This is a genomic window from Lentimicrobiaceae bacterium (assembly GCA_023227965.1).
GTDB lineage: Bacteria > Bacteroidota > Bacteroidia > Bacteroidales > JALOCA01 > JALOCA01.
Genome location: JALOCA010000026.1, coordinates 1 through 48,183 on the forward strand (window position 1 = coordinate 1; position 48,183 = coordinate 48,183).

General features: G+C 33.9%; 38 protein-coding genes and 1 pseudogene. 15 read left to right on the top strand and 24 right to left on the bottom strand.

The window, feature by feature from the left end:
- Window positions 1–2: 2 nt before the first annotated feature.
- From guaA to yidC, 3 genes are all read left to right on the top strand, one after another.
- On the top strand, window positions 3–1,514 hold the full coding sequence (gene guaA / locus M0R21_09390) for a glutamine-hydrolyzing GMP synthase (GenBank protein MCK9618032.1): 1,512 nt from the start codon (window positions 3–5) through the stop codon (window positions 1,512–1,514).
- A gap of 67 nt (window positions 1,515–1,581) precedes the next feature.
- A complete protein-coding gene (locus M0R21_09395; protein ID MCK9618033.1) occupies window positions 1,582–3,537 on the top strand; it encodes a LysM peptidoglycan-binding domain-containing protein in 1,956 nt (651 codons plus the stop codon).
- A gap of 60 nt (window positions 3,538–3,597) precedes the next feature.
- Window positions 3,598–5,526 (top strand): membrane protein insertase YidC, encoded by a 1,929-nt coding sequence (gene yidC / locus M0R21_09400; protein MCK9618034.1) that lies wholly within the window; start codon window positions 3,598–3,600, stop codon window positions 5,524–5,526.
- Here the strand turns inward: yidC and M0R21_09405 are convergent.
- From M0R21_09405 to M0R21_09455, 11 genes are all read right to left on the bottom strand, one after another.
- Window positions 5,508–6,272, bottom strand: coding sequence for a menaquinone biosynthesis protein (locus M0R21_09405; protein ID MCK9618035.1), 765 nt, complete (start codon window positions 6,270–6,272; stop codon window positions 5,508–5,510). The genes yidC and M0R21_09405 overlap by 19 nt on opposite strands.
- 14 nt (window positions 6,273–6,286) lie before the next feature.
- Complete coding sequence (locus M0R21_09410; protein MCK9618036.1) at window positions 6,287–7,105, bottom strand: metal ABC transporter permease; 819 nt, start codon at window positions 7,103–7,105, stop codon at window positions 6,287–6,289.
- A 4-nt stretch (window positions 7,106–7,109) separates the two neighbouring features.
- On the bottom strand, window positions 7,110–7,871 hold the full coding sequence (locus M0R21_09415; protein ID MCK9618037.1) for an ABC transporter ATP-binding protein: 762 nt from the start codon (window positions 7,869–7,871) through the stop codon (window positions 7,110–7,112).
- 100 nt (window positions 7,872–7,971) lie between these two features.
- Entirely contained in the window at window positions 7,972–8,874 is a 903-nt protein-coding gene (locus M0R21_09420; protein MCK9618038.1) for a zinc ABC transporter substrate-binding protein, read from the bottom strand.
- Between the two features lie 78 nt (window positions 8,875–8,952).
- Window positions 8,953–9,756 carry a hypothetical protein gene (locus M0R21_09425; GenBank protein MCK9618039.1) on the bottom strand — a complete coding sequence of 268 codons (804 nt, stop codon included), beginning with the start codon at window positions 9,754–9,756 and terminating at the stop codon, window positions 8,953–8,955.
- Window positions 9,757–9,845: 89 nt separating this feature from the next.
- The gene (locus tag M0R21_09430; protein ID MCK9618040.1) at window positions 9,846–10,469 is read right to left on the bottom strand and encodes a hypothetical protein; all 624 of its coding nucleotides are present in this window, start codon (window positions 10,467–10,469) and stop codon (window positions 9,846–9,848) included.
- Window positions 10,470–10,572: 103 nt separating this feature from the next.
- Entirely contained in the window at window positions 10,573–12,276 is a 1,704-nt protein-coding gene (locus M0R21_09435; GenBank protein MCK9618041.1) for a hypothetical protein, read from the bottom strand.
- 233 nt (window positions 12,277–12,509) lie between these two features.
- A complete protein-coding gene (locus tag M0R21_09440; protein MCK9618042.1) occupies window positions 12,510–13,751 on the bottom strand; it encodes a hypothetical protein in 1,242 nt (413 codons plus the stop codon).
- Window positions 13,752–14,082: 331 nt separating this feature from the next.
- Window positions 14,083–16,293 (bottom strand): carboxypeptidase regulatory-like domain-containing protein, encoded by a 2,211-nt coding sequence (locus M0R21_09445; protein ID MCK9618043.1) that lies wholly within the window; start codon window positions 16,291–16,293, stop codon window positions 14,083–14,085.
- Window positions 16,294–16,426: 133 nt separating this feature from the next.
- Window positions 16,427–17,290, bottom strand: a complete 864-nt coding sequence (locus M0R21_09450) for a hypothetical protein (GenBank protein MCK9618044.1) — start codon at window positions 17,288–17,290, stop codon at window positions 16,427–16,429.
- An 11-nt stretch (window positions 17,291–17,301) separates the two neighbouring features.
- Window positions 17,302–17,499 carry a hypothetical protein gene (locus tag M0R21_09455; protein MCK9618045.1) on the bottom strand — a complete coding sequence of 66 codons (198 nt, stop codon included), beginning with the start codon at window positions 17,497–17,499 and terminating at the stop codon, window positions 17,302–17,304.
- Between the two features lie 766 nt (window positions 17,500–18,265).
- Here M0R21_09455 and M0R21_09460 point away from each other — a divergent pair.
- Window positions 18,266–19,330, top strand: a complete 1,065-nt coding sequence (locus tag M0R21_09460) for a PorP/SprF family type IX secretion system membrane protein (GenBank protein MCK9618046.1) — start codon at window positions 18,266–18,268, stop codon at window positions 19,328–19,330.
- A 5-nt stretch (window positions 19,331–19,335) separates the two neighbouring features.
- Here M0R21_09460 and M0R21_09465 read toward each other — a convergent pair whose 3' ends face one another.
- The 4 genes from M0R21_09465 to M0R21_09480 all read right to left on the bottom strand — a co-directional run bounded on the left by M0R21_09465 (window position 19,336) and on the right by M0R21_09480 (window position 29,820).
- Window positions 19,336–23,652 carry a PKD domain-containing protein gene (locus M0R21_09465; protein ID MCK9618047.1) on the bottom strand — a complete coding sequence of 1,439 codons (4,317 nt, stop codon included), beginning with the start codon at window positions 23,650–23,652 and terminating at the stop codon, window positions 19,336–19,338.
- Window positions 23,653–23,743: 91 nt separating this feature from the next.
- Window positions 23,744–25,360: a T9SS type A sorting domain-containing protein gene (locus M0R21_09470; GenBank protein ID MCK9618048.1), complete on the bottom strand. Its 1,617-nt coding sequence runs from the start codon at window positions 25,358–25,360 to the stop codon at window positions 23,744–23,746.
- 532 nt (window positions 25,361–25,892) lie between these two features.
- Window positions 25,893–26,642, bottom strand: a complete 750-nt coding sequence (locus M0R21_09475; GenBank protein ID MCK9618049.1) for a LytTR family DNA-binding domain-containing protein — start codon at window positions 26,640–26,642, stop codon at window positions 25,893–25,895.
- An 82-nt stretch (window positions 26,643–26,724) separates the two neighbouring features.
- Window positions 26,725–29,820 (bottom strand): histidine kinase, encoded by a 3,096-nt coding sequence (locus M0R21_09480; protein MCK9618050.1) that lies wholly within the window; start codon window positions 29,818–29,820, stop codon window positions 26,725–26,727.
- A gap of 144 nt (window positions 29,821–29,964) precedes the next feature.
- Here M0R21_09480 and M0R21_09485 point away from each other — a divergent pair.
- The 4 genes and pseudogenes from M0R21_09485 (at window position 29,965) to M0R21_09500 (ending at window position 32,477) form a co-directional block, all read left to right on the top strand.
- A pseudogene (locus M0R21_09485) lies at window positions 29,965–30,045 on the top strand (NAD-dependent deacylase).
- 258 nt (window positions 30,046–30,303) lie between these two features.
- Window positions 30,304–30,738, top strand: coding sequence for a DUF5606 domain-containing protein (locus tag M0R21_09490; GenBank protein MCK9618051.1), 435 nt, complete (start codon window positions 30,304–30,306; stop codon window positions 30,736–30,738).
- Window positions 30,739–30,798: 60 nt separating this feature from the next.
- Window positions 30,799–31,572, top strand: coding sequence for a dihydroorotate dehydrogenase electron transfer subunit (locus M0R21_09495; GenBank protein MCK9618052.1), 774 nt, complete (start codon window positions 30,799–30,801; stop codon window positions 31,570–31,572).
- Window positions 31,566–32,477, top strand: a complete 912-nt coding sequence (locus M0R21_09500; GenBank protein MCK9618053.1) for a dihydroorotate dehydrogenase — start codon at window positions 31,566–31,568, stop codon at window positions 32,475–32,477. The genes M0R21_09495 and M0R21_09500 overlap by 7 nt, the downstream gene beginning before the upstream one ends.
- A gap of 32 nt (window positions 32,478–32,509) precedes the next feature.
- Here the strand turns inward: M0R21_09500 and M0R21_09505 are convergent, their stop codons facing one another.
- Genes M0R21_09505 through M0R21_09515 form a run of 3 tightly spaced genes read right to left on the bottom strand, consistent with a single transcriptional unit; the run spans window position 32,510 to window position 35,394 of the window.
- Complete coding sequence (locus M0R21_09505; GenBank protein ID MCK9618054.1) at window positions 32,510–32,923, bottom strand: hypothetical protein; 414 nt, start codon at window positions 32,921–32,923, stop codon at window positions 32,510–32,512.
- Between the two features lie 6 nt (window positions 32,924–32,929).
- On the bottom strand, window positions 32,930–33,508 hold the full coding sequence (locus M0R21_09510; protein MCK9618055.1) for a LysM peptidoglycan-binding domain-containing protein: 579 nt from the start codon (window positions 33,506–33,508) through the stop codon (window positions 32,930–32,932).
- A gap of 2 nt (window positions 33,509–33,510) precedes the next feature.
- Window positions 33,511–35,394: an ATP-binding protein gene (locus M0R21_09515; protein MCK9618056.1), complete on the bottom strand. Its 1,884-nt coding sequence runs from the start codon at window positions 35,392–35,394 to the stop codon at window positions 33,511–33,513.
- 145 nt (window positions 35,395–35,539) lie between these two features.
- On the opposite strand from M0R21_09515, the gene purD reads away from it, so the two are divergent.
- From purD to M0R21_09530, 3 genes are read left to right on the top strand one after another with little or no spacing between them, the layout of a single operon-like run.
- Window positions 35,540–36,832, top strand: a complete 1,293-nt coding sequence (purD, locus tag M0R21_09520; GenBank protein MCK9618057.1) for a phosphoribosylamine--glycine ligase — start codon at window positions 35,540–35,542, stop codon at window positions 36,830–36,832.
- Window positions 36,829–37,806: a hypothetical protein gene (locus tag M0R21_09525; protein ID MCK9618058.1), complete on the top strand. Its 978-nt coding sequence runs from the start codon at window positions 36,829–36,831 to the stop codon at window positions 37,804–37,806. Before purD ends, M0R21_09525 begins: the two co-directional genes overlap by 4 nt.
- Window positions 37,807–38,403, top strand: a complete 597-nt coding sequence (locus M0R21_09530; protein ID MCK9618059.1) for a ribonuclease HII — start codon at window positions 37,807–37,809, stop codon at window positions 38,401–38,403.
- A gap of 4 nt (window positions 38,404–38,407) precedes the next feature.
- On the opposite strand, the gene recR is transcribed toward M0R21_09530, so the two are convergent.
- Entirely contained in the window at window positions 38,408–39,031 is a 624-nt protein-coding gene (gene recR / locus M0R21_09535) for a recombination mediator RecR (GenBank protein MCK9618060.1), read from the bottom strand.
- A gap of 109 nt (window positions 39,032–39,140) precedes the next feature.
- Between recR and M0R21_09540 the strand changes: the two genes are divergently transcribed.
- Window positions 39,141–39,869 (top strand): hypothetical protein, encoded by a 729-nt coding sequence (locus tag M0R21_09540; GenBank protein ID MCK9618061.1) that lies wholly within the window; start codon window positions 39,141–39,143, stop codon window positions 39,867–39,869.
- Between the two features lie 19 nt (window positions 39,870–39,888).
- Here the strand turns inward: M0R21_09540 and M0R21_09545 are convergent, their stop codons facing one another.
- Together M0R21_09545 and M0R21_09550 are read right to left on the bottom strand one after the other, a co-directional pair.
- Window positions 39,889–41,166, bottom strand: coding sequence for an NAD(P)/FAD-dependent oxidoreductase (locus tag M0R21_09545; protein MCK9618062.1), 1,278 nt, complete (start codon window positions 41,164–41,166; stop codon window positions 39,889–39,891).
- Entirely contained in the window at window positions 41,156–41,806 is a 651-nt protein-coding gene (locus M0R21_09550) for an HAD hydrolase-like protein (protein MCK9618063.1), read from the bottom strand. The genes M0R21_09545 and M0R21_09550 overlap by 11 nt, the downstream gene beginning before the upstream one ends.
- A gap of 131 nt (window positions 41,807–41,937) precedes the next feature.
- Between M0R21_09550 and M0R21_09555 the strand changes: the two genes are divergently transcribed.
- Window positions 41,938–42,423 (top strand): DUF4293 domain-containing protein, encoded by a 486-nt coding sequence (locus M0R21_09555; GenBank protein MCK9618064.1) that lies wholly within the window; start codon window positions 41,938–41,940, stop codon window positions 42,421–42,423.
- A gap of 839 nt (window positions 42,424–43,262) precedes the next feature.
- Here M0R21_09555 and M0R21_09560 read toward each other — a convergent pair.
- Complete coding sequence (locus M0R21_09560; GenBank protein MCK9618065.1) at window positions 43,263–44,174, bottom strand: ATP-binding cassette domain-containing protein; 912 nt, start codon at window positions 44,172–44,174, stop codon at window positions 43,263–43,265.
- A 19-nt stretch (window positions 44,175–44,193) separates the two neighbouring features.
- Window positions 44,194–46,110, bottom strand: a complete 1,917-nt coding sequence (locus M0R21_09565; GenBank protein ID MCK9618066.1) for a tetratricopeptide repeat-containing sensor histidine kinase — start codon at window positions 46,108–46,110, stop codon at window positions 44,194–44,196.
- A gap of 98 nt (window positions 46,111–46,208) precedes the next feature.
- Here M0R21_09565 and M0R21_09570 point away from each other — a divergent pair, with 98 nt between their 5' ends.
- Together M0R21_09570 and M0R21_09575 are read left to right on the top strand one after the other, a co-directional pair.
- Complete coding sequence (locus tag M0R21_09570) at window positions 46,209–47,105, top strand: hypothetical protein (protein MCK9618067.1); 897 nt, start codon at window positions 46,209–46,211, stop codon at window positions 47,103–47,105.
- Window positions 47,106–47,128: 23 nt separating this feature from the next.
- Complete coding sequence (locus M0R21_09575; GenBank protein MCK9618068.1) at window positions 47,129–47,674, top strand: hypothetical protein; 546 nt, start codon at window positions 47,129–47,131, stop codon at window positions 47,672–47,674.
- On the opposite strand, the gene M0R21_09580 is transcribed toward M0R21_09575, so the two are convergent.
- Window positions 47,668–48,183 (bottom strand): replication-associated recombination protein A (locus tag M0R21_09580; GenBank protein ID MCK9618069.1); only part of this gene is annotated, 516 nt, incomplete at its 5' end. The genes M0R21_09575 and M0R21_09580 overlap by 7 nt on opposite strands.

Here is a 48,183-nt window from a genome sequence, read left to right on the forward strand (position 1 = left end):
TAATTCTTGATTTTGGCTCACAATATACGCAACTTATAGCCCGCCGTATCCGTGAGATGAATGTGTATTGTGAGATTCAGCCGTATAATTACAAGATAGAAGCAAAGGAGCACCTTAAAGGAATAATCCTTTCGGGAAGCCCGTACTCAGTTCGTGAACAAAATGCGCCCCACCCCGATCTATCACCGGTTAAAGGGAAACTTCCCATACTCGGCTTATGCTACGGGGCGCAATTACTGGCTCAAAGTGGTGGTGGCGAAGTATTAAAATCAACAATCAGGGAATATGGAAGGGCAAATCTTTCGTTTGTTGATGCAGAATGTCCGCTGACCCGTGGGATGCATTCCGGTTCGCAGGTATGGATGTCGCATGGCGATACCATACTTTCATTACCTGATGTCTGCCGGGTTATTGCCGCTACTGCCGATGTTGCCATTGCCGGCTATGCCGTAAACAATGAAAAAACGTATGGCATCCAGTTTCATCCCGAAGTATATCATACAGAAGAAGGGGGCATATTGCTGCATAATTTTATTGTAAACATTTGTGGATGCAGCCAAAACTGGACACCGGATTCGTTTATCGAAACTACTGTTTCGGAACTGAAAAATACTATTAGCGAAGAAAAGGTGGTTCTGGGGCTTTCGGGAGGCGTAGATTCCACTGTAGCAGCAGTTTTATTGCACAAAGCAATAGGGAAAAAGCTCTACTGTATTTTTGTAGATAACGGCTTACTGCGAAAAAATGAGTTTGAGAATGTACTGCATTCTTACATGCACATGGGTTTGAATGTAAAGGGAGTAGATGCCCGAAAATTATTTCTGGATGCCTTGAAAGGCAAAACAGATCCCGAAGAAAAGCGGAAAGCCATCGGGAAAACCTTTATCAATGTTTTTGATGCTGAAGCTCATGCAATAGAAAATGTAAACTGGCTGGGACAGGGAACCATTTACCCGGATGTAATTGAGTCTGTTTCGGTAAAGGGACCATCGGCTACCATTAAATCGCATCATAACGTGGGCGGATTGCCCGATTTTATGAAGCTGAAAGTGGTGGAACCACTGAAGAGTCTTTTTAAGGACGAAGTACGCCGCGTGGGGACTGCTTTGGGCATTCCGGAAGCAATTTTGCAAAGACATCCTTTTCCCGGACCTGGTCTGGGGATACGGATTTTAGGCGAAGTAACCGAAGAAAAGGTTAAGGTTTTGCAGGAAGCAGACCATATTTTTATCGAAGGATTAAAGGAAAACGGCTTGTATGGACAGGTATGGCAGGCGGCTACAATACTTTTGCCAATTCACTCTGTAGGTGTAATGGGTGATGAACGTACATACGAAAATGTAGTTGCCCTGAGAGCAGTTTCTTCTACCGACGGAATGACTGCCGACTGGTGCAATCTGCCTTTCGACTTTCTTGCAAAAGTTTCAAACGACATTATTAATAAAGTAAAAGGCGTTAACAGAGTGGTGTACGATATAAGCTCAAAACCACCCGCAACGATAGAATGGGAATAAACCTTTTATAAATATTTATACAAAAATTTTCCGGTAAACGGAAACATAATTTAAGTTGATAAAAAACATGAAGAAAACTATTTTTTTTCTTTTTATTGCCCTTATGCCTTTTTGTACAATGGCTCAGAAAAAAACAGAAGTAAAACGTTCTGAAATTATTGAAAAAATAGAAGGCAAGGATTATTACATCCATTTTGTTAAGGATGGGCAAACTATAGAAGCCATTGCCAAAGCCTATGAGGTGAATACAACTACACTTACCGAACAAAATCCTGAACTTACAAAAGGAATAAGGGCTAAGCAAATAATTAAAATTCCCGTTGTCCTTAAAACGATACCTGTTGTAGGGGATAAAGAAAAAAATACAACTAATGATAAACAGGAAATTGCCGATAAGGTTACCGATAATTTTATTTATCATGCCGTGCAGGAAAAGGAAACCTTTTACAGCATAACCACAAAGTATGGGGTAACGGAAAGGGAACTGATGGATAACAATCCTGAGTTAAACAATGGCTTGAAAATGGATGCTATAATAAAAATTCCGGTGAAAAATCCGGTTGCAAAACAGGAGCCGAAAAAAACACCGCCTTCCGGAAATGTACAAAAAAATACCGTAGAACCCCCAAAAAGCAATAATGCAGAGTATATACAGTACCCGGTAGCCGAAAAGGAAACCCTGTGGGCAATTTCCAAAAAATTTGGCGTAAGTATAGAAGAAATTACGGCTTCAAACCCTGAATTAAAAACCGGGTTGAAAAAGGGACAAATTATAAACATTCCTTCCCATAATACGGCAAATAAAAACAAGGTACAGGAACCGGTACAGCCCAGAACGATAAAAGAAGTTAAAAACAAAGAGATTGAACAGAAACAAATTGTAGAGCCTGAGAAAAAAGTAACCAATGCAAACTGTAATGAATCGGGGGAAGAAGGCGTTTACCGTGTTGCGCTTATGCTCCCACTTTACCTAAAAGATGTTGATAACATTAATGTTGCAACTATTGAAAATGTTAAAGATGCCACATCGTTTAAATCCATGCGGTTTTTACAATTTTACGAAGGGGCAGTGATTGCTGCAGATTCATTAAAAAGCAAGGGGCTGAAAGTAAAGATGTATGTGTATGATATTGATGAGGATACTTCGCGTACCGGTGTTTTGCTCAGAAAACCCGAAATGAAACAAATGGATATGATTATTGGCCCTTTCTACAGCAGAAATTTTAAAAAAGTTTCTGCTTTTGCCAAAAAGAATGGCATTCCTGTTATCAATCCATTATCGCAACGTTCTGAAATTGTGGAAAACAACCATAGTGTTTACAAAATTCAACCTTCTGTAAACACGGGGTTCGATTTGATGGCAAGATACATTATGAAAAATTATTCCAACCCCAATGTGATAGTAATCAGGTATCCTAACACCAATGAAACTGCTGCGTTGTTAAGTGCATTGAAGGCTGAGATGGGCAACGGGAAGACCGGGAAAATACTTTTTAAAGAGTGTATTTCTATTTCCGAAATCATTAAAAACCTTTCGCCTGACCGGGAAAATATCATCCTGGCTTTATCGGAAAATAAGGCATTTGTATTCAACATACTTAATAAACTGAATGAACAGCGAAACAATCACCGGATTACGCTTTTCGGTATGCCGAGCTGGGCTGAAATGGATTTTGATATTGTACATGCACTGAACCTGAACCTACATTTGTATCAGCCTTCTTTTGTTGATTTTAAGGATGCCCATGTCAATACATTTATCGGTCAGTTTCGTACTAAATACAAAACCGTGCCAGAACAAAGCAAATATGCCTTTTTGGGTTTCGATGTTACCTGGTATTTTCTTAATGCGCTTTACCGTTATGGAAAAGATTTTGGAGATTGCCTTTCTAACATGGAGATTCGTACCCTCGAAACCCGTTTCGGATTTAAAAGCTTTGGTAACGATGGGTATGAAAATCAGTTGGGATATATCATTCGATATAAAGATTACCTGATGGAAAATGTTAGCCCCGAAAGGTAAATTTACAGCGTAAATACATAATCTTAATTATTTATCTTTGCCGGCTAAATTAAACGTGTCATGAACAGAGACAATATTATCGGTCTTGTAGTTATTTTTGCTATTATCATAGGTTTCAGCCTGTGGCAAATGCCTTCGAAAGAGGAAAAGGAAGCCATGCGACTTCGTAACGATTCGCTCCTTCGCGAACAACACATTACTGATTCAATCACCAAATTGCAACAGGAAGTTCAGAAAAAAACTATGGCAGTTGCGGATTCACCTTCTGCAAAAAAGGTAGAAAAGACAGAGAATGTTATTGGTGAAAAGAAACAGGAATATGGAATTTTTGGCAATGTTGCTTACGGTAAAAATACATTTTACACCATCGAAAATGAAGTATTAAAACTGAAAATTGCATCCAAAGGTGGCAGAATCCAAAGTGTACAGCTTAAAAAATACAACACCTATGACACATTGCCGGTAAAGCTTTTCGATGCTGACTCCTCTGTTTTTTCCTTTACTTTCTTTTCGGATAACCGTGCCATCCATACCGATGAATTGTATTTTGAACCTTTCTGGTACAATAGTTTGCAAAATAATAAGGATTCGTTAAGCGTATCAGGTAACGATTCACTGCGTTTCGGAATGCGGCTTTATCCTTATCGAACCGATTCAATAGCCGATAAAACGCGTTACATCGAATTTTTATATACTTTGCGGGGTGATAAGTATATGACCGGTTTTACGGTAAATTTTGTTGGGATGAACCAGGCAATTTCCGGAAATGTAAATTATCTCAACCTTGACTGGAAAGCCAACATGCGCTCGCAGGAACGCAGCCTGAAAAATGAAAGGCAAAATGCCACCATTTACTATAAATATTTCCAGGACGAAGTAGATTTTATCCCGGAAACCAAGGACAAAAAGGACGATCTGAAAACCAAGGTAAAATGGATTTCATTTAAAACCCAGTTTTTTTCGGCTACACTTATTGCCAATGATTTTTTTAACAGCGGAACAATAGAAACTTCTACAGGAACCGACGGCGACCACTATCTGAAAACAATGAAAGCTGAAATTTCCGTTCCTTTTAATCCTGCACAAAGCCAGAGTATTCCCATGTCGCTTTATTTCGGACCGAATAAGTATAATTTACTCAAGAAATACCATCTCGACCTCGAACGGCAAATTCCTCTCGGATGGAGTTTCTTCCTTATGCAGTGGATTAACCGTTATGCCGTTATACCGGTATTTGATTTCCTGAGCACCTTCAATATGAATTATGGCATTATTATTCTTATTCTTACCATTTTACTTAAGATAGTCCTTTTCCCAATAGCCTATAAAACCTATACATCTTCGGCTAAGATGAAAGTATTGAAACCCGAGGTGGAAGAGATAAATAAAAAATTCCCCAAAAAGGAGGATGCTATGAAAAAGCAGCAAACTGTGATGGCTTTGTACAAAAAAGCCGGGGTAAACCCAATGTCGGGTTGCATTCCATTGCTGCTGCAAATGCCGATACTTATCGCTTTGTTCCGGTTTTTCCCGGCATCTATTGAATTGCGACAGCAACCGTTTCTTTGGGCGCACGACCTTTCTTCCTATGATTCTGTTCTCAATCTTCCGTTCAATATACCTTTCTATGGTGACCATGTCAGCCTTTTCTGCTTGTTGATGACCATTTCGACTATCATTTACACCAAAATCAATAATGATATGATGTCGGGTACCAGTCAGCAAATGCCAGGTATGAAGACAATGATGTACCTGATGCCTATAATGTTCCTCGGATTCTTCAACAGCTATTCCTCAGGGCTAAGCTATTATTATCTGCTTGCCAACCTGTTTACTTTTGGCCAAATGTGGTTGATCCGTAAATTTGTGAATGAAGATAAAATTCATGCAAAAATCCAGGAAAACAGAAAAAAACCTGTGAAAACATCCAGTTTTCAGAAGCGACTGGAAGATATGGCTAAAAAACGGGGCTATCCAGTTCGCAAGTAAGAAAGAAATTTCTCCATTGCCGCCTTTTTTGCTGCATCGAATCTGAAACTTATGTTCCGAGTGAGATAATCGTAAGCCTCAGATTCTGAAATAGGAAGGTTTTTATCCATGATAGATTCTCTAATATGGGCTATCCCAAACTCAATAGCTTGTGAAAACTGGCTGATAAAATCTTCTGACAATGAATTAACTGCCACCCAGCATGCAAAAACAAAGGGCAGCCCGGTAAAACGATTCCATTCGGTAGCCAGATCGTAAATGTAAGCAAAACGGCTTTTCAGGGAAAAGGTTTTATCACCGATAAAAACTGCCGCATCACTTATATCCTGTACGTGAGATTCTTCTCTTGCAAGAGAGACGTAATCCGGCTGTATTTTCCAGTAATATCGGGCAAGAATTTTTACTAACTCGACAGACGTACGCGAATCGTAGTCGAGGCTGATAGTTTTAATGGATTGAAGTGGAACATTGCTAAGCAAAAGCACCGTATTTACCTTATCCCGTGTCCCTATACAATAGTCAAGTATCCGGTATTCATCAGAAAGCAACGGTAAAGCTGCCACTGGCAGTAATCCTATTTCGGCTTGCTTTAAAATCATTTTCTGGGCTGAAACTGAAGGAACCTCCAACTGCAATTCTATGCTGTCTCCATCAAAATAATGAGTCAAACCATATACAAACGGAAGAGTATTAAGATATGAAATGGCTGAAATGCGTACTGGTTTTTTTGTGTTATCAATTATCATGGTATTTGATACGGTTACTTGCTTTTCAATAATTTAGTACAAAACATTTTCAATACTTTTGCACATATAAATACTATTACAAAAACAAAAATTATACAAGCACCTGACGGAATATTAAAATAGTAAGACAGCAATAAACCCATTACCGATCCTGCTATTCCAAAACATATCGAATAGAAAATTATTGAACTGAAGTTACGTGTAAAAATGTTGGCAGTTGATTGTGGAATAGTTAAGAAAGACAATACCAAAATAATCCCTGTTGTCCTGATATTCAAAACGATACATAAAGCTATCAGAGCTATCATCAGATAGTTAAACATCTGTACCGGTAGGCGGTGCGTGCGTGCGTACTCTTCGTCGAAGGCAATGAAAAGTATTGTTTTATAAAAAAAATAAAAGAAAAGTGATATTATGGCAGTAAGTGCAAACATAAGTAACACTTCAGTTGATGTTACCGTTAGTATGTTTCCGAAGAGAAACGACATTAAATTTGGTGCATAGTTTGGGGTAATAAATATAAAAATAATCCCAAGTGCCATCCCAAGCGACCATATCATCCCTATTGCCGAATCTTCGCGTATATCACCCTTTTTTGAAATAAATTCAATACCCAGGGCAGAAATTATTGCAAAAATTACAGCCCCAACAATTGGATTTATTCCCATGTAAAAAGCAATGCCTATCCCTCCGAAGGATGCGTGCGTAATGCCATCACTGATGAAAACTTTACGTTTCGATACTATGTATGTGCCGACTATTCCGCATGAAATACTTGCAAGTACAGCCGTGAGTAAAGCAGTTACAAAAAAACGATAATGAAATAATTCTATCAGACTATTCATCGCTGTGATTATGTTTGCTTAATACTGTATGTGGTAGGTCGCCATGGGTAACCAACTGTACCGGACAATTATACATGCTAAGTTGCTCCTCGGTAATCTGGTTAGAAGGATGATAATGCAGATAAGTATTTACACAGGCTATTGTTTTTACATAAGTGGTTACTATACCAATATCGTGAGTTACAAGCATAATAGCCATATTTTGATTTAATATTTTCAGATATTCATACAAATCGTATTCGAATTTATTATCAACAAATGTATTCGGTTCATCTAATATTAAAAGGCGGGGTGAAGAAATTAATGCACGGCAAAGGAAAACCCTCTGCAACTGCCCTCCTGAAAGCTCTCCCACAGGTTTTTTATGCAAGTTGGCGATACCTGTCAGTTCGAGAAGGTTTGTAGCTCTTTCGCAGTCTTTTTTTGTAAATCGGTAATAGATTTTATTTTCCGACATAAGACCCGAAAGAACAACATCTTTTACTGTGATGGGGAACTTTTTATCAATCTGGTTCATCTGTGGCAGGTAGCCTATCAGAGTTTTTCCTTTAGCCACTTCGTGATACCCGATTTGCCCTGAATAAGGTTTTATTAATCCCATTATAAGCTTTACCAGAGTGGTTTTCCCACCTCCATTAGGTCCAATTACACCTATAAAATCGAAATCAAAAACCGAAAATGTAATGTTTTTCAGAGTGGCTTCGTTTTCATAACCCGTTGTAACGGATGAAATTTTAACAAGCTCCTGTTTCAAGGCAAAATTTTATTAATTTTTTTAAAAAAGTTCAGGATTTACTTTTATAATTTCCATTGTTTTTAAAAGCATATTCCTTTTTATTATTCAAAATTTATTTTCACTTGTTTCTGGCAACTTTTTCCACAAAAGCTGTCTTCATTTCCATTATCAATTTATTCATCATCTCAACCCAATTGGGTGATAATGCATCAACATAAATTATTTTACCATTTATTTCTGATGCTATCGAACGGGCATATTTATCATCGAATTCCTTTTGTATAAATATTGTATGGATGGAATCTTTAAGGGCAAGGTCAACCAGGCGTTTCAGATTGCTAGGAGCAGGTTCTTTCCCATCAGCCTCTATAGCATTCTGTATCAAATTATAATCTCTGGCAAAATACCCAAGAGCCGGATGGTAAATAATGAAATTACGATGTGTAAAACCAGCAAATTGCATTTCCGCATTTTTATCCATGTTATCTAGTTTCGAAATCAATAAATTGAAATTAGATGTAAAAATATTTTTTTTCTTCGGAAAGGTATTGCAAAGTGCTTGGTAAATCTGCTTGGAAAATATTTTTGCATTTTTAATCGAAAGCCAGATATGTGGATCGGCATTCGATGAATGCGAATGCCCTTGGTGTGTATGTTCATGAAGTTGGAGAAGACATAATCCTTTCGACAAGTCAATTATTTTAATGTCAGGATTTAGGGCTTTTGCGCTTTCATTCAGCGCTTTCTCGAAGTCGAAATGGCTTATTGAAAAATGGACGGAAGCGTCGGAAAGTTGCTGAATTTGTCCGGGAGTTGGTTCGAAATTTTCGGCACTTTGTCCGGGAGGAACAAGTACTTTTACTGTAAAATCGTTACCGGCAATGGCAGAAACAAAATACTTAAGTGGCTGGATACTTACCGAAAGTGAATGACTAACGCTAACATTTTTATAATGTTCAGGGTTATTGCATGCCATTATCAACGCAGCAATAACAATGAAAAGAAAGGTTTTCTCCTTCAATTTTCTCTAAGTTTGGCAAACAAAGGTATAAAAAGGATGCAAACTTCGTGCTAAAAAAGAAGAAATAGGTTTCGGAGGTTAGGGCAGGATAAACTTAAAACCGAGGCGGAAATCGAAACCAGTGAAATCGAGCGAAACTTTTTCATTGTTGTTGTACTGATTCCGGAAAACGTTGCCATCTTCATCGGTAATTTCGGGTATTTTAGCCCATCTTCCCATAAAAAAAGTTTCAATTTCGAAGATTCGCCAGGGGACATAGGTGAAGCCAAGTGTGGCGTTATATCCCGTTACATCACCTTTATAGTGATATGTCTCGTCGAAAGTGTTGGTTTGACCGTTGACGATTTCGTAACCTTTTCGTTTATATTCAAGTTCGCCCTCATATTTTCCGATTCCGGCTCCAAAAGTTACAAATGCACGTTTTTTATGTGCTCCAGGAGTAAACAGCAGGCTTGCCCCGATAGCCGAGTAGGTAGGATTGAAGCTGTAATTTGCCTTTAGATGTTGGTCGTAACCATATCCATACATATAAAAGTCAGTTTTGATTTCAAGCCCGGTTGCATAAAAATTTTCCTTCCAGGCTTCAATCTGAATGGCATTGGCAAACCTTCCAACGGCTTTAATCCGATAATCAACTCCAAAAATTATCGGAATTGCCTTATCGCTGCCATCGTAGCCATAGCTGTAAAACTTGTTAGTAAGGTTGTCCCAGAAGTCCTGGGTAAAGTCATTCAAATCTTTTGGAGCAAAAATGCTTATACCTCCCTGCACACCAACTCCTCCTCTTGCCGGAAAGGGAGTTTTATCCTGCGAAAAAATCAGGACAGGGAGGGAAATAAAAGCTATTAAAATAAAGCAGATGGGTTTCATTATTAGTTTCATATTGATTAGTTTTATGAATTGCTTTGCCGTTATCACTTAATCCCTTATAAAGAAAAGATAAGAGTTTTTAGATATCAAATATACAAAATTTAGAATTTGGCGCCAAACATAAAATTAACAGTTGACACGTCAACCATTTGTCCGTCGCCATTGAAATCGTTAAAATTAATTTTACCAATGTTAAATTGCAAAGAAATCATAAGGAATTTCCAACGATAGTTAAGTAACACTTCTTTATTGATTCTTCTGCCCCAGATATCCATATCATATTCTCCAAAATAATATGCTATTGTGGGTGTTAATCGAAAACCAAAATCGAGGTATTTTTTTTTATCAAGATTAAAAGTAACTATTGGACCAGCTTTCTGACCTAAAAATGAATAACAATTAATATCAGAGTTATCATCCCAACTTTCTAATTTTTTGCCAAAGAATAAATTATAAGAAATAAAAGTTGCATCTATTCCAAATCTGAGTTTATCGTTTAAAAACGCATCGCCGATGTAAAAATGTTTTCCAAACTCAAATGTATATCCCACAAAACTAACACCCGGAAATGTATTATCCCACACGCCTTGTCGTTGGGTAGTAGTAAATTTCCCAACAGGAATTGCAAAGCCTTCACGAACATAAAATCCGTTTTTTATCTGGGCATAGGAAAATGAAACGCTGACTGAAAGAAGGAAAAAAAGGAGACAGAGTAGTTTTTTCATTTTGAAGAAGGTTTAAAAAAATAATTACATTTAAGGAAGGAAAGATGTTTCTTCCACAACTTTCCTTTCGGGTTAGTAAATCATTCAAAATTAAATAAAATAATTAATCCAATCTAATTCTTGCAAACCATAAGGTTTTCCCTTTAGACCTGGACTGAGTACCAAATAATATTAATTTATTATCATTCACTTGCAAAAATGGGAGTGCAGGGCATAAGTAATAGAATTTCTTTTCCTGTTTATTAATTTGATAATTTGAAAATTCCGACATTAAATTTTTACCAAGGTCTATCTTTCCGAAGTTTGATGATATAATATCACAGTTAAACTTTGTACCGCCAACCTTGATTTTATGTAAAGGAGGTTGCTTAATCGGCTTATAGTCGTAAACAGATACTAAAGGATTCCAATTCCAATAAAGAGGCTGTAGAACAAACCAATAAATATTTTGAGGATTTTGGCCTACAAAAAGATATTGGTACGTTGACACATCGTTTCCTCCCATAAATCCTTTGGTATCAAAAATATATTGTCCTATCAATTTTCCTTCTTTATCAAACCCAAAGCCAAAACAATCTGAATATTTTATTTTCTTTTCCTTTCCTAATCCCACACCGCTATTATTCATATTACTTAATGTACCCATAGCATCAACATACCACGATTGCCCCACAACAAATAAATAGCCTGCCGAAGTAGTAGAATATTCAGAAATGAAGAATCGTTTTCCTTCGTAGGGTTTACTCTTTTTCTGTGAAGGTGGCATAGCAATTTTATTTGATAATTCGTCTATGGAAACAGAGTTGACATATACTAATTTGTGTTCAGCAATTTTCATAACCTGGAACCCATCAAATTTCTTTGTGTCTGAAAGTTCATTATAATATTCTTTATTTTTTTGTAAAGAAGCTCCAAGTAAATAAATCGAATTTGTCTTATCATCAATAATATAATCTTCAATGCTCCAAAACGAACATGGGGATGTAAATGAAATTTTATCAATAATGTTTAAATCGCAATCTACACGTAGATATGTAAAATTGGTTTTATTTGGATCTGATACTTTTGAACCTTCAGCCTTGGGCGCAAAAACAATAATAATATCATTTTGGAAATCATTAAATCGTCCTTCCGATTTTTTATCAACAAACCTAGGACATGCTATCTCTTGTGGATAATCGAATTTTATTTCAATATCTTTAATGATTTCAGCTTCTTGATTAAGCTTTAACAAATGGAATTTTTTTTCGTTGCTTAGCTTATCTTTTTTTTCATTTATACCACATAAAATGTAAGTATATTCTCCATGATCTTCCGACCACCAGTTTCGGTAATGAAAATATTTTTCGCCTTCTTCGTTACGTAATTTTATCTTATCCAAGATTTTCGTTCTTGAAGTATATCGTGCATGATCCCATTGGTAGGTATAAGTAGTCGCTTTCTTCTTTAACATCAAATCATCCTTTTCATCTACATATAAATTCTCAGTAGCGTATTCATCACCAAGATAATTCCACCACGAATATTTGGATTTGGCAGCAGAAATATCTAACTCATCATTTTCATTTTTAATAAAATTAAAATCTTTATCAAAAATGTAGTTTTCGAATTTAATAATATCAGACTTTTCTTTAGTGATGTAAGTAAAAGTAGATACACCGGTAGTGTCATTATAATAAATATTTGCAAGGTCGTTAATGTCGGCTTTGCCTGGTATCTGGTAAGTTTTTTCCAGTTCCAGTTCCTGGCACATGCTTCCTAAGGTAAATATACCTGAAAGCAAAATAGATGTTAATAGTTTTTTCATTTTTCAATTCTCCTTATTTTTTAGTTAATTGTTTTGTTTTAGCGGTTTGTATTTTGTATTTTGTATTTTCTATTTTCTGCCTCTTCCTGTTATTGTAAGATGTTCTTCTGCTGTAAATTTTTTCTTTGTTCTTCTCAAATTTTATAAATTTAAGAAGACCTAAACTATTTTCAAATTTTTCTACAATTATTTAGGGGAAAAGACATTGTTAACTGTTTGTATTATTTTTCTTTTCATTTTTTTATGCATAATATCGGCATATTTAAACCATACCATGAACCAAGGTCAATATGGTGATTATCAATATTATCATGAGCTAAATAGTGGATAGGCTTATTATGGTCAAACCTTGAAATATAAAAATGACGAGTGCCATTGTTATAGAAATGTTGACCGTTCCAAATCACTATAAATGAGTTTTCTTCTCCAAGTTGCCAATTTAGGTTATTAATAAATTGGTCAGGTGAGTTTGATTGACAATATGAAACTATGTCATTCCAATCGGCGATTCTATAATTGCTCCCAAATTCATTAACAACAGCTTGTTCTATATTATTTGTCTCCGTATAAAAGCATCTGGTTATTTTAAAATCAGAATTATTCGTTTGCAAAGTGCTTATATTTACTGCATAATCAGTAAATGTAATTGTTCCAGAACCCTCATAAAGTTCAGTTCCAAAAGTTACATTAGAAAGAAATCGGTCAGTGCTAAAATCATTCTTATTTATTAAATAATCTAAAAATGGCTTAAGATTGATAATCCGATTGGAAATATTTGGTGTAGATTTAGATACAAATGAATGAGTCCAATAAGGGTCAAGTCCATGAGGATATTCATATAGATCATAGTATTGCCCCCCAATTGGAACATTAGAATATGTTGGAATATTTGATGGTGGCGTGAAACCAGTATTGGCAAGTTCCCAAATCATTATCTCTGCTTTTATGTTTGATGAAGTTGGAGTTTGGGAATCAGTAACCCAGAGATCAAAAGACAAATTGTATTGATTGGTGGTTTGAGTCAATAGATTCAAATTCGCTGTATATGTTACTTGTATTTGGTCAATATTTGAAATCATTATGGGAAGAAGTGAAGTAGTAGAAGCATTATTATTATAAGGATTTCTACCGAAGAGGATTTCAGGATAAGATTTTATCCCCAACAATGCTAAACCGCCATCATGTGGCCATTGCCATTTCCAGCCAAAAATATTTCCATTATTAAAAATGCATTGGCAATAGAAAGTATTGGGTTTTGTTCCATTTTTATCGTAAATTCCCCACATATCGTTAATAAGTTTTAAAGAACAATTACCTGAAATTGATTTCATCTCATCATTTAGATTACATTTACTATTAGAGCCAACATTACAATCAGTGGAAGTCGTTTGAGTATCTGTTTCTTCTTTTTTATTGCAATTACAAATAATTACGAAAAAAAGTGATACTACAATAAACCATTTTATAATTGACATTTTTGACATCATTTTTTTAAGATTAATTTATAATAATTTTAAAGATATTACTTTATAAGTCAGCAAAAAGAAATAATTTTTTTAAAGTTTTTACTAATTCTTATAAACTTGCATCGGCTGAGCGTAATTTGCAATTCCGCTCGGAACGATAGAAAATTTGTAATTTTCTGTTTTCATTTGTTTTATAATGTTTGCTTTTTATTCTGCTGAATTACAAATTCCACTAAGCCGGTGTTTTATTTTTAGTTTCATATTGATTAGTTTATTTTTAATTCTACTGATTTAATATATTAAATTTTTTCAAATTATATTTAATAATAAAATAGGTGAATTACTTTTGTGGTAAATTCACAATAATGTTTGCATCTGTATTTGCTTGTTTTGTTATCCCAGACGGATCGCTTGCATAAGTCATAGTGTTTATGGGTACTATGTTATTATTATATATTTCAAATACTGTCCATAATGTACCTTCTGTATTTGTTGGCACATAAAAAGTTTGAACTAAATCGCTTCCCTTGTATATTCTAACCTGTGCATTAGAATTTGACATACTTAAACTATAAGTACTTCCTCTATTTGAATAATCATGTACACTAAAACGGTACATACCATTTTGCAAATTATAAATAGTAGTTGTTTCAGGTCCGAAAGAAGAAATATCATCAATATCTAAACTGGCATATAATTCATTATTATACCAAAATTCAAGATTTTGATAATATGTATGGAAGCGATAACTTTCATTAGTTGGTCCTGTTAGATGTGAATCCAAATCTGAAGGATATTCACCCCATGTTAATATAAACCGGTATTCGTCGGGATTGATTTGAGGGGTAATGGTTCCGTTTTGATTTCCCGTATTCTGACCACCAATACTTATTGCAGAAAAGTAGGATGTTACATAACCTGTTCCAGAACTTTCAATTGTATAATTACCTGCCTTAAGATTATTGAAATAATAATTTCCATAATAATCTGTTGTCGTTGTTTGTAAAACTTCTCCAGTTTGATTATTAATATTCTTTCGTACTTTTAGTGTAATATTTTCAATTGTAAATCCTGTAAATGCATTATATATTGTTCCTGAAATATTACCAATACCTGAGTAATTATTATCAATTTGCATTACTGGTTCGAGGTGGGTTGTACTATTTACTGCTACTGCAATATTATGATAAGATACAGGCATATACCCATTTAAAGAAAAATTCAAAACATAATTATCATAGACTGGGACTGTTAAATTAAATTCACCATTAGAGTTTGAATATGTTTCAGCTTGGTATAAATTATTTTTTTTAGCTTCTATTTTTACATTATTTAACGGATTACCTGTTATTGCATCTTTAATAATACCTGAAATTTGTCCCTCACTTTCACCAGAGGCTTGCAAGATGACATCCTTATATCCAATTACTGCTGGATAATAATAATCTACTATCTGTCTACCTAGAAATTGAACTTGAACGCCAACCCCTATTTCTGCACCTCCGTATAATGTCCACCATGGGTTTGAGTAAATATCTGCTTCTAATTCACCATATATACTTGCATCAACATAGGGTCCTGCCAATCCATATAAAAGCAAATTAAATTGTGGTCCGGCATATGCTTTAAAATCTGCTGTTAATGTTACATGTGGTGGGTCAACTTGAAACGTTTTCTGGAAATTGCTAATTTTAGTCCAGCTACCATTATTATATTCCAAACCTGCTTCTAAGGTGGCATTTTGTGTTATATTTGTTGATACTTCTATACTTACATTTGCTTTACCGCCGACATCAATTTCAAGTACAGGACATAAAACTACAGGTACCCATCCTATAAATATTGTTATTGGCTGGAAATTAAATGTTGCTAATGCTACTTCTTTTTCAATATCGAATAAATCTTTTCCACAACTTGCCTCAATTTCAATTATCTGCTCAGTTGTGTTTAAAAAACGTAACATTTCAAGATGGTTATTATTAATCTGCATTACAAATTGAAAGGAAGGATTAATGTCAATACTTCCATTTAATTTAATTTGATCATCATCTGTTTCTGTATTTCCATCATCATCATAAACCACTACATCATCTATTGCTAAATAAAATCCAGTTGTTGATTTGTTTTTTATAAATTTTGCTCCTTTTAATAGTTTTGGCTCTCCAGCTAAATCAGATAAAGTCAATGTCTTGGAAAAATCTATTGATGCTTTATCAAAAACTTCTTCTAAAGTTGAATTGGATGTAATCAATGTTACAGTATTTCCAACAACATTAACAGATCCTATTTTTTTTAAAAAACCATAAGGTGCCATAGTACAAGGACCACTAACAATAATATCTCCGGCTTTAAGTGATTTTAGGTCATTTGTAGCTTTATTAAATTGAATTATGCCAGCTGAATCAAATTTTGAAATATTTTTTAAACTATTATTCTCAATTTTTGATAAATATTTTGAATATTTGTATTCCTTTGGTGTACTTTCATCTTTTTTACATCCCGTAATTAATAATTGGATTAATGCAATTATAATAATTAAATTTTTTTTCATATTTTAAAACTCCTTTTAATTAAATTAATAGTTTATTGTCTGATTTTTTTTGTTATTAAATTTTATCCACTTCATAAACGTTTACCGGATTTATAAAATAAACACCTCTTTCATTTATTCGTTCTCTTGTATTTTATTTTTCTTTTACCACAACACCAAATACAAATCCTTTGCCATCGGATACGTAATTTTTTAATTTAAGATAATAATTATTAAACGAATATAAATATGATTTGCAGGCTGAAAATTTATTTGTTTGTGCATCGCTTGCAATTGTGCTTTCACTCATATCACCAGAAGCATTTTGTTTAATAATTTTTACATCTACATCGCTTATATTGTCACTTCCTGCAGCAAGTAGATAATAATCACCATTAGTAGCTACTTGATAATTAAACAATCCACTTTCTTCACTTTCTTCATAACATCCTCCAAACAAACAAAAGCTACCTGAAGGAAAAACATAGGAAGTATAATCTGAAAGTGTTTCAGCTAATAAAATACAACTTACTAATGCCTGAGCAAGTTTTTGAGTAGATTCTTTATTATGAGTTCCTCTTTTTAAAATTTGTAAAACACAAAATGATGCACCATTTGATCTGTAATTTTTTAAACGTATCAATTTTGTACCAGAAGTTGAAGGTTTAAAACTAACTATCGGAACATTATCTGTTTTGTTATCCTTTGTATAAACATAACCATAACCATCCTCAATAGAAATGTCCAAATCGTTAACATCTTCATCGGCTATACCAGAAATAATATAATCCTCATAACTATTGAAGTCGAAATAGAGAGAAATGCTTTCACCAGTGTTTAATAAAGCCCCATATAGTGAGCCAATACCGGCATATTCATATTCAGGATATAATTTTGCAACATATATACCTTTTAATAATGCCTGTGATAAATATTCAAATGAATTCTGTGCTGATGCACTCATTCTGATAATTAGTACTGAAACTAATATTCCTAAAAAAATAATTACTTTTTTCATATTTTTATTTTTTAATTATAAATTTTTTCAAATTCTCCATAATCTCCTTTGTATCCGCATTTTGGGCAGATAACTTTCACTTCATCAAAAGTCCCTTTTACAGCTTTAGCAAATAATTTAAAAGGACTTAATGGATTCAATTTTGTGCTTGCAGGATACTTTAATATTACTTCTTTCCCACATTTTGGACATTTTGCATAACCGGACATGATAGCCTCCTTAATTTAAGATTTAATTTTCCTGTTTTGTTTTATGAAATTTCATTCATTTATTAAGTGTTTATTAACTAAGTAATTCGTAATTGATTCCTGTAATTCGTAATTTTTAATTTGTAATTGATTTTGGTAATACACTTCATTTCACTGTTAAACTCTTTCATTTTACGGATAAACCCCTCCATTTCAAAGGCTGACTGCTTCATTTCACTGTTCAACCCTTTCGTTTAATAGATAGGCCTCTCCATTTCACAGGCAGACCGGTAGATTTCACAGGCGTACCTTTCTATTTCTTGAATGAACCACATCATCTACCTGACTAACCATATTATTTCAATAATAAACTACATCATTTCATTAGCAAACCGCTTCATTTTACTGGCAAACCACAGTTTTTCGGTTACAAACAGCTATTTCATGAAAATTATCCCTGTATTTCAATAATCAGTAATTTCATTTTATCATTGATTTGCTACATCTTACTTCTGTTTTGCTGTGTTTATAGCTTACACTCTTGTATTAATATATTTATTTCCCCAAATTGATATATCATACAAGAATTATTATTGTACACCATTTTAAAAATAAAAGAACGTGTATAAAAAATGCATATAAAATTAAGCTATAAAAATCGCATGTAAGAAAAAATCCAAGAGAAGGATGTTTTTATCCAATAGAATGCTCTTTTTATCCAACAGAAAATTTTTTAATAAAAATAATTCTGTTTATTTTTACAATCTTAAAAAATAATTATCATAAAATGAAATATAGAAATGTAGTATTATTTTTTATTGTAGGTATGCTTTATCAACAATTGAATGCGCAGGATCCTAACTTTTCGCAGTTTTATAATTGCCCAACCTATTATAACCCGGCATTTACGGGCTACAATGATTTCTTTTGTCTGGGAAAAGCATGGAAAACGGAATATTATAATACTTTTAGGACTAATTACCGGAAATTTAAATACGATATTGATGATAATGGATTCAGAACTGCAAATATTAGTTATGATATCGGCATTATTCCGAAAAATATGAGAAAGGAAAATTCAATAGGGGTTGGTATTATTACTTTAGATACCAAGGAAGGTTTCTATAATACTCAGTCAGTTGGAATATCCCTTGCAAGCGGAGTTCTTTTTTCTGAAGATAAAAAACTGAGGATAGGTTTGTTGGTAAATACCATTAAAAAATCAATAACTTCTTTGGATTTAACTTTTAGCAGCCAATTAGATGCCGTAATGGGAAAGGTGGACCCATATAATAGGTATACCGCTTCAACTGATATTGGGTGGTTTAAATATTACGATGTGTCCTTCGGTTCAGTTTTTACCTATGGGTTATGTCGAAACTCAAGTTATGGAGAGCCGGTAAACAACTGGATTTTCGGATTATCGGCACATCATATTTATAATAATGCTTCATATACTTTTAATAATAAAAATGAAAGAATTCCAAAGAGGTATATCGCCCAGATTAATTACAATAAATCAATTTGTACCGGGAATAAAATATATAAATACAACCGTCTTTCGCTGGCATCGGCTTTTGAGCATCAGGATAAGTTTAATACTTTGACTATAGGTGGAAATTATTATACTTATCCTGTTCTTTTCGGCTTTTGGGCAAGGAACATAATGGTTGATAAATCCGACCTTTCAGGAATTATTGAAGTTGGTTATGATTTATTTAAGCCCGATTTGCATAAATTGCTTATAAAATGTGTATTGGATTATGATTTTTGCATGTCAAACCGGCGTTATACTTATGGCGATTCTATAGAATTTACCATGATTATCAAGTATAATTATCTTTATGAGTAATTTATCTAATAAATTACATTTATGATGCCGGTATTTTTATAGCTATTGTTTGGTTTCGGAGCACCATTAACAAATTCCAGTTCAGTAATTATCCAGTAATAGGTTCCTTCCATTACTCTTTGATTTTTAAAAGTTCCATCCCAGCTTTCTGCCGGTTCAAAATTTTCTATTTTATCCGATTCCCACATTAAGTTATCCCATTTATCATAAATTTTAATATGATATTTTGTTAAGCCTATTCCTTTAGGGGTAAATACTCTGTCTTCTGGTATATCACTCGAAAACCACAAAGCGTTAGGAAGATATAACTTATAAAAAAATAAATCATAACTGATTAAGGTATCATCCGAACAGCCATATTCATTAAAACTTCTTAGGGTAATAATATGCGAACCCAGAGTTGTTATTTCAACTTGGGGATTTATCTCTGTTGATATTGAATCATTATCAAGATACCACACATAATCGGTAGCTTCACCCGATTGATTATATGTTTGCAGGTAAGCAGGTAATTTCGTTACATCGGTTTGGGCAGACTGAAAATCGAACATAAAACTGCTTTTTGGCGTAGGTAGCACCCTTATCTGTCGGTAAGCCGTGTCGGTGCAATTACTGCTTGCTTCAGAAACAAGAGTTATAATATAAACTCCAGGTTTATTATAAACGTGAAAAGGGTTTGCGCTATGAGGACTTCCGTCCCCAAAATCCCATAAATAGTATAAGGAAGTTGTATCGGGAATTAAACTTACAATATATGGAGCACAATCATCATTTATAGGGTTAATGAAAGCCGTAGGAGAATCTTTTACATAAATCTTTTTAATAAGAGAGTCAGAGCAATGCAATAATGATTCTCCTTTCAGTTTGATGTAAAATAATCCTGTAGTATCATATAAATGAGTGGGGTTGAAATCGGTAGAATAAGTGTTATCGCCAAAGTCCCATGTATATCCATAGAGATTATTTGAATAGTTTTCGATTTCAAGTCTTTCCTTTTTGCAGATACTATCCTGGTTTATGGTAAAATTAAACTCTGGAACATCATAGACATTGATATTTATTTGAGTAGAATCAACACTGCAGGTGTCTTTTGAGGCAATCCATAGATATGCATTGTATTGTCCTGAATGAGTATAAATAAATTCCGGATTTTGTAAGGTTGAACTGTTATTTCCGTCGCCAAATTTCCATAAGTAAAAATATGCTCCGAATGAAGCCTCAGAATTAAAATGTACTGTAAGTGGCGGACATCCTGAAGCATTATCAACATTAAGTATAGCTTTTGTTCTGTTTGGCAATACGAGGATAGAATCAATTATGCTATCCTTTCCACAATCATTCAATGCGGTTAATTTTACATAATAAGTTGTATCGCGATTTCCATAATAGTAAAAACAGTGTTTTACAATAGAATCATTCGTTGTTACAGGCATTGTTGTATCTCCCCAATTCCATGTATAATAATCGGGTAGTCCTATTGATTTATTCGAAAATTCTATACAGCGCGGAGAGCAAAGCCGAGTGTAACCCTGCTTAAATTTTGCTTTTGGTAAAGGGTGTATAACGAAATTATCGGAATAACTCAAAATGCCACATCGGTTTCGAAGGTTTACAGTTATAGTGTAAATAGTATCTGTATAATTACTTTGAACGAAATACAAAGTTGTATCTGTAAAACAGCTTTTGGAATAGGGTATAAAGGTATTATTTTGGCATAGCCACGAAAATTCTATGCTGTTGTCATACATTTTATGATCGAAATGTATGCTTACTTCTAATGTATCGCCACAATGGTTAGCCGGATTAAAATTCGAGAAGTTAAATTGGGGCTGTAGAGGTGCATCAATAACTACAATATTAAATGTGTCGCTATTATTGCAACCATAACGTGAAAATGCATTAATGATCACAGTATAAATTCCAGTAGAAGTATATGTATGGTTGGCGATGATATTAGGCGAATAGGTTGTATCAGTGTGTCCATCGCCAAAATTCCAATAACATTTATTTGTAAAATAAATGTTTAACAAATCGAAGCTTTTATTTATACTTACGCAAAATGTATCAGGCTGATGAACCAAAACAGGTAGTGGATCAACCTGGAAGATTAACTGATCCTGACTATCGCAAAAGGGATAGTTTATTGTATCCTTGCAATGTAATGTAAATAAATAATTGCCAGGTACGGTTGTAGTAAAATCGCCATTAACAGTATCATTAAAAATTATATCGGAACTGTTGCACGACCACCAATGCTGATTTGTTTGGCAGTTTCCTTCAATATGAAAATTTGTATTCTGAATACAATTTCCGGTATCCAATCCTGCATTGACAGAAGGCAGAGCAATTACTGTTACATAAAAACTACTGTCAACGGTACAATTCTGGATATTCCCATACATAAAATTAATTTTGAACAATCCGGCTTGGTTTGGAGTAAAATATCCATCATCAGTAATGGTACACGGAGTGGATAAATCGCAACTCCATCCGGTGTTTGCAAGTTGATGGTTTACTCTCGCCCTAAAATAAACTGGAGCTTGCGATAAACAAACAGATATATTTTGTGGAAACTCGGTTATTACTGGTCGGTTAATAATTTCAATAGAGTCAGCAAGTGTAAATATCCCACATTCATTATGAGCAGTAATAGTAATTCCAAATGTACCTGGATTGTTGTATATAATATTTCCGGGTATTTTATTTGAAGAAGATGAAGGCACTCCTCCTTCAAACTGCCATGAATAAGTATCTATGGTACCAAAGGCAGAATCGAAAATTGCTGTTGGCATATAATTATATGGTGTACAATTTGGACCTAGTGAATGAGAATAGGTAATATTGGGTTTGTCTTTAGCAATAATATTTATAAATATTGTACTGTCGGAACAGTTATTTTCAGCTTTCAATGATACTTTATAAATTCCTTTTGAAGTAAACCTGATTACAGGATTTATAGATGTTGAATCTGAATGTATAAATACAAAACCTGTATCGGGGATTATAGTCCATTTAAAAGTTAACTCTCCTCCGCTCGATTGATTTGTGAAGTTTACTTCAAAAGGAATGCAGCCCTGATTAGTATTTTGAGTGGCTTTTGCAACTGGTTCGGGGTCTATTTCTATTTTAAAAAAAGCAGTATCTTTTCCACAAAAATTATTGGCTATCAAAAATCCATCGAATGTTCCTGATGTGTTGAACGTTTGTGATGGAGGGCTGTAACCTGTATAAGTCAAACCATTACCAAGATCCCAGAAATATGTATCATTGGATGCACACCCTGGTCCAAAACCCGAATATGATAAATTATTATAATTAATTGGCTGACCGATACATCCTTTTAGTCCTGAGGTATCAACTCTGGCAATGGATTTCGACCAAATAATACTTGTCGTTCGTGTTGAGCTTCCGTTGCCACATGTATTAGCAATTGACATCACAACCGAAAAGTAATGACTTGGATTAGGACAGGATGAATTTATATAAGTATGTTCGATTAAGTTGTTGTACAATATAACACTATCGTGAGTCCAGTAAACCATGCTTGATCCATCGCCGAAATCAAAATCATAAGTTGTAGATGGCGAATTATCTGTATGTCCGCTAATGATAAACTGGTATGTCTCGGGTGCACATGTTGGTGAATAACTCCCATTAAGGTCAATCGCACCTTGGGGATAGGCTTCGTTGCCTACTATATATGTTGTCGTTCCCATGCATCCATTATCTCCCAAAGCAGAAAATACTAGGTTAAAAGCGCCAAGCTGGGTATAAGTATGCTGTAAATTAATAAATCCAATTACAAGCCCCGTGGCAAGAGGAGAGCCATCTCCCCAGTCAATAGTGTAGCTTCCCGATGTAATACAGAAATTATTTGGGGTTATATCGTTTACGGAGATTGTAAAATTTGGATTTGCAGGTGATGGAGGGGGATCATTATAGCAATTTTTAAACTCCGGAGAGCTCAAATTTTCGTGTAATTGTGGTTCGGGGCGTCTTTTAACCTGAACAACTTTTTGTACTGTATCCCCAAGAGGGTTGTTATGGGAAGTATCGTGCACAATTAATGTAACTGCATAGTTTTGGGTGCCACAACCGAAGACATTAAATATATGCTTAGGGTTTGCAATATGCGAATATCCATCGCTGAAACTCCAGTTGTAAACATATTTTGCAGGATTGCCTCCTGTTACTGTTGAAGTAAAACTTATGTTTGTACCCGAACAGGTATTATCGGGAGTAAATGTAAAATCTACCGATAATTGTGCTAAAAGGGGATATGTAATAAATATTAAGCTGACCACTAACAGTTGTTTTTTCATCAATAAATAAATTTAAAACATGTGACAGATACGCTAACGACATTTAATGAATTTATCCCGAAAATTAGGATATCGTTTCAGGGTATTGTAATTATTTTCTTAATATTTGAAGTTTAACTGTTTCCTTCATCAGATTATCAATCTCAAATAAGATTATATATTCACCATCAGCCAATTGTGGTAACGTGATGTTGGTATTGTTTTCAATATGATGATTTTTATAAAGTAAATTTCCATTCAAATCGTAGATATAAAAATGGCATGGCCATTTAATAAAATTTGGCAAAACAATATTTATTTCATTTTTTGCAGGATTTGGAAATATCTTTAATATTTTGCTGTTTTCAATAATTCCGACAGTTGATTTTCTCCAACCAATATCATAATTACTATATCCTGAGCTATATCCCGTGGTGTTTGAACCAGTATTGTTATCGGAAGCTCTTACCCAATAGTAATATTCTATACCTGGTAATGCTGTAGTGTCAGAATATTCTGTGTTTATTATCCATTCGTTAAACGATTTAGTTGAAGTTTCAGGATTGTTTTCTGTGTTTCTATATACCATATAATAATACCCAGGCAGTGTTTCATTCCAATAAATATTAACTGCTGTAGTATCTTCTCCATCTGAAGCATTTATACCGGTAGGAGCATCTATAAGGTTTTGAAAAATAAAACTTTTAATCTCAATTTCAATGTCATTATTATTTGCGGGAGGGTTTAAATAAAGCCAAAGATTTATTCTCGTATTTTCCCTGTTTGGAACAGGCATATACTCTCCGTAATATTTCCATGTATTGAATAAGTTATTTTCACCATCATAGCTATTGAAAAATACAGTGTCATTAGTCCATATAAATTCATGTATAGAATTTTCTGCCGAGCCAACATTTAAGCGGTAACGATTGCCGGTAACATCCCAAGGCTGTATTACATATTGAAAATTTGAATCTGCTTCATTTCCCCAGCGTGATGCCTCTAAATCAATTTCGGCGTAATAATTATTGTTTGCATAGTCATCCCAGGTAAATAATCCCAATACCGCATTCTTATCCAATGTGTCCAGGCGATTATTTATTGAAAATCTATATTTCCCGTAACCTAATGAAGTGTCGGCAATTACTTCAGAGCAATACCATAATCCATCATCAGGATGATGTGCAATTTTTAAATGTAAATGTTGTTCTTCATCTATAAAAATATCAGATGTGTCAGCAGAAAACAAATTTGGACCTGGTCCTATGGCACATCCTGCCGAATTATTTTTAACTGTCCATTGTAAACCTGAAAATTCTATTTTTCTTTTTCCTTGTTTACGAATTGTATTACAGTTAGGAAACTGGTATAGCTCATCGGGTAATTTATTCTGAAATGAAATCCCTGGAATCGTATAACTGTCAGGTACAATAAATGCTGTAAATCTGTCTGCATAAGCATCACATCCACCTGTTGTAACATTACAATACCATGAACTGTCGGGTAATATTATAGTGAGTGGCGAAGAACCATAAGGTTTTACCCACCACCAACCATCAAAATATAAATAAACAAGTATTCTTTGATCGCTTATAGTTGTATTGGAAATTTTCCCAGTGAGATATTCAGTGCTTTCCCATGCAGGAATATGATTAAATGAAACAGTTTGCGAAAATGAAACTTCTGATAACAATAAAATTGCAATAATTAATGAATGAAATTTTTTCATTTAGAGTAAATTATATTTAAGGATTGTTTGACTTATTTCAAACTGTAATTACAATTGTAGCATATAAATGTCGTATTTGGATTTACTGTATTGCATTCATGACAGTTTTAATTAATTAATTATTTATCAATGTTTTATATTAAATATTTTACTCTTCCCTTCTCTACTCAACTTTTATTTCGAGGCTCTCATCTTTTCTTATTTCAAATTCAATGGAATAAGGTTGAAAGCCAGAGATGATTACTTTGAAGATATAGTTGTCTGGTTCTTTTAGTTGAATGGTAAACTCCCCGTTGGCTTCAGATAATGTTTCAATAATTTAAAAATTGACTTTAAAAAGGTCAATAAAATTAATGAATGAAAATATTATGCAAAAAAAAATCCAAGAGAAGGATGTTTTTACCCAAGAGAATACCCTTTTTATCCAATAAATGGATATTTTTGACTTTAATAAAGATATGTTACCATTAAATATAAAGGCAAGATATCAGCTTAAACCATGCTATAGAGTATTAGGTTTTAATTGCATTTTTTATTTTCTGCACCTTCCGAATGCTTCCATAAATGATTTTCTGTATGTATCACCTAAAGGGATGGTATTTTTATCATTAAGATGGATATTCCCGTCTTTTGATAACCCTGTAACGAATTTCAGATTGACAAGAAATGAATGATGTACACGTAAGAAGCAATTTTTCATTAAAATTTTCTCATAATATTTCAAATGCTTTGAACTGGTAATACTTTTACCTTCAATGAAAATAAATAAAGTACAATATTCTTCTGCTTTGCAATATACAATATTTTGAAAGTCAATAACCTTATATTCACTGCCAGTGGAAATCATCAGTTTGTTGAAATTATTTAATTGATTTTCCTGGTGTTTCAGAAGTTCATGTATGTTGGTTTGCAAAATTGAATTTGCAAATTCTTTTCTTACCCTGTTCATTGCTTCTATTAACTCTTGTACCGATAATGGCTTCATTAAATAATGAACTGCATAGAAATGGAAGGCTTCAACAGCATATTGTTGAAATGCAGTCATAAAAATAACTTTGTAATTAAAATGGTTGATTTGCCTTAAAACGTCGAATCCTGTTCCATCGGGTAATTCAATGTCTAAAAATAAAAGTTGTGGCTGATGTATAGAAATGGCAACCAATGCTTTTTTAACACTGCCTGCTATGTTTACTATTTCCACATCGGGGCAATATTCTTCCAGGTAATTTCTCAAAATTTCCTGTGCGGGAATCTCATCTTCAATGATTATAGTCTTTATCATAATATTTAAATGTTTAATGATTAGTTTTTAATGCTTAATGGATTTCTTTAATCTTTCAAATGATTATTAAACTTCTTAACCTCTACTTAACGGGTATTTCAATAATTACCCTTGTCCCAGGATAGAATAATTCCGGATAACAATCATGATATTCAATTTTATATTTTGTTTTCTTCAGTGCATTGACTATTTCAAGGCGCTGTTCAATGTTTATCAATCCTTTTGAAGGTCGGTTTCTCTGTTCCTTACTTTTATTTTGCAGTGATTTTTTCATTCCTACACCATTATCTTCCACTATACATCGCATAGCGTCTTTGCTAAACTCATGGAAAGCAATTATAATCAGTCCTTTTTCTGCTTCAAGATTTCTTACCCCATGCCAGATAGCGTTTTCTATTATAGGTTGTACCATAGATGGCATTATTTCAAGAGTAGTACAATCGAGTTTTTCATCAATTGAGATTGTATAATCAAATTTGTCTGAGAAACGTAGATGCTCCAGTTGCAGATAGCTTTTTAACATGTCTATTTCATCCTGAAAAGGAATATATTCGAGCGATGAATGGTTTAAAAACGAACGAATAAGATTTGAAAATTCTACTATATATTTATTAGCCGACAATTTATCACTTGTAGAAATAAAATAATTGATCGAATTTAATGAGTTAAATACAAAGTGTGGATTCATCTGGCTTTGTAGTACTTCCAGTTTCAGTTGATCCTGTTTTCTTTTTTCTATCAGGCGGTTCTGCCGGAGTTGCATAAATATAATTATGCTGATTATACCGGATATAATCATAAAAACCAATAATTTGAATACAATTGTCTGGTAAAAATAGGCGGGTATATCTATTTGCAGCGAGGCATTCTTTTCCCAATTGCCGTTGGCATCGGTAGCCTGGAGACAGAACGTGTACCTGCCTGGCGGAAGACTGGCATAATTTACGATACGATTCCGGCTATCCGTACTAATCCATTCGTTTTTATATCCCTGAAGGCAGTAACGATAACGTATTTTTTCGGCATTCACAAAATCAACGCTGGCAAACGATATCTCAAAATTACCTTCCCCTTTTTGCAAATGGATTTCAGTGATTTCATAAATGGGTTGGTTAAAATAACGCTCACGTCCCGAAACTTTAAACCCGGTAAATAAGAGTGGCGTTTTATTGTTTTTTTCCTTTCTATCGAGGCTATCGGGATAAAAGCTTACAAAACCGCCCATTCCACCAAACAGCATTTCTCCTTCTTTCGTCTGGCAGGCTGCATCAGCATTAAATTCAACAATTTTTAAACCATCACTTTTGCTGAAATTCCGGAAAAGACCGGTGCGGGGATTAAACCGCGAAATACCGGTGTTGCTACTTATCCACAGATTGCCTTTTTTATCTTTCAGGATGTTGTAGGTTGTATTGTTGGCTAATCCGTCCTTGGTGGTATATATTTTTGATTGATGCGTCAGCTTATCAAAGCGACAGATTCCCCCGCCAAGCAACGCCAGCCATAAATCATGGTTATCACCTTCTACAATATATTCAATATTGTATCGCCCGGGAACACGATAGATTTGAATATCCTGTTTATTGTCTTTCCCTTTAAACAATAATTGACTTTTAGCCATTCCAACCCATTGATTCCCTTCTTCGTCGTTAAGCATGGAGTAAATTCCATTATCATTGATTTGCTTATAAAAATCTACGGTTAAGGTTAATGAATTAAAATGCAGGAATCCTTTATCTCCTCCTGCCCAGATATTCCCCTTTTTATCTAAATTTAATATTTTGAAACAAGATAAAAAATCATCCTTATTTTGGATATACGGGTATTTTTTCAAATGACACCGTTCAAATGTCTTACGGAAATAATCATAGCGAAAAAGAGCCCCATTAATATAGCCTATCCACAAACCACCATGATTATCCTCAATGAAAGTTCTGGCTTGTCCTCCCAATTGCACTAATTCATCAGGTAAAAAATTGCCCTTTTCGAAAGTTCCATCAGGATGTAAAGTTAAAAGATAATTATAATTATTTGTTCCCACCCAAATATCGCGGTTTTTATCTTTAAACAAGCCAAATACCGCAACTTCCTCTTTGGTTTGTGTTGGTGTAAGATAATGCCTGAAAAATTTCCCAGTGGTTATAATTTTATTTAATCCGGTACCCTCCTGTGAATTTATATATAAACTGCCAAACCAAATGCTGCCATTATTATCAATAAAATAGGTTTCCACATTTTGAGTCAGATTAGGATTGGGATGAAAGGTCTTACCAGTTTTAGGATTATAAACAAAAAGACCATCGGGGATTGACGACCAGATAATAGGATGTTTAAAACTGAATTCATTTCTTGGTATCTTTTTGTTATATCGGATAAAAGCATTATTCGCAGGCTTCAGAAGAAATAAGCCATTGTTGGACGTAACCCATACGCCATGCCTGCCATTATAAATGGAAAAGATATAAGAAATATTGAAAATCATTTTATCTTCTAAAAAGGGAAACATGTAAATTTTAATGGGTTGTACAATATTTTTTTCAAGATAAGCATTAGCAATTACCGTACACTTTACCACCTGATTTTTCTTTACTATCCATAAATTGTTCAGGTTATCAAACACTATCCTGTCATCCCAGGTGTTTAAACTTTTACCCTTTTCATCAACAAAAGAATAATGTATGAATCGCCGGCTGACATGATCAAATTTTTCAAATCCCCGGTTGCCCAATGCCCATAAATTTCCATAATTATCGGTTGAACAACTATAAATAGCATCAGAAACAATATAATTGGAGTCCTTAGGATTTTTTTTGCTATTATATCGTATAAAGCAATCCTTAGAACGTTCGTAGCGGCAAATAGTCTGTACTGCCCAAACCCAGACATTGTTGGCTTTATCAATACGTATCTCGTGTAAATCAATGTTCGACAGGCTTAGGCTATCGGCAGGATCATGATAATATGCCCGAAACTCATTACCATCGAAACGGCATAAACCATCCCAGGTTGAGAACCATAAAAACCCGTTTTTATCCTGTGCTATACAACGTACCTGATTATTGGGCAAACCATTTCCTACGGTATAGCTCCGGATATAGTAATCTTCATCCTGTGAGAAAGCTTGCAAACACAGGCTCTGAAAGAATAAATACAGAAATATTGAACAGGCATACTTCATGGAGTATGCAATTTAAATTCAGCTATAAAAATAATAATATTCCAAACACAAAAAGTATATAAATTTGAATAAAAAAATTCCCTTTTGTCATTTATCGCCCCGGTTGTATGTTTCTTGTTAACTTTGCCGAAATTTCATTAAAGGATGGAAAAATTAGTCGTTTTAACCGGTGCCGGTATCCTTGCCGAAAGCGGTATCAAGACCTTCCGCGACAGCGACAGTTTGTGAAAAAATTATCGGATTGAAGATGTGTGTACTCACCGCCTGACTTCATAATACCAAAGTAGTCATTGATTTTATAATATAAATATCCGTTTTAGCCAACGAACATAATTTTTTCGAGCGAAGCGGGCGCAGTCTTGACTTTTTTGGGGCAATGCCCTTCTTTTTTATCATTTGGGTAATATATCCGACAATCATTTAATTTTGCTATTGTTTTTTTTCGCATAAAGAATAACTATTTTTGCAAAAAATAATCAAGAGATGGATTTAAGTAAAATTCTTTCGGTAAGTGGGAAAGCCGGTTTGTATAAAATGGTAGCCCAAGCTAAAAATGGTGCAATAGTTGAGAGTCTTGCTGATAAAAAACGGATTCAGATATTCTCTGGCGACAATGCAAGTACTCTGGAAGAAATCAGTATTTATACCCTTAACGACGACTTGCCCCTGAAAGATGTGTTCAAAAAAATGTATGAAAACCTTAAATGCGGTAAAGCACTTGAAAGTAAAGCGGATGAAAAAAGCTTAAAATCTTTTTTTGAGGAAATTATTCCAGATTACGACAAAGATAGAGTGTATGTTTCCCATATCCGGAAAATATTGTCCTGGTACAATCTGTTACTCGAACATAATTTGCTTGAGTTTGAAGATGAGGATAGCAAGAAGGAAGAACCCATAGCGGAAAAACCCAAAGAATAATCGTTAAGTCCATCGTTACGATGGACTTTTTTTGTGTATTTTTGAAAGTAATTTTGAGTTATGGCTAAATACATACAAGACTTTAAGGTGCTGAATAAGGAAATGCTCAGCGGAGGCAACTTCCGGTTACTGCTACAACCGGATATTCCGCTACCAACCATCTTTCCAGGTCAGTTTGTAGAAGCAAAAGTGGAAGATTCTCCTTCTACTTTTCTGCGGAGACCTTTTTCTGTACACGATGTGGACTATAAAAACAACACCTTGTCTCTGCTGATAAAAAGTGTAGGCGCAGGAACCCGAAAATTATCTACTCTTGTACATGGCGATAATCTTAATCTGGTATTTCCTCTTGGTAAGGGATTTTCTATCCCTGAAAATAAAAAAGTTTTATTGGTAGGTGGTGGATGCGGAGTAGCTCCTTTGTTGTTCCTTGCACGCTCTCTTGCCGGCAACCACAACGAGTTGACGATAACAATAGGAGGGAAGACGGCTTCTGATGTTCCTTTGAAGGAAGAATACCAGAAATATGGAGAAGTTTATGTGGCTACGGAGGATGGGAGCCTCGGTTTTAAAGGTTTGGTAACCCATCATCCGGTATTTAATCCGGTTTCAAAGGACTTCACTGCTATTTACACCTGCGGACCGGAAGTGATGATGAGAGCAATGGCTAAAATAGCACGTGCCAGTAATCTCCCTTGCGAAGTATCCCTCGAAAATATGATGGCATGTGGTATTGGGGTTTGTCTTTGCTGTGTTGTGAAAACAAATATGGGAAATCAATGTGTATGTACCGAAGGCCCGGTATTTAATATTAATAATTTACAAGGATGGTAGATATTAAAGTTAATATTCATAAGCTTATGCTTTCCAACCCGGTGCTTACGGCTTCGGGTACTTTTGGAAATGGCTACGAGTTTGAAGATTTTTTTGATGTAAACCGCCTTGGCGGGATAGTGGTAAAGGCTACTACCGCCGAAGCTCGCCAGGGGAATGATTATCCACGTATGGCAGAAACGGCTTCGGGCATGCTGAATGCCGTTGGGCTGCAAAACAATGGCGTAGATTATTTTATCCAGGAAATATATCCTCGTATAAATCACTATACTACCAATGTTATTGTGAATGTGTCGGGTTCTACGGTGGAAAGTTACGTTGAAGTAGCAGAAAAGATCAATTCTCTGGAAAAGATACCGGCTATTGAACTGAATATTTCTTGTCCTAATGTGAAAGAAGGTGGGATGGCTTTCGGAACTAATTGTATTTCGGCTATGGAAGTTACTTCTGCCGTTCGTAAAGTGTATGATAAAACACTTATCGTGAAACTTTCGCCCAATGTTACGGATATTGCAGAGATAGCACTGGCGGTGGAAGAAGCCGGGGCGAATGCAGTGTCGCTCATCAATACTTTATTGGGAATGGCTATCAATGCCGAAACGCGCAAACCGGTTCTTTCTACCATCACCGGGGGACTTTCCGGTCCGGCTATTAAACCTGTTGCCCTGCGCATGGTTTGGCAAGTTGCCAAGGCGGTAAAAATTCCGGTGATAGGCATGGGAGGCATCACTAATGCTGCTGATGCCATCGAATTTTTGCTTGCCGGAGCTTCTGCAGTGCAGGTAGGTACCGCCAACTTTATTGATCCTTTGACAAGCATTAAAATTATTGATGGTATTGGGAAATATCTTAAACGAAATAATATTAAATCAGTTAGAGATATTATTGGAAATCTAAGTTATTAGTTGATGGATAAATTTAGTCTCGAAACGAAATATTATTTTTTCAATTCCTCCTCATCAAAATTGTTTTCATCAGCATCATAATTATAATACTGATTTTCGAGTTGCTCCATTTTTGTTGTCGAAGGGGGAGATGTTTGTTGTGCAATTTTTACAGTTGTAGGCTGCATTTCTGGATTAGGGGTATTTTCTGACTTTCCTGGTTTGGTTTTATCCATTTGGGTTTTAAATTGTGTATTCTCGCGGGTGGTTTCATATACAATTTCTTTCAGGTCTTTATTTTCCTGAATAACCATACGAAGCTCTTCATTAAGTTGTGCAACTTTATTTTCAAGTTGAGTTTTTTCAGCTTGGTATTTATCTGTTTTGGCTTTTAATTCAGCGATTTCCGATTGAAATGCCAATACTTTTTTCTGGATAAGTTCGGCTATTTGTGAAAAACCTGCCATACCTTTTTATTTATAAATTTTTAACTTCTGCCCTGCTTCTATCTGGTCGGCATCTTCTATATTATTATCTATCATTATTTTAGTATATTTTCCCTTGTCTCCATACACTTTTTCAGCTATTAATTGTAAGGATTCTCCTTTTCCTACCTCATAAAAATACAATCCTCTTGCATTTCCGCTGGTGAGTTTTCCACTGGAAACAGGTTTTACAGCAGGCGTTGGTTTTACATTTTCAGGTGCAGGAGCCGGATTATTTTCATTGTTTTTTTGGAGGTCAATTATTTTTAATAATAAAGCATCATTATTACTTTTTAATTTTTCAATTTGCTGCGATTGTTTTGTTAGTTGTTCATTTACAATAATATCTTTTTGGTTTTCTGCTGTTGTGTAAAAATAATATATATAAACACAACATGCTGAAGCTAAAATAAAAAGTATTGCAAATAATATAGTAAAAATATTTTTCCCTTGTTTATTTTCAGTAATGTTATCAATGAGTTGGAATATTTCAAGATCTGATTTACATTTTGGGCAAGTAGTTGCCCCTGTTTTTATTCCCGTGGTTTTACAAATTGGACAATCCATGGTCATTTATTAAAATAAGAATTAATATCTATAAATAATTTTTCAAAACGGGCAAGAGTTGTTTCGGAAAAGAAATCGGAGGTGTAACGTTCGGAGGCAAATTTTTGTGCTATTTGTAATGGATGTAATGGTTTTTCGAACATTTTAATAAGTTGATTATTTATGGATTCATTACTATTTTCATCCAATATTATGTTATCTTCACAATCAAGACTGTATATTTTAGAAAATTCACTGACTGAAAAAATATCTTCTATTCCTGCATTTTTGATTTTGCAATAGTTATCAAAAGTAAGTATAAAATCAGAAAGGAAGCCAGATAATTCACCTGTTTTTGTATTGTTTTTGTCCGCTTCGAGTTTGCTGGAATTAATTAAGCATAGGTAAGTGCTATGTTCGGAACGCAACAAAGAAATGAAAGCCAATAGTTTGCTTATACCGCCCACTGGTACTAGTTTAATCTTGTCATTTAATCCATTCCGGTGTAGCGATTGCAGAAGTTCCGACATCACTTCGAGGAAAATCATTGTTGCAATATCTTCTACGATACAATTTTTATCGTTGTTCAATAAACGGTTTGCCATTCCGAAACCGATAGCAGCTTTCAGGGGATAAAGTGTTTCTGTATTGGTTTCTCTTTCAATTTCCGAGATAAAACTGCCAGTTCCTTTGTCGCAAACGGTTCGCACCCTGTCAATTTCTTTGGGATTTATCATGAAGGGAGAATGGGTAGTATATATGATTTGGTATTTTTCGGAAAGGTCTTCGATAAAACGCAGCATATCAGCCTGGGCAGTAGAATGCAAATTTAAGCCGGGTTCATCCAGTAATAGGATATAGTTGGAATCATTTTTTTTCTGAATTCTGCTGAACCATACTATAAATGAGAAAAATGTGTTTAAGCCTTTACTCCTGTTTTTTAAAGGGAGAGTAACTTTTCTCCGGCTATTGCGGATACGGATATCGAGGATTTTATTTTTTTCGTTTACCTTGTTTTCAATTTCAAATTTTATCTCAAGATCGCGGTCGGTACTCCAGTATTTGAAAATTTCATTAGTTACAGTGTTCGCTGTTGTTTCTATATTAGCAAGATACGATTCGTAATCGTCGGAGGAAATCAGTTCATCAATGTTAATATTTGCTAATTCAAAGAAAGCTCTTGAAATTTTTAATGAATCATCGTCTAATTGTAAATTTTTTAAATCGTTGATATTGATACGAGAAGGTAAAGCATAAAATTCATCAAAATACCAGAATTTAGGAATAGCCGGCTTGAGATAATGTTTTGCAATATATCCTTTTATCTTATTTTCCCATTGGTAAGCTTTCAATACAACATTTTTATTGAGGTCATTCACAATTTGGTTGAGGATATCGTCAGATTTTTTTTCCTTCCAGAGTTCAATAAGATCGGTTGTAGTATTAACTTTTTCCAGTTGCGAACGAAGGCTTTCCGTAAGGTCGTACTTACTCAAAAAAGTCTCAAGAAATTTTTTTTCATTGGTTTTCAAATCAAACCAAATGGTTTTTCCATTAAAGGAAATTCCATAGGAAAAATAGTTATTGGTAAACACGCCTTTTCCCAAGTCACTTTCGATTTCTTTCATCAGCTTTGCATCAATTTCAAAAGTGCAGCGAATACATTCCTGGTCTGTTTCGGTGTTGATAAATTTACTAAGTTGATTTCTCGGGTAATCTGCAACAATGTTTAATTTAAATTTACTGTCTTTTTCAAAGTAATTCACTTTTGCCAATGCTTCCAAAAAAGCTGTTTTTCCGGATTCGTTTTTCCCAATAAGCAGCGTAACCCTATCATTAATTCGTATCTCCTGCTCTTCTGTAAAGCTTTTATATTTGAAGATGTTAACTTTTATTAGTTTAAGCATGGAAGGCTGTTTTTGTTCAATACTCTTTGAAGAAAATTCAAATAGATAATTAAAATTCAAATATACATAAATTGTTAAAGTAACAATACGTGCTGAAAAATGATTTTTGTTGCAATTTTTCGTTAATTTGCAACAAAAATAGGATATGAATTTGTTGTTATTAGGCTCTGGAGGAAGGGAACATGCACTGGCATGGAAACTTAGGCAAAGTAGAGGACTAAAGCGTTTGTTTGTTGCACCCGGTAATGCAGGTACCGGAACATTAGGTACTAATGTGGCACTTGCAATCAATAATTTTGAAGATGTAAAGCGTTTTGTGCTTGAAAATGATATTGATATGGTAGTTGTTGGTCCCGAAGAGCCTTTGGTAAATGGTATTCACGACTTTTTTTTGAACGACAACCTGTTGCACAATGTTTCTGTAATCGGACCCTGTAGCCATGGAGCCTTGCTGGAAGGAAGCAAGGCATTTGCAAAAGATTTTATGGAAAGACACTCCATTCCTACTGCCGCTTATAAAACATTTTCCGTTGCTGATTTAGAGGGTGCTATCCAATTTTTACAATCTTTGCAACCACCTTTTGTTTTAAAAGCCGATGGGCTGGCGGCAGGCAAGGGAGTACTAATTTGCAATGATATACAAACAGCCGAAGAAGAACTCATTGCAATGTTGCAAGCGAAAAAATTTGGCAGGGCTTCTGAAAAAGTTGTTATCGAACAATTTTTGCAAGGAATTGAATTGTCTGTTTTTGTAATTACCGATGGCAATTCCTACAAAATATTACCCGAGGCAAAAGATTACAAAAGAGTAGGTAACAACGATACAGGACCGAATACCGGAGGTATGGGAGCTGTGTCGCCTGTAATCTTTGCAACAGAAGAATTCATGCAAAAAGTTGAAGAACGCATTGTTAAGCCTACTATAGAAGGATTGAAAAAGGAAAACATATCTTATAAAGGGTTTATCTTTTTTGGGCTTATAAAAGTGGGTAATGATCCCTATGTTATCGAATACAATTGCCGGTTGGGAGATCCCGAATCCGAAGTAATTCTGCCTCGTTTACAAAACGATCTTCTCGAACTGTTTATGGCTGTTGCTGATCAGCATTTGGATACTATAACAATAAATATTGATTCTCAATATGCTGCGGCTGTAATGCTCGTTTCGGGAGGATATCCGGGAGAATACCTCAAAGGGAAAAATGTGAAAAACTTACATTTATGCGATGGCAGTTTGATTTTTCATGCAGGTACTGCCTGCAAAGAAAATACAAATGAAGTAATAACTTCCGGAGGCAGGGTTTTTTCCATTACTTCTACTGCAACAACCTTACAAAAAGCATTAGAAATTTCATATACAAATGCAAAAAAAATTAGTTTTGAAGGAAAGTATTTCAGAAATGATATTGGTTATGATTTATTAAAAATGGGAAAGTGATAAATATATTTAAAGCTTCATATCCTTTTCAGTTAACTTGCATTATATTGGCTGCCCTTGTTTTGTGGAGTAAATCTTTTTTAGGCAGTCCACCACCTCTCAGTGCTATTGGAACGGAAACCTTATATTGTTATTTAATAACTAATTTACAACATTTTCCTGCATTGATGAGCATTTTTGCATTTTTGCTACTTATATTTGAAGCACTGTTTTTTAACTTAGTTTTACACGAAAATAATCTCATTTCAAAAGGTACATTTTTACCTGCTTTTCTTTATATTTTGCTTATGAGCAATACCGTAAATATGCTCACCATACATCCTGTTCTTTTTGCTAATTTTTTTCTTATTCTTTCTTTGCAGAAATTTTTTAAATGTTATGGGAAAGAAGATTCATTAACTGAGTTTTTTGGTATTTCTTTTTATATTTCTATCGGGTCGTTTTTTTATTTTTCCATGATATATATATATTTATTTATTTTAATGGGATTAATTTTATATCGTATATTGGGATGGAGAGAATGGTTTATTTCTTTCCTTGGTCTCCTAATGCCTTATTTTTTCTATTTTATATACAGATTCTTAACAAATAAAATTCCAATAATTCCGGATATATACACTTATTATATACAAAATATAAAATTATTTAGTTTACACTTTAAATTAATAGATATTCTATTTTATTCATTTTTGTTGTTATTAATTATTATTGCTGTCCCACGTTCGATTCTTGAAATTAGTGATAAAGTTGTTGCTGCTCGTAAAAAAAATTATCTGCTAATTTATTTAATATTTTTTTCTGTTATATTAATTCCTTTTTCAACCATTTCTTTTGATATACATTGGGGAATGATTTACTTACCCTTTTCTGCAATTTTGGGTATTTCTTTATTTTCTCACAAAAGAAAAAAAATGTCTTCTTTTTTACTTCTATTTTTATCTCTTAGCATTTTTTATAAATTATTTTTTGTCTAAATGTTACTTGCCAGGTATTCAGAATTTCCCAATGAGGCAGGATGCGACGAGGCTGGAAGAGGGTGTCTTGCAGGTCCGGTATTTGCTGCTGCGGTTATATTTCCTGATGATTATTGTAACAATGAGTTGAACGATTCAAAAAAATTGGGTGCATTGAAAAGGAATAAGTTGAGGAAAATTATTGAACATGATGCTTTAGCATGGAGTGTAGCTAGTGTTGATGCTGAAGAAATTGATGTTCTGAATATTTTAAATGCTTCCTTTTTGGCTATGCACAAAGCGATTGAACAACTTTTAGTTATACCTTCTTTTTTGCTCATTGACGGAAACCGGTTTTTAGCTTATAAAAACATTTCCTGTAAGTGTATCATTCATGGTGATGCTTTGTATCAATCAATTGCGGCAGCTTCTATCCTTGCAAAATCGTACAGGGATGAATATATGGATTTGATAAATGGCGAATTTCCGTATTATGGCTGGATTAAAAACAAAGGATACCCCACCAAAGAGCACCATCTGGCAATTGCCCGCTATGGATTATCTCCATACCACAGAAAGAGTTTCAATATGAATCCGCAACTCAAGATCAATTTTTAATAACTTATTGTTTTAAAAGCATGTTCTCGTAAGGAAGCCGGTTAAGGATTGACCTGCCCAAAGTAACTTCATCAATGTATTCAAGTTCGTCGCCAATGGCAACCCCCCGGGCAAGAGCGGAAATAAATACCTGGTTTTCATTACATCGTTTATAAATGTAAAAGTGGGTTGTTTCACCCTCTATTGTAGTGGGAAGTGCCATTATCAGTTCACGGATAGTACCTGTTTTGATTCGTTGCACCAATTCTTCTATATTTAGGTTATTAGGTCCAATGCCCTCCATCGGAGAAATTACTCCTCCCAGAATGTGATAAACACCTCTGTACTGTGAAGTGTTTTCAATTGCCATTACGTCTCTAATGCTCTCCACCACGCAAATTGTTGAATGATCGCGTGTTACATCGGAGCAAATATTGCAAATATCTGTATCTGAGATATTATAACAATACTTGCAGTAATTAATTTCTTTTCTTAACCGTAATATTGCATTGCCAAGTGCATCTGCATAATGTTCTTCCTGTCGGAGAAGATGCAAAGCAAGGCGGAGTGCTGTACGTTTTCCTATACCCGGCATTTTCGACAATTCATTTACTGCATTCTCAAGGAGTTTGGAAGGATAGGCATTCACGGCTTTTATTGTTTTTTTGAATTTATAATTTCCATGTTCGGGGAATACATTTTTACAGCAAAACTATTATTAGTTTTGTGCCTTCAAAATTACTTAAAATACAACTTGCATGAAAATATTGTTTTGTTTACTAGGATTGCTCATCTCCACCTTTACTTTTTCTCAGAAATTGAGTGATGAAAAAATAAATGTTACTGATACAAAAGGTAGAAAACAAGGCTATTGGAAAAAAATAGATGAAACCGGCAACTTGAAATACCAAGGACAATTTAAAAACAATATTCCAATTGGCGAATTTAGGTATTATTATCCCAAAGATATTTTAAAAACGTTTTTAGTTTATTCTGATAATGGTAAAGTATCCCGCACTACTACTTATCATAGAAATGGAAAGGTTATGGCTGTGGGTAAATATGTAAAAGAAAAGAAAGATAGTATCTGGACTTTTTTTGATGAAACGGGCTGCATGATTTCAAAAGAGCTGTACAGGCTTGGACTAAAAGAAGGTGTTCATTTAAATTATTATCAGGACGGAAAAGTTTCTGAAAAAACTACTTGGAAAAATGACATAAAACAAGGGGAATGGGTACAATATTTTCCTGATGGAAACATAAAAGTTTCCGCAAATTATTCTAATAACTTTTTAAATGGCAAAGCTGTTTTTTATTTTCCTGATGGAAAAACAATGGTTAGCGGAGAATACCATAAAGGAAATCGTGAAAATGAATGGCTATATTATTCTGATACAGGTTTAATTGAAAAAAAAGAAATATATAAAAACGGATTCCTGATAAAGGAAATTAAAATGGAAAAAGATTCTAATGCAATAATTGACTAATTATTTTTGCTGCTATTCATTATTCTTTATTTTTGGTTTTTATTATTAATCGCAGGGATTGATCATAGGTAATATAGTTCCAGAACCAGTTAATAAAAATCAACAACCGGTTTTTGACACCTACAATAGCCATAAGATGTACGAACATCCATATAAACCACGCTAATAATCCTTGCGACCGGAATTTACCTATTTCCACAACTGCTAAATTTCTGCCAATAGTTGCCATAGAACCGAAATCATGGTAAACAAATGGTATCAATGATTTGTTGGCAATAAGATTTTCCAGGTTTTTGGCAAGAAGCCTTGCCTGTTGTATAGCTACCTGAGCTACCTGCGGGTGTCCATTTGGAAACTCTGGTGTTTGCATGAGTGCAATATCACCGATTGCAAAAATTGTTTCATAGGTATTTATTCTGTTAAATGAATCAACCCGCAAGCGATTTCCTTTTCCATATGCCGTAGATGAAAGTCCGGGAAGCGTATTGCCGGTGATTCCTGCAGTCCAAATTAGAGTAGATGATTGAATTTCAACGTTATTATTAATAAACACTGTTTTTCCGTCGTAATTATTAACTGTTGCATCGGTAATAATTTTAACACCTGTTTTTTTAAGGAATTGTTTCGTCTTTTCTGACGAAATAACCGACATATTACCTAATATTTTTGAGGAGGCTTCGAGTAAATATATATTTATAGTATTGTTATTAAGCTCTTTAAAATCTTTTGGAATTACATATTTTTTCATTTCAGCAAGGGAACCCGCTATTTCGACACCTGTAGGTCCGCCACCTACCACGCAAATGGTAAGCAATCGTTGCTTTTCTTCTTCGTTTTGGCAACTCACGGCATCTTCAAAATTCTGTAAAATCTTATTTCTTAAATATAATGCCTCTGAAACCGATTTCATTGGAATCGCTTTTGTGCGTAAAGCATCCATTCCAAAGTAAGAAGTGTCTGCACCGCTTGCAATTACAAGATAATCATACCATATGGTTCCCAATGCGGAGAAAACGGTTTTTTGCTGCGGATCAATTTTGGTTACCTCTGTTATTCTGATAAATACATTATTATAATTCTGAAAGATTTTTCGCAGAGGGAATGAAATGGTGCTAGGCTCAATACCGGAAGCCGCCACTTGATAAAATAAAGGCTGAAACTGATGGTAATTATTTTTATCAATAATAATAACCTGAAAATATTTTTTATTAAGGTTTCTCGCTAATTTTAAGCCTGCAAATCCGCAGCCAATTATTACGATACGTTTTTTAAAAGTGGGAGGTATATTAACGTCCATCGTGGTTAATCATTTGAATTAGTGAAGATAAAGTGTTAACAACATGTGTACCTGACGAATGAAGTTTTTTTGCCGATTGATGTCCATAGGACACTAGAATACTTTTTATTCCTACAACTCTGGCAACTTCAAAATCATGTAAGGTATCGCCAATTAAACAAACTTCTTTGGGATTGGTTTGTAAAATTTTCAACAAATAATGCGCGTTTGCAGTTTTGCTTTCGGCATAATGATTTGTAATACCCAAAGTGTAAGAAAAATATTGCCGAATATTAAAATTATCAATGGAGGAATTGAGCTTTTCCTGGTGCATGGCAGAAAGTATTACCTGATTTAACCCAGCATTATGAAAATGGCAAAGTAACTTTTCTGCCTGGTCAGCAAGGCGGCATTGGGGTAAACCGGCAAGATAAAGTTCAATAAACTCAATAGCAACATCTTCCCATTTTTCTTTTGTAAAATTGTACCCGATTTTCTCGTAATAATCTCTTACCGGAAAGGTAAATACTTCTTTGTATTTTTTGAGAGAAAGAAGCGGGAGATTCCTTTTTCTTAGCATAGTATTCATGGATTGAATGCAGATACTTACGTCATTAAGCAAAGTCCCGTTCCAGTCCCAAATGAGAGTCGAAATGCCCATTTAATGTATATGTTTGTTTGTCAGAAGTATATTACGCCGTCCTAATTTTTTTCAAAAATAGGGAAATCTCTGTCCCGGAAAAAACATTGTTATTATCTTTGTCGGCATGAATATTAAATAATTTTATAAAAATGATACAACGCATTCAAACTGTTTATTTGGCTTTGGCAAGTATAGCTTTAATTATTTTGTTTTTTGTTCCCATAGCTTTTTTCGGAGGAACATTACAAAGTATTGTTAATCTTGAATTTTATATTTATCAGCTCAAAGATTTGGTGCCGGGAGCAACGCCATTATTCCCTTCATGGTTTGCACAACCATTGGCACTACTTGTGGGCATAATAATTCTTGTTAATTTAAAAAGTATATTTCTTTATAAGAACAGAACTAAGCAAATATCACACGTCAAAGTAAATATTTTTCTTACAATGTTACTTATTGTGGCAATTTTATTTGTGTATATTAATCTAATTGAACGCAAAGCAGGAGTAAAACCCGATTATCATGGTGCTTTAGGTATATATTTGCCGATCAGTGCATTAATATTAATTGTTTTGGCATACCGCTCGATTATGCGCGACGAAAAACTGGTGCGTTCTGCCGATAGGTTAAGATAGAATAGTGTTATCTTATTAAAAGTAATATTAAATTATTTTATATGCCTTCTGTTTAAATCTAAATAGCTAAATGCTAATAGAATTAAAGATAAGATAAAATACAAAACTCGTAGCGAAGTAAAAATACTTTCCTCTGCTATTTTTTTCCCGGGTTTAAATTGAAAAATTGAGGAAAATGGATATGTAAATGGGTCATATTCAAATACGTATTTAAACAACTTGGGATCGCTGATTAGCCGTGTTATCCCTAAAACCATAAGGATTCCTATAGGTAGAATTATTAAAATTATCCCTATTGCAATTGGTAATACCAGATTCTTCAACCGGAATGAAAGCCAGTGTTGAAAGACAACAATTAAAAAGCATGATAAATATGTACGAGTAAAAATTGTTAAAAAATGTTGAAAAGGAAGGCTGTTAAGTTTAAATGGTAAGCGGGATGATACAAAGTTTAAAATAAAGCCAGCTAAATATGCAAGAAGAATAAATAGAATAAATGTTATGAATAATAAAATAAATATTATTGAAATTTTACCAATAAACAAATTAAACCTACTGATTGGCTGAGCATAAATATGTTTTAGTGTGTTGGATTTATGCTCGTTGAAACAAATATAGCCTGTAATTAAAACAATATAAAAAGGAATAAAAAAAGATGCTGTATCATTTAAGTGCTTACAAAATGTAAGCCATGGATTATCTGGCAAATTGTTATCCCCGTATAAAAAAAGAGATATTAAAAATACCGTTCCTAATGGGTAGATCAGGGTAAGCCAAAGAACTACAGAACGTTTTATTTTGAGAAATTCGGTTTGTAAAACTCGGAGATACATAAAAATCTAATCAATATTTAAGTAATGTAAAAAAGAATCTTCAAGAGAGTTTGCAATAGGCTGTACAGAATAAACAGGAATATGATGTGTTGTTATGATTTCCAGTGCATTGGCTATGTCTTGCTTTGAATTGTATTGTAAAATTAAAAAATTATTGTCATTTTTTACAATAAATTTATTTTGCAATAGATTAAATGCTGATTGTATTTCAGAAGTCTCTATTATAACCTGTTGAACTTTATTCCTTTGCTTGATTAGAGTATCCATTGAGCCATGGAATACAATTTTTCCATTATTGATAATTCCAATATGAGAACAAATTCTTTCGATTTCACTTAAAATATGGCTGGAAATAAATATAGTAGTGCCATATATTTTATTTAAGTCAAAAAGAAGATTCCTGATTTCAATGATTCCTTTAGGATCGAGTCCATTAATAGGTTCATCAAGAATAAGTAATTCTGGTTGTGAAAGTAAAGCAGAAGCCAGACTTAACCGTTGCTTCATGCCAGTTGAGAACTGCCGTATTTTGCGGGATGCATCATTTGTAAGATTAACGGAATCGAGAACGTTATTTATTCTTTTGTAATCAATGTTTCGCAACAAGCAAGTGATTTTCAGATTTTCAATTGCGGTAAGATGATCATACAGAGAAGGAACTTCAACAATAGCAGAAGCATTACTTAAAATTTCTATTCTATGTTTATTTATATCTTTTCCAAACACAAAAATGCTATTATCTTTTATTCTTAATAAACCCATAATTGTTTTAATTGTAGTTGTTTTACCAGCTCCGTTGGGTCCTAAAAAACCAAAAATACTGTTGTAAGGGACCTGCAACGAAACATTTTGTAAAACAGGATGTTTCCCAAAATTAAAATTTAGGTTATTAATTTGAATAATATGTGGACTATTCATAATATTTAGATATAAACAATTACTGGTTAGCACCGAGAGGAAGGGTAAAAAAGAAAGTGCTCCCTTTGTCAACTTTACTTTTTACCCATATTTTGCCCGAATTACGTTCGACAAACTCTTTACATAGTATTAATCCTATTCCTGTCCCGGTTTCTCCCTGAGTGCCTATTGTTTTAACATCTTCGTCTATGCGAAACAATAAAGGCAAAACTTTTTCAGGAATACCCATGCCATTATCGCTGATTGCTACTTCAGTATCATTTGCATTTAACTTTGCTGAAATAATAATTTCACCACCGATATTGGTAAATTTTATCGCATTAGAAATTAGGTTTCTTATTATTGTAGAAGCCATATTTTTGTCCGAGTATACTAAAAAGTTTTGTGTAACATTGTTAATAAGATTGATATTCTTATTATGAGCAGAAAGAAAATGAATTTGTATAATTTCATTAATTAAATTTTTTAAATTAATTGTTTCCGGCTTAAATTCTGTTCTATTTGTTTGAATTCTTGCCCATTCGAGTAAATTTTCCAGTAAACGGAACGCTCCGTATGAAGATTGAAAAATATTTTTTGCAAAGTCTCTTTTTTCTTCATCTGTATAATCGTCATATGAGATATTTAATAGCTCAGAAAATCCCATTATACTATTAAAAGGACTTTTTAAATCGTGAGCAATTATTGAAAAAAATTTATCTTTTTCATTATTTATCTGTTTTAACACTTCAGCATTTTTTTCAATTTCAGCATTTTTTCTACTTATTTCTTCATTTAGTAATGTTAACAAATTATTTTTTTTACGAATTCTATATCTATTAAAAAGTACATAAAAAATAGCAATAAATAATAAAAATGTTATTATTATGATCATTATAAATTTTGTTTTTTCATATTTTATTATTTTACTTTGAATAATTTTATCCTGCTTTAAAATATGGTTTTCTCTTTCTTTTTTTTCTATTTCATAATTCGATTTTAGTGCTTGAAATTCATTTGAACTTCTTTCAACACCTATGGTATCTTTGTATGCATTAGTCAGTTGGTTATAATAATATGCTTTTTCAAATCTTCTTTTTTGTTTATAAGCTATGCTTAGTAAATGTGTTGAACCTTGAAGATATACTCTTATATTGGCTTTGTAAGCTCTTTCATAAGCTTCTTTTCCATATTTTTCAACCAGGTTCCATTGTTTTAAATCATTATATAAATAACCAATATTAATAAGAACATTGGTTGTATTTAAGCTATTTATTAATTTGCTTTTTTCTATTGCTTCTAATAAAAGTTGTTCGGCTTTTGTAAAATTTTTCCTATTTAGTTCAATACATCCAATAATATTCAAGTTGCTGGATATTAGTTCATAATTATTAATTTTTCTACTTATTTTTAAAGATATATTACTATAAAAAAGTGCTTTATCATGATTTATTAGTTCGTAATATGTGGAAGCCAGACGATTTGTAATATTTGCAAATATAGTATCATTCTTATATATATTATTAATTATTAATGCCTTATTTAGTAAGTTTATTGAAGATTTGTATTGCGTTATTGCCCTGTAAAATTCTCCGAGTAGGATATAGCAATTTAATAAACTACTGGTATCATTATATTTTTCTAATATTTTTAAAGCATTGATTAATGGTATGGAAGAGTAAATATAATTTCCAAGTTTTGTATTGATTTTGCCAATTAACATATAAGCATATGCTTTGCTTAATGGGTTTCCTAACCAATGAAATAATTTTTCTGCTCTTTGTGCATAATTTAACGAAAATGTAAGGCTGGAATCCATTGACCCCTCACTGATTTTTAAATAACGATTGGCTATTGTATTTAGTTCTTCTTTATTTTTATCAATATTTTTTCCATAGCAATAGTTTAAAGTATTAAATATAAGCAATATACTTAATAGTACCTTTTTAGTGGACATGCTAAAAATGTTTTTTAAAATCTGATTTAAATATACACATTTTTTAATAATCTATATTTGCATCTATGAATTTATTTGAAAATTGGAACGAATGTTTAATGTGCCCTAGAAAATGTAGGGTAAATCGTACAAACACCAAATCGGCAAATGGTTATTGTGCATGCGGAGATAAGCTGACGATTGCCAGCATCTGTATTCATAAAGGCGAAGAACCTGTTATTAGTGGCGCAACTGGGATATGTAATGTTTTTTTTGCGCATTGTAATTTGCAATGCGTATATTGTCAAAATTATCAAATTAGTAACAATTCAATTCCGGCAGAATCGTGGGAGATGGATTGGGAAGTTGCTATGCAAACAATTATCGGATTTCTGAATGCGGGTTGTCATGCTTTGGGTTTTGTGTCTCCTTCGCATTGTATCCCTCAGATGCTTAAAATGATAAATGAACTGCACTTAAGAAACAAAAAACCAATAATTGTTTATAATTCAAATGGCTATGATGAAGTTGACTCTTTAAAACTATTGGAAGGAATTGTGGATATTTATCTTCCTGATTATAAGTATGCCCAGGCAAACCTTGCATCAAGCTTGAGTGGTGCCAAAAATTATCCGGAAAAAGTGTTGTCTGCTTTGCAGGAAATGTATCGCCAGAAAGGATCTTCATTGATTTGTGATGAAGAAAACAATGCCATTTCCGGGCTCATTATAAGACATTTGATTTTGCCGGGTTTTATCGAAAACAGTATGGATGTACTGCATTCGATTGCTGAAAATATATCAGCATCTGTTGCAATTTCTCTTATGGCACAGTACTTTCCAGTTAAGAAAAATATTGAATTTCCTTCGTTAAACCGTACGTTGACGCTGGATGAGTACAACAGGGTTAAAAATGAAATGGAATTGCTGGGTTTTTATAAAGGATGGGTACAGGAGTTAAAAAGCAATGCAAATTATCTCCCTGATTTTAATTTTGTTAACCCATTTGAAAAATAAATGTTTAATAATTAAGCTTTTGAATGAATAATTCATATAAACAAGCATTTATCGAAGTATTGCAATTAGGAAGCGAAAGAGCTGTTGCAGACATGGTAGTTGATAAGGTAGAAAGAGATTCCGAAAAATTTGCTGCCGTACTTGCATTGTGCTTTTCGGAAAAATATCCGATTTCTATGCGGGCTGCAAGAGTTGTACAGTTGTGTTGTTCAAAATATCCGAAATTGTTAGTTCCACATTACGAGAATGTTATTTTGCTACTTGCTCAAACGAAAGTTAGCGGAGTTAAAAGGAATTTTTTAAAAATCTTTGATGAATATTCCGAACTAAAAAATATTCCGAACCCGGGAGTTTTGTTAAATTTATGTTTCGACTGGTTAAATAACCCGAGTGAAGATATAGCAATAAGAGTTTTTGCAATGGGGGTTTTGTACAAATTTGCAAAATCAGAACCCGACCTAACAAACGAATTATCGCTGGTTATTCAAAACCAACTAGAATATGAAACTTCACCAGGTTTTATTAATAAGGCTGGGAAAATTTTGAAAAAACTCGGAACAGGTCAGTAACCATATTTCGATTTCCATAAAAAGTGCAACCGGTTACGTAATTCTGCTTCTTTTGCGTTGTTTGAAGGAATATAAAATGCTGTTCCTGTTAGCTTGTCGGGAAGAAATTCCATGTTTACAAAATTGTTTTTGTAATGGTGGGCATATTTATAATCATTTCCATACCCGATATCTTTCATCAAACGGGTTGGAGCATTTCTTAGGTGAAGCGGTACGGGAAGATCACCAGTTTCTTTTATTTTCCCCAAAGCGGTTTCAATTGCCATGTAAGTGGAGTTGCTTTTAGGAGAGATGGCAAGATAAACAGCACATTCCGATAATAGTATCCTGCTTTCGGGCATACCGATTTTATCTACTGCTTCAAAACAGGCATTTGCGAGTAGCAAAGCATTGGGGTTGGCAATGCCGATATCTTCAGATGCAAGAATTACCATCCTGCGGGCAATAAACAAGGGGTCTTCACCTGCCGTTATCATTCTTGCCAGCCAATATACTGCTGCGTTGGGATC

What these genes read in the sequence shown, in the direction of transcription:
- M0R21_09395 (MCK9618033.1), top strand. Translation starts at nt 1,582, where the DNA reads ATGAAGAAAACTATTTTTTTTCTTTTTATTGCCCTTATGCCTTTTTGT.
- yidC (MCK9618034.1), top strand. Translation starts at nt 3,598, where the DNA reads ATGAACAGAGACAATATTATCGGTCTTGTAGTTATTTTTGCTATTATC.
- M0R21_09405 (MCK9618035.1), bottom strand. Translation starts at nt 6,272, where the DNA reads ATGATAATTGATAACACAAAAAAACCAGTACGCATTTCAGCCATTTCA.
- M0R21_09425 (MCK9618039.1), bottom strand. Translation starts at nt 9,756, where the DNA reads ATGAAACTAATAATGAAACCCATCTGCTTTATTTTAATAGCTTTTATT.
- M0R21_09430 (MCK9618040.1), bottom strand. Translation starts at nt 10,469, where the DNA reads ATGAAAAAACTACTCTGTCTCCTTTTTTTCCTTCTTTCAGTCAGCGTT.
- M0R21_09435 (MCK9618041.1), bottom strand. Translation starts at nt 12,276, where the DNA reads ATGAAAAAACTATTAACATCTATTTTGCTTTCAGGTATATTTACCTTA.
- M0R21_09440 (MCK9618042.1), bottom strand. Translation starts at nt 13,751, where the DNA reads ATGTCAATTATAAAATGGTTTATTGTAGTATCACTTTTTTTCGTAATT.
- M0R21_09445 (MCK9618043.1), bottom strand. Translation starts at nt 16,293, where the DNA reads ATGAAAAAAAATTTAATTATTATAATTGCATTAATCCAATTATTAATT.
- M0R21_09450 (MCK9618044.1), bottom strand. Translation starts at nt 17,290, where the DNA reads ATGAAAAAAGTAATTATTTTTTTAGGAATATTAGTTTCAGTACTAATT.
- M0R21_09455 (MCK9618045.1), bottom strand. Translation starts at nt 17,499, where the DNA reads ATGTCCGGTTATGCAAAATGTCCAAAATGTGGGAAAGAAGTAATATTA.
- M0R21_09460 (MCK9618046.1), top strand. Translation starts at nt 18,266, where the DNA reads ATGAAATATAGAAATGTAGTATTATTTTTTATTGTAGGTATGCTTTAT.
- M0R21_09465 (MCK9618047.1), bottom strand. Translation starts at nt 23,652, where the DNA reads ATGAAAAAACAACTGTTAGTGGTCAGCTTAATATTTATTACATATCCC.
- M0R21_09470 (MCK9618048.1), bottom strand. Translation starts at nt 25,360, where the DNA reads ATGAAAAAATTTCATTCATTAATTATTGCAATTTTATTGTTATCAGAA.
- M0R21_09475 (MCK9618049.1), bottom strand. Translation starts at nt 26,642, where the DNA reads ATGATAAAGACTATAATCATTGAAGATGAGATTCCCGCACAGGAAATT.
- M0R21_09480 (MCK9618050.1), bottom strand. Translation starts at nt 29,820, where the DNA reads ATGAAGTATGCCTGTTCAATATTTCTGTATTTATTCTTTCAGAGCCTG.
- M0R21_09490 (MCK9618051.1), top strand. Translation starts at nt 30,304, where the DNA reads ATGGATTTAAGTAAAATTCTTTCGGTAAGTGGGAAAGCCGGTTTGTAT.
- M0R21_09495 (MCK9618052.1), top strand. Translation starts at nt 30,799, where the DNA reads ATGGCTAAATACATACAAGACTTTAAGGTGCTGAATAAGGAAATGCTC.
- M0R21_09500 (MCK9618053.1), top strand. Translation starts at nt 31,566, where the DNA reads ATGGTAGATATTAAAGTTAATATTCATAAGCTTATGCTTTCCAACCCG.
- M0R21_09505 (MCK9618054.1), bottom strand. Translation starts at nt 32,923, where the DNA reads ATGGCAGGTTTTTCACAAATAGCCGAACTTATCCAGAAAAAAGTATTG.
- M0R21_09510 (MCK9618055.1), bottom strand. Translation starts at nt 33,508, where the DNA reads ATGGATTGTCCAATTTGTAAAACCACGGGAATAAAAACAGGGGCAACT.
- M0R21_09515 (MCK9618056.1), bottom strand. Translation starts at nt 35,394, where the DNA reads ATGCTTAAACTAATAAAAGTTAACATCTTCAAATATAAAAGCTTTACA.
- purD (MCK9618057.1), top strand. Translation starts at nt 35,540, where the DNA reads ATGAATTTGTTGTTATTAGGCTCTGGAGGAAGGGAACATGCACTGGCA.
- M0R21_09530 (MCK9618059.1), top strand. Translation starts at nt 37,807, where the DNA reads ATGTTACTTGCCAGGTATTCAGAATTTCCCAATGAGGCAGGATGCGAC.
- M0R21_09540 (MCK9618061.1), top strand. Translation starts at nt 39,141, where the DNA reads ATGAAAATATTGTTTTGTTTACTAGGATTGCTCATCTCCACCTTTACT.
- M0R21_09545 (MCK9618062.1), bottom strand. Translation starts at nt 41,166, where the DNA reads ATGGACGTTAATATACCTCCCACTTTTAAAAAACGTATCGTAATAATT.
- M0R21_09550 (MCK9618063.1), bottom strand. Translation starts at nt 41,806, where the DNA reads ATGGGCATTTCGACTCTCATTTGGGACTGGAACGGGACTTTGCTTAAT.
- M0R21_09555 (MCK9618064.1), top strand. Translation starts at nt 41,938, where the DNA reads ATGATACAACGCATTCAAACTGTTTATTTGGCTTTGGCAAGTATAGCT.
- M0R21_09560 (MCK9618065.1), bottom strand. Translation starts at nt 44,174, where the DNA reads ATGAATAGTCCACATATTATTCAAATTAATAACCTAAATTTTAATTTT.
- M0R21_09565 (MCK9618066.1), bottom strand. Translation starts at nt 46,110, where the DNA reads ATGTCCACTAAAAAGGTACTATTAAGTATATTGCTTATATTTAATACT.
- M0R21_09570 (MCK9618067.1), top strand. Translation starts at nt 46,209, where the DNA reads ATGTGCCCTAGAAAATGTAGGGTAAATCGTACAAACACCAAATCGGCA.
- M0R21_09575 (MCK9618068.1), top strand. Translation starts at nt 47,129, where the DNA reads ATGAATAATTCATATAAACAAGCATTTATCGAAGTATTGCAATTAGGA.